General features: G+C 35.9%; 58 protein-coding genes and 4 tRNA genes. 29 read left to right on the top strand and 33 right to left on the bottom strand.

The window, feature by feature from the left end:
• The first annotated feature begins 179 nt into the window (after window positions 1-179).
• Window positions 180-752, top strand: a complete 573-nt coding sequence (locus ACFOWA_RS18510; protein ID WP_378988125.1) for a hypothetical protein — start codon at window positions 180-182, stop codon at window positions 750-752.
• Between the two features lie 318 nt (window positions 753-1070).
• Here ACFOWA_RS18510 and ACFOWA_RS18505 read toward each other — a convergent pair whose 3' ends face one another.
• Window positions 1071-1964, bottom strand: a complete 894-nt coding sequence (locus ACFOWA_RS18505) for an SDR family oxidoreductase (protein ID WP_378988122.1) — start codon at window positions 1962-1964, stop codon at window positions 1071-1073.
• 75 nt (window positions 1965-2039) lie between these two features.
• Window positions 2040-2621, bottom strand: coding sequence for a Crp/Fnr family transcriptional regulator (locus tag ACFOWA_RS18500; protein ID WP_378988119.1), 582 nt, complete (start codon window positions 2619-2621; stop codon window positions 2040-2042).
• A 129-nt stretch (window positions 2622-2750) separates the two neighbouring features.
• Here ACFOWA_RS18500 and ACFOWA_RS18495 point away from each other — a divergent pair, with 129 nt between their 5' ends.
• A complete protein-coding gene (locus ACFOWA_RS18495; RefSeq protein ID WP_378988116.1) occupies window positions 2751-3275 on the top strand; it encodes a DinB family protein in 525 nt (174 codons plus the stop codon).
• Window positions 3276-4100: 825 nt separating this feature from the next.
• On the opposite strand, the gene gmd is transcribed toward ACFOWA_RS18495, so the two are convergent.
• Both gmd and ACFOWA_RS18485 read right to left on the bottom strand, forming a co-directional pair.
• A complete protein-coding gene (gene gmd, locus ACFOWA_RS18490; RefSeq protein WP_378988113.1) occupies window positions 4101-5213 on the bottom strand; it encodes a GDP-mannose 4,6-dehydratase in 1113 nt (370 codons plus the stop codon).
• A 47-nt stretch (window positions 5214-5260) separates the two neighbouring features.
• Window positions 5261-5839: an RNA polymerase sigma factor gene (locus tag ACFOWA_RS18485; protein ID WP_378988110.1), complete on the bottom strand. Its 579-nt coding sequence runs from the start codon at window positions 5837-5839 to the stop codon at window positions 5261-5263.
• A gap of 326 nt (window positions 5840-6165) precedes the next feature.
• Here ACFOWA_RS18485 and ACFOWA_RS18480 point away from each other — a divergent pair, with 326 nt between their 5' ends.
• On the top strand, window positions 6166-6873 hold the full coding sequence (locus ACFOWA_RS18480) for a WecB/TagA/CpsF family glycosyltransferase (RefSeq protein WP_378988107.1): 708 nt from the start codon (window positions 6166-6168) through the stop codon (window positions 6871-6873).
• A 20-nt stretch (window positions 6874-6893) separates the two neighbouring features.
• The gene (locus ACFOWA_RS18475) at window positions 6894-8282 is read left to right on the top strand and encodes an exopolysaccharide biosynthesis polyprenyl glycosylphosphotransferase (RefSeq protein ID WP_378988104.1); all 1389 of its coding nucleotides are present in this window, start codon (window positions 6894-6896) and stop codon (window positions 8280-8282) included.
• Here ACFOWA_RS18475 and ACFOWA_RS18470 read toward each other — a convergent pair.
• The 9 genes from ACFOWA_RS18470 to ACFOWA_RS18430 all read right to left on the bottom strand — a co-directional run bounded on the left by ACFOWA_RS18470 (window position 8257) and on the right by ACFOWA_RS18430 (window position 18998).
• A complete protein-coding gene (locus tag ACFOWA_RS18470; protein ID WP_378988101.1) occupies window positions 8257-9423 on the bottom strand; it encodes a glycosyltransferase in 1167 nt (388 codons plus the stop codon). The two genes, ACFOWA_RS18475 and ACFOWA_RS18470, sit on opposite strands and share 26 nt — an antisense overlap.
• Complete coding sequence (locus tag ACFOWA_RS18465; RefSeq protein WP_378988098.1) at window positions 9423-10349, bottom strand: glycosyltransferase family A protein; 927 nt, start codon at window positions 10347-10349, stop codon at window positions 9423-9425. The genes ACFOWA_RS18470 and ACFOWA_RS18465 overlap by 1 nt, the downstream gene beginning before the upstream one ends.
• Window positions 10346-11194 carry a glycosyltransferase family 2 protein gene (locus ACFOWA_RS18460; protein ID WP_378988094.1) on the bottom strand — a complete coding sequence of 283 codons (849 nt, stop codon included), beginning with the start codon at window positions 11192-11194 and terminating at the stop codon, window positions 10346-10348. Before ACFOWA_RS18460 ends, ACFOWA_RS18465 begins: the two co-directional genes overlap by 4 nt.
• Window positions 11195-11196: 2 nt before the next feature.
• Entirely contained in the window at window positions 11197-12243 is a 1047-nt protein-coding gene (locus tag ACFOWA_RS18455) for a hypothetical protein (RefSeq protein WP_378988091.1), read from the bottom strand.
• Window positions 12244-12245: 2 nt separating this feature from the next.
• Window positions 12246-13469, bottom strand: a complete 1224-nt coding sequence (locus tag ACFOWA_RS18450) for an O-antigen ligase family protein (RefSeq protein ID WP_378988088.1) — start codon at window positions 13467-13469, stop codon at window positions 12246-12248.
• A gap of 74 nt (window positions 13470-13543) precedes the next feature.
• Window positions 13544-14308, bottom strand: coding sequence for a glycosyltransferase family 2 protein (locus ACFOWA_RS18445; protein WP_378988085.1), 765 nt, complete (start codon window positions 14306-14308; stop codon window positions 13544-13546).
• A 6-nt stretch (window positions 14309-14314) separates the two neighbouring features.
• A complete protein-coding gene (locus ACFOWA_RS18440) occupies window positions 14315-15862 on the bottom strand; it encodes a lipopolysaccharide biosynthesis protein (RefSeq protein ID WP_378988083.1) in 1548 nt (515 codons plus the stop codon).
• Window positions 15863-15873: 11 nt separating this feature from the next.
• The gene (locus tag ACFOWA_RS18435; RefSeq protein WP_378988080.1) at window positions 15874-18186 is read right to left on the bottom strand and encodes a GumC family protein; all 2313 of its coding nucleotides are present in this window, start codon (window positions 18184-18186) and stop codon (window positions 15874-15876) included.
• A 2-nt stretch (window positions 18187-18188) separates the two neighbouring features.
• Complete coding sequence (locus ACFOWA_RS18430) at window positions 18189-18998, bottom strand: polysaccharide biosynthesis/export family protein (RefSeq protein WP_378988077.1); 810 nt, start codon at window positions 18996-18998, stop codon at window positions 18189-18191.
• A gap of 202 nt (window positions 18999-19200) precedes the next feature.
• On the opposite strand from ACFOWA_RS18430, the gene ACFOWA_RS18425 reads away from it, so the two are divergent.
• From ACFOWA_RS18425 to msrA, 6 genes are all read left to right on the top strand, one after another.
• Window positions 19201-20766, top strand: coding sequence for a right-handed parallel beta-helix repeat-containing protein (locus tag ACFOWA_RS18425; RefSeq protein ID WP_378988075.1), 1566 nt, complete (start codon window positions 19201-19203; stop codon window positions 20764-20766).
• Window positions 20767-20926: 160 nt separating this feature from the next.
• On the top strand, window positions 20927-21394 hold the full coding sequence (locus ACFOWA_RS18420; protein WP_378988071.1) for an OmpA family protein: 468 nt from the start codon (window positions 20927-20929) through the stop codon (window positions 21392-21394).
• Window positions 21395-21552: 158 nt separating this feature from the next.
• Window positions 21553-21825 carry a hypothetical protein gene (locus ACFOWA_RS18415; RefSeq protein WP_378988068.1) on the top strand — a complete coding sequence of 91 codons (273 nt, stop codon included), beginning with the start codon at window positions 21553-21555 and terminating at the stop codon, window positions 21823-21825.
• 895 nt (window positions 21826-22720) lie between these two features.
• Window positions 22721-23611 carry a beta-1,6-N-acetylglucosaminyltransferase gene (locus ACFOWA_RS18410; protein ID WP_378988065.1) on the top strand — a complete coding sequence of 297 codons (891 nt, stop codon included), beginning with the start codon at window positions 22721-22723 and terminating at the stop codon, window positions 23609-23611.
• 517 nt (window positions 23612-24128) lie between these two features.
• Window positions 24129-24629, top strand: a complete 501-nt coding sequence (msrB, locus tag ACFOWA_RS18405; RefSeq protein WP_378988062.1) for a peptide-methionine (R)-S-oxide reductase MsrB — start codon at window positions 24129-24131, stop codon at window positions 24627-24629.
• Between the two features lie 10 nt (window positions 24630-24639).
• Complete coding sequence (msrA, locus tag ACFOWA_RS18400) at window positions 24640-25302, top strand: peptide-methionine (S)-S-oxide reductase MsrA (RefSeq protein WP_378988059.1); 663 nt, start codon at window positions 24640-24642, stop codon at window positions 25300-25302.
• Window positions 25303-25330: 28 nt separating this feature from the next.
• Here msrA and ACFOWA_RS18395 read toward each other — a convergent pair whose 3' ends face one another.
• The 3 genes from ACFOWA_RS18395 to ACFOWA_RS18385 are packed head-to-tail and all read right to left on the bottom strand — an operon-like array spanning window position 25331 to window position 27617.
• Window positions 25331-26122: a molybdopterin-dependent oxidoreductase gene (locus tag ACFOWA_RS18395; protein WP_378988056.1), complete on the bottom strand. Its 792-nt coding sequence runs from the start codon at window positions 26120-26122 to the stop codon at window positions 25331-25333.
• Complete coding sequence (locus ACFOWA_RS18390) at window positions 26100-26822, bottom strand: cytochrome b/b6 domain-containing protein (RefSeq protein WP_378988053.1); 723 nt, start codon at window positions 26820-26822, stop codon at window positions 26100-26102. The genes ACFOWA_RS18395 and ACFOWA_RS18390 overlap by 23 nt, the downstream gene beginning before the upstream one ends.
• Before the next feature lie 57 nt (window positions 26823-26879).
• Window positions 26880-27617, bottom strand: coding sequence for a DUF1223 domain-containing protein (locus tag ACFOWA_RS18385; protein ID WP_378988050.1), 738 nt, complete (start codon window positions 27615-27617; stop codon window positions 26880-26882).
• A 129-nt stretch (window positions 27618-27746) separates the two neighbouring features.
• On the opposite strand from ACFOWA_RS18385, the gene ACFOWA_RS18380 reads away from it, so the two are divergent.
• The 6 genes from ACFOWA_RS18380 to ACFOWA_RS18355 are packed head-to-tail and all read left to right on the top strand — an operon-like array spanning window position 27747 to window position 29816.
• Complete coding sequence (locus ACFOWA_RS18380) at window positions 27747-28334, top strand: sigma-70 family RNA polymerase sigma factor (protein WP_378988047.1); 588 nt, start codon at window positions 27747-27749, stop codon at window positions 28332-28334.
• Between the two features lies 1 nt (window position 28335).
• Window positions 28336-28602 carry a zf-HC2 domain-containing protein gene (locus tag ACFOWA_RS18375; RefSeq protein ID WP_378988044.1) on the top strand — a complete coding sequence of 89 codons (267 nt, stop codon included), beginning with the start codon at window positions 28336-28338 and terminating at the stop codon, window positions 28600-28602.
• Window positions 28603-28661: 59 nt separating this feature from the next.
• A complete protein-coding gene (locus ACFOWA_RS18370; RefSeq protein ID WP_378988041.1) occupies window positions 28662-28808 on the top strand; it encodes a hypothetical protein in 147 nt (48 codons plus the stop codon).
• Window positions 28798-28926 (top strand): hypothetical protein, encoded by a 129-nt coding sequence (locus tag ACFOWA_RS18365; RefSeq protein ID WP_378988038.1) that lies wholly within the window; start codon window positions 28798-28800, stop codon window positions 28924-28926. Before ACFOWA_RS18370 ends, ACFOWA_RS18365 begins: the two co-directional genes overlap by 11 nt.
• 47 nt (window positions 28927-28973) lie before the next feature.
• Window positions 28974-29555: a peroxiredoxin family protein gene (locus ACFOWA_RS18360; protein ID WP_378988035.1), complete on the top strand. Its 582-nt coding sequence runs from the start codon at window positions 28974-28976 to the stop codon at window positions 29553-29555.
• Window positions 29556-29609: 54 nt separating this feature from the next.
• Window positions 29610-29816, top strand: a complete 207-nt coding sequence (locus tag ACFOWA_RS18355; protein ID WP_123207426.1) for a chloride channel protein — start codon at window positions 29610-29612, stop codon at window positions 29814-29816.
• Window positions 29817-30072: 256 nt separating this feature from the next.
• Here ACFOWA_RS18355 and ACFOWA_RS20640 read toward each other — a convergent pair whose 3' ends face one another.
• Entirely contained in the window at window positions 30073-30210 is a 138-nt protein-coding gene (locus ACFOWA_RS20640) for a hypothetical protein (protein WP_449302268.1), read from the bottom strand.
• 743 nt (window positions 30211-30953) lie between these two features.
• Here ACFOWA_RS20640 and nhaA point away from each other — a divergent pair.
• The 3 genes from nhaA (at window position 30954) to ACFOWA_RS18340 (ending at window position 34161) form a co-directional block, all read left to right on the top strand.
• Window positions 30954-32288 carry a Na+/H+ antiporter NhaA gene (gene nhaA / locus ACFOWA_RS18350; protein WP_123207427.1) on the top strand — a complete coding sequence of 445 codons (1335 nt, stop codon included), beginning with the start codon at window positions 30954-30956 and terminating at the stop codon, window positions 32286-32288.
• 4 nt (window positions 32289-32292) lie between these two features.
• The gene (locus ACFOWA_RS18345; RefSeq protein ID WP_378988031.1) at window positions 32293-33624 is read left to right on the top strand and encodes a TIGR00341 family protein; all 1332 of its coding nucleotides are present in this window, start codon (window positions 32293-32295) and stop codon (window positions 33622-33624) included.
• A 324-nt stretch (window positions 33625-33948) separates the two neighbouring features.
• Window positions 33949-34161, top strand: a complete 213-nt coding sequence (locus tag ACFOWA_RS18340; protein ID WP_378988028.1) for a response regulator — start codon at window positions 33949-33951, stop codon at window positions 34159-34161.
• A 355-nt stretch (window positions 34162-34516) separates the two neighbouring features.
• Here the strand turns inward: ACFOWA_RS18340 and ACFOWA_RS18335 are convergent, their stop codons facing one another.
• A complete protein-coding gene (locus tag ACFOWA_RS18335; protein ID WP_378988025.1) occupies window positions 34517-35401 on the bottom strand; it encodes a mechanosensitive ion channel family protein in 885 nt (294 codons plus the stop codon).
• A gap of 185 nt (window positions 35402-35586) precedes the next feature.
• Here ACFOWA_RS18335 and ACFOWA_RS18330 point away from each other — a divergent pair, with 185 nt between their 5' ends.
• From ACFOWA_RS18330 to ACFOWA_RS18310, 5 genes are all read left to right on the top strand, one after another.
• Entirely contained in the window at window positions 35587-36330 is a 744-nt protein-coding gene (locus ACFOWA_RS18330) for a hypothetical protein (protein ID WP_123207433.1), read from the top strand.
• Window positions 36331-36428: 98 nt separating this feature from the next.
• Window positions 36429-36707, top strand: a complete 279-nt coding sequence (locus ACFOWA_RS18325; RefSeq protein WP_123207434.1) for a helix-turn-helix domain-containing protein — start codon at window positions 36429-36431, stop codon at window positions 36705-36707.
• Between the two features lie 445 nt (window positions 36708-37152).
• The gene (locus ACFOWA_RS18320) at window positions 37153-37503 is read left to right on the top strand and encodes a plasmid mobilization protein (RefSeq protein WP_123207435.1); all 351 of its coding nucleotides are present in this window, start codon (window positions 37153-37155) and stop codon (window positions 37501-37503) included.
• Entirely contained in the window at window positions 37500-38447 is a 948-nt protein-coding gene (locus ACFOWA_RS18315) for a relaxase/mobilization nuclease domain-containing protein (RefSeq protein WP_378988020.1), read from the top strand. Before ACFOWA_RS18320 ends, ACFOWA_RS18315 begins: the two co-directional genes overlap by 4 nt.
• 14 nt (window positions 38448-38461) lie before the next feature.
• Window positions 38462-39079 carry a hypothetical protein gene (locus ACFOWA_RS18310; protein WP_378988016.1) on the top strand — a complete coding sequence of 206 codons (618 nt, stop codon included), beginning with the start codon at window positions 38462-38464 and terminating at the stop codon, window positions 39077-39079.
• A 285-nt stretch (window positions 39080-39364) separates the two neighbouring features.
• Here the strand turns inward: ACFOWA_RS18310 and ACFOWA_RS18305 are convergent, their stop codons facing one another.
• The 9 genes from ACFOWA_RS18305 to ACFOWA_RS18265 all read right to left on the bottom strand — a co-directional run bounded on the left by ACFOWA_RS18305 (window position 39365) and on the right by ACFOWA_RS18265 (window position 45890).
• Window positions 39365-41632 carry a T9SS type A sorting domain-containing protein gene (locus ACFOWA_RS18305; RefSeq protein WP_123206545.1) on the bottom strand — a complete coding sequence of 756 codons (2268 nt, stop codon included), beginning with the start codon at window positions 41630-41632 and terminating at the stop codon, window positions 39365-39367.
• Window positions 41633-41641: 9 nt separating this feature from the next.
• On the bottom strand, window positions 41642-42019 hold the full coding sequence (locus ACFOWA_RS18300) for a hypothetical protein (protein WP_123206546.1): 378 nt from the start codon (window positions 42017-42019) through the stop codon (window positions 41642-41644).
• Window positions 42020-42548: 529 nt separating this feature from the next.
• A complete protein-coding gene (locus tag ACFOWA_RS18295; protein ID WP_378988012.1) occupies window positions 42549-43205 on the bottom strand; it encodes a nucleotidyl transferase AbiEii/AbiGii toxin family protein in 657 nt (218 codons plus the stop codon).
• A gap of 11 nt (window positions 43206-43216) precedes the next feature.
• A complete protein-coding gene (locus ACFOWA_RS18290) occupies window positions 43217-43852 on the bottom strand; it encodes a DUF6922 domain-containing protein (RefSeq protein WP_148042761.1) in 636 nt (211 codons plus the stop codon).
• Window positions 43853-43877: 25 nt separating this feature from the next.
• Window positions 43878-45095: a site-specific integrase gene (locus tag ACFOWA_RS18285; RefSeq protein WP_378988007.1), complete on the bottom strand. Its 1218-nt coding sequence runs from the start codon at window positions 45093-45095 to the stop codon at window positions 43878-43880.
• Between the two features lie 249 nt (window positions 45096-45344).
• A tRNA-Glu gene (locus tag ACFOWA_RS18280) sits at window positions 45345-45416 on the bottom strand.
• An 81-nt stretch (window positions 45417-45497) separates the two neighbouring features.
• A tRNA-Met gene (locus ACFOWA_RS18275) sits at window positions 45498-45573 on the bottom strand.
• Between the two features lie 88 nt (window positions 45574-45661).
• Window positions 45662-45733, bottom strand: a tRNA-Glu gene (locus tag ACFOWA_RS18270).
• An 81-nt stretch (window positions 45734-45814) separates the two neighbouring features.
• Window positions 45815-45890: transfer RNA gene (locus ACFOWA_RS18265), tRNA-Met, on the bottom strand.
• 114 nt (window positions 45891-46004) lie between these two features.
• On the opposite strand from ACFOWA_RS18265, the gene era reads away from it, so the two are divergent.
• The 3 genes from era to ACFOWA_RS18250 all read left to right on the top strand — a co-directional run bounded on the left by era (window position 46005) and on the right by ACFOWA_RS18250 (window position 49111).
• On the top strand, window positions 46005-46901 hold the full coding sequence (era, locus tag ACFOWA_RS18260; RefSeq protein ID WP_378988004.1) for a GTPase Era: 897 nt from the start codon (window positions 46005-46007) through the stop codon (window positions 46899-46901).
• 131 nt (window positions 46902-47032) lie between these two features.
• Complete coding sequence (gene der / locus ACFOWA_RS18255) at window positions 47033-48334, top strand: ribosome biogenesis GTPase Der (RefSeq protein WP_123204770.1); 1302 nt, start codon at window positions 47033-47035, stop codon at window positions 48332-48334.
• A 246-nt stretch (window positions 48335-48580) separates the two neighbouring features.
• Complete coding sequence (locus ACFOWA_RS18250; RefSeq protein WP_378988001.1) at window positions 48581-49111, top strand: GNAT family N-acetyltransferase; 531 nt, start codon at window positions 48581-48583, stop codon at window positions 49109-49111.
• On the opposite strand, the gene ACFOWA_RS18245 is transcribed toward ACFOWA_RS18250, so the two are convergent.
• From ACFOWA_RS18245 to ACFOWA_RS18230, 4 genes are all read right to left on the bottom strand, one after another.
• Entirely contained in the window at window positions 49086-49592 is a 507-nt protein-coding gene (locus ACFOWA_RS18245) for a GNAT family N-acetyltransferase (RefSeq protein ID WP_378987998.1), read from the bottom strand. The two genes, ACFOWA_RS18250 and ACFOWA_RS18245, sit on opposite strands and share 26 nt — an antisense overlap.
• A 137-nt stretch (window positions 49593-49729) precedes the next feature.
• On the bottom strand, window positions 49730-50500 hold the full coding sequence (locus ACFOWA_RS18240; protein WP_123204768.1) for a succinate dehydrogenase/fumarate reductase iron-sulfur subunit: 771 nt from the start codon (window positions 50498-50500) through the stop codon (window positions 49730-49732).
• A 119-nt stretch (window positions 50501-50619) separates the two neighbouring features.
• The gene (locus ACFOWA_RS18235) at window positions 50620-52599 is read right to left on the bottom strand and encodes a fumarate reductase/succinate dehydrogenase flavoprotein subunit (RefSeq protein ID WP_378987995.1); all 1980 of its coding nucleotides are present in this window, start codon (window positions 52597-52599) and stop codon (window positions 50620-50622) included.
• Window positions 52600-52616: 17 nt separating this feature from the next.
• Window positions 52617-53297, bottom strand: coding sequence for a succinate dehydrogenase cytochrome b subunit (locus ACFOWA_RS18230; RefSeq protein WP_378987992.1), 681 nt, complete (start codon window positions 53295-53297; stop codon window positions 52617-52619).
• Between the two features lie 416 nt (window positions 53298-53713).
• Here ACFOWA_RS18230 and ACFOWA_RS18225 point away from each other — a divergent pair, with 416 nt between their 5' ends.
• On the top strand, window positions 53714-54118 hold the full coding sequence (locus tag ACFOWA_RS18225; RefSeq protein ID WP_378987989.1) for a GxxExxY protein: 405 nt from the start codon (window positions 53714-53716) through the stop codon (window positions 54116-54118).
• 81 nt (window positions 54119-54199) lie between these two features.
• On the opposite strand, the gene ACFOWA_RS18220 is transcribed toward ACFOWA_RS18225, so the two are convergent.
• A complete protein-coding gene (locus tag ACFOWA_RS18220) occupies window positions 54200-54391 on the bottom strand; it encodes a cold-shock protein (RefSeq protein ID WP_010599638.1) in 192 nt (63 codons plus the stop codon).
• Window positions 54392-54721: 330 nt separating this feature from the next.
• On the bottom strand, window positions 54722-56266 hold the full coding sequence (locus ACFOWA_RS18215) for a trypsin-like peptidase domain-containing protein (protein ID WP_378987986.1): 1545 nt from the start codon (window positions 56264-56266) through the stop codon (window positions 54722-54724).
• A 296-nt stretch (window positions 56267-56562) separates the two neighbouring features.
• On the opposite strand from ACFOWA_RS18215, the gene dapF reads away from it, so the two are divergent.
• On the top strand, window positions 56563-57351 hold the full coding sequence (gene dapF / locus ACFOWA_RS18210) for a diaminopimelate epimerase (protein WP_378987983.1): 789 nt from the start codon (window positions 56563-56565) through the stop codon (window positions 57349-57351).
• Window positions 57352-57671: the final 320 nt, after the last annotated feature.

The following is a 57671-nucleotide window of genomic DNA, read 5'->3' as shown; positions in this document are numbered from 1 at the left end:
GGCAAACTTTAATGCGTTACATTGTTGTTGCTAAACAAATATAATTTAAACGATGATTAACAATAACTTAGCAGCGTAACTTTTTAATAGCGAAGTGAATTATTTTTAATATAAATTTCTAAACTTCGTAGCGTATGGAGCTATTAGCTCGTTTAAGCTTAAAATCTAAATAATTAAATATGCGCTATCTTCCATTAATATTTTTAATCGCAATTCTTTTTGGCTGCTCTAAGCAATCAGAAAATGGTAAAATTGTAGAGTTGTATGTAGATCATTATGAGCAGGCAGGCAAACAAATGATTTATTCATTACCAGAAAAAAGCCCTATTACAACATATTTAGAAGGATTTAATGAGCGTGAATTAGGTTACACTTATAAAGTAAAAGCACAAATTTATAAACCTGAAGTAGCTCCACAAGACGGGCCAGATAGGTGGTATGTTTTTATGAAAGTTATTAGCAAAGAAATTTTCTCAAGCACGGAACCATTCGAAATATCACTAAAAACAAGTAGCTTATTTGCCACACCTCTTGCAATTCGCTTACAAAATCAGATTTTCTATTATGGCAACTACATTTTAACACCTGAAAATGATGCGGTAAGAAAACAACTTGAAGAAGTTATTGCGTTAAAAAATAAACTAGATACTGATGCTAAATACGCTGCAACAGTTTTAATTAATGCAACTGTTGTACACGACCCGAACAACAGACGGAATGGTTATCTTGTAAAATCAGTAAAGATTCAATAATTAGAAATATTAAATGTTCAAATTATAACAAGCAAAAATTTGAACATTTAATAAGAAGTTAAACCGCTGAAAGATTGACATAAATTTATTTTTATTGTAACAACTTCCTCAATTTTAATATCTTAGTTTAAATTTAACATTATGTTAGAATTAGTGTTAGAATTCTTATTCGGAGCAACTTCAATAGCTGGAAGCAAAAAGAATAAATTTACTTCAAAACCAAATTTTGTGGCTTTACTAGTTGTATGGTGTGTTTTAGTATTATCCATTACCTTGATTTTTGGGTAGAAAACATAATAATTTCCGCTACAATTAATTCTAATTGTATATCAACTCGGATTTGTGCTTAGCTATAAAATCAACCCATTTTACCGGTTGCTTTCCAGTAATTTGATGGAAATTATCAAAAGTTTCGTCGGCTCCGGGAATAGTACCTGCTGCATATCTTTTCCAATGTTCGTAAACACAGTTCATGTATGCCATTTCAGCACCTGCATTTTTCATCGATTGTAAAAAAACCTCTGGCGAAAGCGGTTCATATTTAAAAGGCTTCCCGATTGCTGTGGTCATTAATTCTGCAATTTCACCGAAAGTTTTAGCATCATAACCCAATCTGTACGTTTTGTTTAAATGCAATTCTGGCTCGGCAAGTGCTAAAGATGCTACTAAAGCAACATCATCTACATCTACCCAACTCAACCTTGCTCCTTCCACGTAGGCATTTATCACACCGTTTTTAATCGCCTTTTCACCACCATAACTCAGTAGATTTTGCATAAAAGTTTCAGGACGTAAGTGTGTGTAAGAAAATCCGGCCCACTCTATATAACGCTCAACAAGTTGATGCCAAGCCCAATGTGCTACTGTTGTATCATCACCGCCACATGCACCCAAATGCACAACGTGTTTTACACCAGCTTTTTTTGCATTATCTAGCAAACTCTTGCTTTGTTTAAGCATATCAACTGTATAACCCGTAATTATAAACACCCTGTCGATTTCCTCGAACACAGTTTGATGTGTTCTTTCATCATCAAAATCGAGAATTACAGTTTCTATACCTTTGTTGGTAAATGGAATGGCCTTTTCTTTGGAACGAACCGCCGCAACAAGTTGTATTTCTTTGTTATTTATTAAAAAATCTATCGTTTTGCTTCCTACCTGTCCGGTGGCACCTGTAATTAGAATCTTCGGAAGTTTTTTATCAGACATAATATTATTTTTTTTGCTACCTCAAAAGTAAACCAACCAAAATTATAGAAAGTTGATCTGCATCATGAAATAACCTTATTTCCGTAAAGCAATATTTTTACGGATGCGGCTTAATGTTTCAGGAGCAAGCCCGAGGTAAGAGGCTATTAGATTTTGTGGTAGTCTTTGAATAATTTCTGGATTAGAATCAACTAATTGTAGATATTTTTCCTCTGCTGTAAAAGTGTTAGAACTAACTAGTCTTCGTTCTTTGGTTACAATACTATTTTGAAAAAGAATGCGAAAGTAGCGATCCATTATTGGCACTTTAAGCGTCATTTCCTCAAAGTCTGTTCGAGAGATCATAAGCAGCTCAGAATCTTCAATTGCATCTATGCTTAAAGTTGCAGGTTCGCCCGTCAAAAAACTATGAATGTCTGATGTCCACCAACCTTCCCATGCAAACATGGTAACATGCTCAATTCCCTTATCATCCAGATGGTAAGAACGAAGTAAGCCCTTTTCTACAAAACTCATATAGTTGCAAACATCACCTTCGTGTAACAGATGTTGTTTTTTGATTATTTTCTTGGAGATGAAAAAAGCTTGAATTGATATTTTCTCTGCTTCACTTAGTGATACCTTCTTTAAAACATGTAAAAAAAAGACTTCGAACATTGAGATTAAATTTCTAACAGATGAACAAATATATTCTTTTTTATTACCGATTTTAAAGTTTCAGCATCATAGCACCTCTGTAAATTGCGTTATAATTCTCTACCTTTAAATTAAAAAACCGAATACGCTATGGAGCAAAAATTAGAAGTTTGGCAACGAGGACCATTACCCGAATACATCCCTGTTTTGCAGCCAATAGTTCACGCCCTTTTACAAGCAAGAGAAGAAGTAAATGAGTATATGTTCAACTTTCCTAAAAGTTTACTTTGGGTACGCCCAGCAAATATGGCTTCTGCAGGCTTCCATTTGCAGCATTTAAGCGGCGTTCTAGATAGGGTTTTTACTTACGCAAGAGCAGAAAAACTAACAGAATATCAGTTTGAACAATTAGCCGAAGAAGGTAAAAATTCTTTAAATGGTTACGAAATTGAAGAACTGGTTAACCGCTTTAATAAACAGGTAGATGCCGCACTAGAACAATTAAAAATTACTGGCGAACATACGTTATCCGATTTTAGAGGTGTTGGTCGAGCTGGTTTGCCTTCCACAGTAATTGGTTTGCTTTTTCACGCCGCCGAACATACCATGCGCCACGTGGGGCAGTTAATGGTTACCGTAGCAGTAGTAAAAGCGCAAGAAGGTGATATATTGTAAACGATAATCATTTTTCTTAATTTACTATTAAGGGAAGTTCCAAAAGATTTATAACAAAAAAAACCTGTAATATTTACAGGTTTTTTTGCAATTGATTAATTTTAGAAGTAGCCCGCAGGGGAATAATTACTTTATTATAACCCATTGGTTTTCAATTTCTTTAAATGATTTTATTAACCTACACACCGAATTACTCACCATGTTTTTGATTGAGAAATTACTCCGAATCTTACATTCTAAGGTACGATTTAGATTGAATAAATCAAACCAATTTGTAGAGATAACGGAGGGTACAGATCAACATTTACTTAGACCTTTTATTTGATTCTTAATGTAATCTATTTATAACAGACCCCGACGAGGATCGAACTCAACCTATTTAAAGGCTGTTTAGGGCACTTTTTTATGTGTTTTTATTTAAAACTCACCAATTTCCTAAACACAGATTTGAGCCTATTTTGCATTGCAAATCTAATAGGTTAAAAATCATAAAAAAAGAGTAGAAAGACAAGCTAAAAATATGAACAAACTTTTTGTTGTGTATACTTTATAATAATCGGCCATAAAGTATAAACAAGATCGAATTATTAAAGCTTCGTTTACAGGAGTTCCGAATTAAGTTCCCCTTTAGAGAAAAAAATTATGATAATTAATGATTGTTCGACCAAAAAGCTAAAGTTATCTGAGTGGGTATTTCAGTAAAAAGTATCTATTTCTGAATTGACCGCAACTTTAGGTTGTAAGTAAATTATTCATCAAATTTTAAAATATTGCCACACACTCAACTATTGGATTTTTACAGTTATCTATTCAAATTTCCAGCTTCTATTCAAATTGATTCTTGACATAATAGCCCGCAGACTTTAGTAAAATTTCCTTTTTAAAAATTTCAACATCTGAAATAATCATCTCATCGACTAGTCTTTTCAAATCATATTTGGGTGTCCAATTTAATTTGGTTTTTGCTTTCGTTGGATCTCCTATAAGTAAATCTACCTCTGTAGGACGAAAGTATGCAGGGTCTACAGCGATGACTTCCTTACCTATTTCCAAGTTATATTGTGGGTTTGAGCAATTTTTTACATAACCCTTCTCGTTTAATCCCTCGCCTTTAAATTCAAGAGTAACCCCTAAAACACCGAACGCTAAAATTATAAAATCTCTTACCGATGTGGTTACCCCAGTAGCTATAACATAATCATCGGGTTTATCCTGCTGGAGAATTAGCCACATAGCTTCGACATAATCTTTCGCATGACCCCAATCCCGCCTGGCGCCCAAGTTTCCTAAATATATTTTATCCTGAAGCCCGAGTGCTATTTTGGCAGTTCCTCTGGTAATTTTTCGAGTAACAAAAGTTTCTCCTCTCAAAGGACTTTCATGGTTAAACAATATTCCATTGCAGGCAAACATATTATAAGCTTCTCTGTAATTTACGGTAATCCAGTAAGCATACATTTTCGCAACGGCATAAGGAGATCTTGGATAAAAAGGAGTTGTTTCGCTTTGAGGAACCGCTTGAACTAATCCATACAATTCCGATGTTGATGCTTGATATATTTTTGTTTTGCCTTCTAACTTTAAAATGCGCAAAGCCTCCAATAAGCGTAATGTTCCTATTCCATCTGCATTAGCGGTATATTCTGGGGTATCAAAACTAACTTTCACATGGCTCATGGCACCGAGGTTATATATTTCATCTGGCTGTACCTCTTGAATAATTCTAATTAAATTTGTTGAATCACTCAGGTCTCCGTAATGAAGTTTAAACCGCACTTCAGGCTCATGAGGATCCTGATACAGATGGTCGATTCTATCAGTGTTAAATGACGAACTACGCCTCTTTATTCCATGAACAGAATACCCTTTAGTTAGTAATAATTCTGCCAGGTATGCACCATCCTGACCGGTAATTCCCGTTATTAATGCTGTTTTCATATAGATTTAAAGTGATTTTAAGATAAGTTACTGGATGAAGTAGGGAATTAGTTAAAAAATTTTCTCAATATTATAATCGACATTCGAATTCTTGTTTTTATCGTACCGAGAGGAATAGCTAATTCCTCAGAAATTTCCTCATGAGTATAACCCTCATAGTAAAATAATTTTAAAATATTCAATTGTTCATCACTCAGTGCAAAAAATATTTGATTCAAACCTATCCTATCGATATTAATGCTACAGATATATCTTGAGCCCAATTCAGCCTGAGAAAAATCTATCGATTGGTTCAACCGACTATTTCGGCTACTTTTTAACCTCAGATAATCTAAGGCCGTATTTCTAGCTATAGTTTTGCTCCAGGTTAGCAGCTGGGATCGATCTGCATTATAAGAATGGATGCAAGTTTTAACCTTTAAAAAGGTGTCTTGAAGAATATCTTCTGCAGTTTCAATTTGAGGGATAATTTTTAAAATTGTCGTTAGCAATTCTGCAGAATGATTACGAAAAAGTGTGCTAAGTAACACGTCATCACCATGTTTTGATTGACCAGATACATTATTAGTTTTCACTAAAAAATTACCCGTATTTGGAATATTTTTCAGGTAGAAAGTTACAGGCATGAATACTGAATTTAGAGGATATTTATTGTTAATTTTTTGTTTTTAACTCTTATTTATCCAATAAATTTCGAAAAAATAAAATTTATTTGTCTGGTACATAAAAGCCCATCACAAAACCTATAGCTATACTTAAAATTAAGTACTCCTTTCAGTTGTAACTAATTGATTAACAACATTTAAACTTACAAAATTATTCTAACAATTTAAAACTAAAACTTTCAAAAAACCGTATAAGCTTCCTACAGAATCAATAACAATTGTATCATTAATTAGTATGTTTTATGGAAAATCAGCTTAATTTAAACGGTAGAGGTATTAACTACAATTTGTACAACGGAAATTTGAATGAAATTTCTCTCGAGTCAAAAATAGTTATAAACACTATTAACCAATATTCTTATTGTATAGCTCGAAAAGATGCTGAATTTAGGAATGCTTTAATCTCTTCAGATATTTTATTGCCAGATGGCGAAGGGGTGGTCTTGGCGGAGCGTTTTTTAACAGGTAAAAAAATAAAGAAGATATCGGGAACAGATCTTCATCTATACTTACTTTCTACTTTAAATGCTCAGGCAGGTAAGTGTTTTTATCTTGGATCTTGCGAAGAAACTCTTGCAAAAATTAGAGTAAAGCTGCTTAAAGAATATCCCAATCTCGAAGTTGGCATTTATTCACCACCGTTTACGTCTACATTTTCCAGTGATGACAACGAAAAAATGATTGCCGCGATTAATGCCTTTAATCCTGATGCTTTATTTATCGGTCTTACGGCACCTAAACAGGAAAAATGGTCACAACAATTCAAGAATCAAATAAATGCAAAATTTATCTGCTCAATAGGTGCTGTGTTCGATTTTTATGCAGAAACAGTTAAACGACCTAGCAAATTTATGGTAGATAATAAATTAGAATGGATGGGCCGTTTGGTAAGTAATCCATCAAGGATGTGGAGAAGGTATTTATACTACGGACCAATTTATGTTTTTCAGATATTAAAGCTTCGCTTTTTTATCCCTTTTAGAAGCTCTGTTTAAATCTTAAAATACACCTAACTATGACACAGAGATACACAAATATCCACCGGGTTTTCTTCCTCATTATGGACCTTGTAACCCTAAACATACTTTTTATATTGCCAATTTTTTTATTCGAGAAAAATCCTGAGTCCGATTTAAAAGATTTAATAATCCTGAATCTTGTGGCAAATATCATTTGGCTATTAAGTTCATATCTTCTAGCAGCTTATGTTATTTATAAACAAGTTAATTTGCGAATTTTAGCTCGTAAAACTTTAATATCCTTTGGGATTTTTGGAAGTCTTGTTTCAGTTTTTGTTTATTTGGCTAATTTTTCAAATCCAAATTATTTAGTTTTAACAATTGTATTTGGCTTCGGCCTTATCTTGCTTATCACAAGGTTAACGCTTATAAGTTATGTTCTTTACACCAGATCAAACACTAAATTCTTCCAAAAGATAATTATAATCGGGTACAACGAAACAGCTAATAATCTAATTAATTCTTTCTCATCCACGCAAAGTAATTTGCGTTGTCTTGGCTGTTTTGATGATATTGAGTTGGATACAAATTCTACAAATTTTCAATATTTGGGTAGAATTGATAAAAGTCTTGATTTTGCATTGGGAAATAAAATTGCTGAAATTTATTGTACGCTATCACCAGAGAAATTTCCATATCTATATGAGCTTGCCGAAACTGCTGAAAAACAATTTATTAGATTTAGGTTTGTTCCTAATATATATGAATTCCTGAACAGAAAGGCACATTTAGATTTTGTTGATGAAATTCCTGTTTTTTCTCTAAGGTCTGAACCAATGAACTACGCGACCGCTCAGCTTAAAAAGCGAATCTTTGATATTGTGATTAGCACTATGGTTATACTTTTTCTGCTATCATGGCTGCTTCCATTATTGGCCATTATTATAAAGTTAGATTCGCAGGGTCCTGTATTTTTCAGGCAACAAAGAGGTGGTAAAAACAATAAAGGTTTTTCTTGCATTAAGTTGCGCACTTTATCTCATGTTATTTCCTCAGATACTACAGTACAAGTAAAGCAGGGCGATACCAGGTTAACCAAAGTAGGCAGTTTTTTAAGGAAAACGAATTTAGATGAACTACCACAATTTTTTAATGTTTTAATGGGTAACATGTCTGTTGTGGGCGCCAGACCACACATGCTTCAACATGATATAAGATTTGCAGGTTTAGAAAATAGGTATATAATACGTATGTTATCAAAACCTGGTGTAACTGGATGGGCACAAATAAATGGATTAAGAGGAGAAATCAAAGAAACACTTCAATTAACAAAGCGAATAGAGCATGACATTTGGTATATTGAAAACTGGGATACGTGGCTCGATTTAAAGATTATTTGGTTAACTATTCAAAAAATGGTTATTGGAGATAAAAATGCGTACTAATAACTTGTTTATAAATTGAATGAAGCTCTTCATAGTTAGCTTTGGGACTGAATTTATTGTTGTAAGTTTCCAAAGCTAACTTTTTTAAACTGCTTTTTTTTACAAGTGATAGACCATCAAAATAACTTATTTTCTCTCTCAGATCGCGATAATTACCCGCCTCAAAAGTTAATCCATTCTGATTATTTAATACGATATTTTTAATATCTCCAAGTTCGGAAGCTATTACTGGAATGCCTTTCGAAAAAGATTCTGAAAGCACCATTCCAAATGTCTCATACCATTCTGATGGAAAAATCAAAGCTTCAGCATTTTCGAGTAGTTTTGATACCTCAGTTGATGACTTTTGGCCCAAGTACTCTATATTTTTACTTTTTTCGCATGTATCTGAAACAACATATTCTAAGGGTCCAGAACCAATAATCTTTAAGTTTATTGGTTGGTATGAAAAAGCTTGAAGTAAAGTATTAATGCCTTTCTCAGCAGTTAATCGCCCAATAAAAATAAAATATTTATTAGGTATTTTGTTTTCAAATGTTTTTAGATAAGTAAAATTTGGTTTTACGATCAATTTATCTTTAAATGCTTTAAAATGGCTTTCCGAAAATAAATGCAAAGAGTGTTTGCCTAAAAGTATAAACTTATCAACGATATTGAGGGTGTTGATTTTACGGTGAAAATAGTTAGATAGTGCAAGCCAGAAAGTTAAAATTTTTGAGTTTTTATAAACTCCCTTTTTAACTGCTGACCAAGGAAAACCAGGTTGCAATGAATCGATAAATAATTCTCCATTGAAATATAAGCTACCAGATGGACATAGAAACCTATAATTATGCAGGGTCATAACTACTGGTATTTGAAGATTTTTAGCTGCATATAAAACTGATAATGAAGCTCCAAAATGCAGATTATGTATATGAATAATATTTGGTTTGAAATGCCTAATAAATTTTTTAGTTTTAAAATATGCGAAAAGATTGAAAGGCATTAAAATAAGTTTTATAAAACTAAAATTGCTATTATCAAATTTCAATAATTCCACCTGATGGCCATTTTCACGCAGAAGTTTCATTTCATTCTCCACAACAACATCTTCACCACCCTGAAGTTTATAAAAGGTATGAATTACTAAAATTCTCATTAATTGGCGCTTTTAGTAGTTTTTGTAAGTTTTATAAACTCATTTTTTAGTTTTCTGATAACCAAAGTATGATAAGCATAAGGAGCTTTAATCTGTGATTGCAATTCTGCAACTATGTTCGTGGCAGGCGAGAATTTAAAATTTCTTTGAGCGCCATCATCAATTGGGGTAACTAAATAATTTACCCCCGATGTATTAGTCGATTCTTCATCAAACCCAATATTGCTAACTTTAGATAATTTTGGATAAATTACCTTTAACCTATTTTCAGCAACATGGGTTTGCATTTGAATATCCCAAGTAGAAATTGTTCCTTTAATTTGTTTTTTGAGCATCCTTACTAAATCAAAACCTTCAGCATTAAGCCGTTTTTTAAACCGGGGCGAATTATTCATTAAGTTATTCAGATCGTTTTCATCCCAAATAATATTTGTAAAACGATTGCCCCAACCACCCCAACCATAAGAGCAAAATCTTTTATACACAATTGTGTCGTAAATATAATTTGGTGCTTTTATTGGAAAAACATAGGCAGTTACACAAAATACACTTTGATCATCTTTATAAAATTCCAAGGCATCTATAAGAAATTTTAAGTAATTTGAACTAACAATGAGGTCGTCTTCAACGATGATAAAGCGTTCATAATTTTCACTCAAAAAGGTTAAACCAGTTCGAAAGTTTGGACCGGTACTTAAATTATGTTCACGGTAATGCTTTATGATATTTTTAAATCCATCAAGATTGTCAATATAGTGACGAACTTCTTTTATATGTGTATCATCAGAACCAATTTTCGGGCCATCGCTAAAGAAAACGATATCCATATTTTTACATTCAGGGTTTTTTAATAATGCTTCTATACAACGTTTTAATTTACTAACCCTGTTGTAACAAAATACGCCAATGATTGTAGAATTTTTCATGAATTATTGGATTTAAATTTACGCCAGATAAAAGGGAAGAATGTTTTAAGCCAAATTTTGGTGTAAACTTCTAAACGATGACCAGGAAAATGAGTGGCAATAAAACCCATATATTCTTTGTAAGCTAAACCTTTAGGACTTTTTAGATGTGCGATTCGCTGCTTTAAATTTCGCTTAACTTTGAATTCATTGTCAAGATTATCATCTACACAAAAACCTAAAACCCCGGGAACAACAATCGTTTTAAATCCTGCTTTTCCTGCTCTTAAAGTGTAATCAAAATCAGCTATGCTATGGGTGAAATTAACAGAAAGAATTCCAATTTTATTTACTACTGATGCAGGAACAAGCATTATATTGGCATTTGCCATATCGCATACCATATACTCTGTTTCGCTGAAAACGTTATAACACTGAACTTTATCGGCGGTATATAATTTATGCCCGCCATAGGTAATTTTATTCTTGCGATTATCCATCGTACTTCCTATTACAATAGCATCCTCATTTTTTATCGAAAAGTAGGTTAACAATCGGGTGATGCAATTTTTAACAAGAAGTGTGTCATCATTCAAGAGTAAATAAAAATCTGGTTTAATTTTAATCGCATTTTCCCAAGAATTTCTCATGCCACCAGCCCAGAATAAACTTCCTGATCCCTTAAAAATATTTACTGAAGGGAAATGTTCCTTTAATTCAATTGCTGTTCCATCTGTAGAATTATCGTCAGTTAGGAAAACATTTAATTTCACATCCGAATTCATCTCCTGTTCGAAGAGGCTTTTCAAGCATGAAAGTGTTTTATCTTTTCTATTAAATGTTGCTAGAAGTACTGCTATGTCCATATTTAACTTTTTAATAGAATTTTCTTAGCACGTTTACTTATTGCCCTGAAATAACTTAAAACGTAGTATTTACAATATCCTTTTAGCTTTAAATTAGGAATTCCTAAAAGCTTTTTTACAACACCCATATATTTCTGATGAGGGATATTTTGTCCATAATTTGGTTGGTTCTGAATGAGTTCATTATAGAGGTCAGATAATCCGTAAGTCTTTTCGGCTGGCAAATGCCAAATGGCAACATTAACATCGGTGGTTTCAACATTTCTGTAAAACACCGGATTAGTCCATATTCGCTTCAAAATAACTTTGTTTTTACTCGCCTGGAAATTATTTTTAAAATAGATAAAGCTTAAAGTTTGTGCTTCTTCATGAAATTTTGGTTGACCTTTTTGATGTCTTTCCATGAGTTCTGGCCAAAGCACTGTAAAATCATTATATATAATATTTATGTTTTTTACGCTCGCTAGAAAAAACTCACCTAAATGGTACCCAGGAATTATGTCAATTTTTCGCCCCAGTAGATCTTCATAAAGCAGTTTCATATCTTTCCTACTTAAGCCATGGATAACCAAATCGGTGCTGCAATCATCTTCGAAAGAAGTAAAACCTTTTGGCGCCGCATTTCTAAAAAGCGATTCTACAGGCTGAGTAAAAATACAATCTGAATCGAGAATAAGATACTGGTCATCTTGATTCTGATTATGTTGAGCAATATATTCGAGTATAGAAAATTCGTAAAACTGATTTTGAAATAAATTAAAATAACCTTTTGGTGTTTTGTAATTAAAATCGGTAAATCTAATTTCAACCTCTAAATCTTTGAGACTGTCCTCTACACTTCTTCCATCTAAATTAGGTAGTGTTCTAGTATTACTAAAAAGTATATGTTTTTGCTTTTTATTAAACCGCTTACTTGTTGCAAAAAACAATAGTATACATCGCCAGTAAATATTTTGGTGTTTTTGGCTCGAAGATTTCTCTCCTGTTTGGGGATAAATACTCTCTTCCCCAACTTCATCAGTACATATCCAGGTGCATATATAATCCATAGTTAGTGTAGCTTTATCTGCTCTGCAGATGATTGTTGGGTAATAATTATATGTTTTGGCTCTTCAGATTCTTCATTTTCTGGTCTTGTTTCAAGGTAATACAGACAGAGGCCAACCATGCCCCAAAAAATTAGTGGGAGTACATAGCTAAATGAAAATATTAGTCCGGCAAGTGAGAAAGCGATAAGAATAATAGATTTTTGATCTAAATTTTTACTAAAGGATTTATAAGCCAGATAGACCAGATAGAAATATTTTAATATCAAACCAAAAAAACCATGATAGAAAAGCATTTCCATAAAACCCTCGTGAAAGTGTTGCCCGGTTTTTTCCGGCCACCAATCTACCAGTGGGTTCTTCATTTCAAAGCCTTCAAATGTCCAACCGAAAAATGGCCGTTCTAAAACCATCGGGAAATAAATTTGGCGCTGATCCGCACGAAATTTCCCGGTTCCATCTTCCTTCGCAGGATCTAAAATCTCACTAAATCTGTCAGAGAAAAATTCTAAAGTTCCAGGAAATGCCTGTGAAACCACAAATGCAACTAAAGCAATAAGTAGTAATCCACTTAAAAAAGTTTTTACAACCCTCGATATCGGAGTTAGGTTATTTCTTAAACTCATAAAGAAATAAACACACATCGAAAAAATGCTACTTGCCCAAACAGACCTATGTTGATGAATTACAATAACCGTTATGCAAAATAAGAATAGCAAAAGATTTGTGATTTTACCGTGTTTTAAAAATTGATTGAAATACCACAACAGTGGAACAATCATCATAAATATGGAACGAGCATGTATAATTCTGCTATCCCCAGAAAACGGGCCATAATCGACCATTTCTACTTGCTCTAAACTAAATGAAAATGTTCTCCCGTAGATGAGCATGAAAACGATATATAGCAGAATATAAAATTGAGCGATCAATTCTAAAATATCGAAGTTATATTCGCGACAGATGCATTTGACAAAAATTGTAAAGGCTACAGGGAAAAGTATGGTAAATAAAGTAAGTTGCTGAAAGATTGTTCCATAATCTAACATAGATTCGAAAATCATCTTTACAATTACAACGCTCAATAAACCAATGTAAATCTTTTCGTTAAACTTTAGATTATTAAATTTATAAAGAACGAATCCAAAAATAACAAGACTTAAAATTTTCTCATACATCAATACAATGTTCGAGATTGGCATAAACAACCATGAGAATGTATTCTCCATAACGAAAAAGGTAAAAAAGAGCAATAAAATCTCTTTTACCTCAAATTCATACTTCGATATTCTGATTACATAGTTCATTGAAATATACTTCTTGCTCTTCTTATCGCTTTAGGGAAGATATGGGTAAGTTGAAGTGCATTTAATAATTGATTCACCATAATAGTTTTTACACTTTTCCTATTATCTTCCCATTTGACCGGACGCTCGCCTTTTAAATACATACTTTGAAAAATATCTTCCTTTTCTGGAATAATTGCCCTGTAAATTTCAGCCTTCTTATCTATAAGTTCTTTATTGATGTAACCAAGATGTTTAATCCTAAAGTTTGTGTTACTTTTTAACCCTTTTATACCTTTCACATTAGGCGAATCAATAATCAAATCCTGAAAATATCCAGATTTATTTTCTCGCCACATTAATCTATCATGGCCGGCAGAATAATTTAAACGATACCATGACCCTGCAAAATGTGTTCTATCCATAAAATGAAAGCGGCGGAATGCGAATTTATTAACGAACCTGTTTTTCATTAATTTATCAAAATGCGCTCTGGTTAATTGCGGCTCAAAAATCTCATCAATATCAATCCATAAACACCAATCTGGGTTTCTTAAGCGAACATGCTGATATAAAAGATTTTTATCTCGCCCTTCATTATAGCCCTCTGTCTGTATTATATCAACAACTTTAGGATGTTTTTTTAAAATTTCAAGTGTCCCATCGGTCGAGCCATTATCTAGAACAACAATTTCATCCGCCAGCTTTTCAAAACAGTTTAACCATTCTTCAGCGAAGAAAACACCATCTTTTACACGCAACATGATAACAAATTTTGGCATATTTTATTAAGGATTATTTGAGAGTTCTTGTTTATCGAATCGTTTCGAGAAAATACTCGAAAACTTATTCTGTATTGTGAATTTTAAATCTTTGTCAAATATTAATAGCAGGATAATAAAAACCATTGTAAAACTTATGCCATTTAAAAGAAGACTAACAATTCTCATACTGCCAGGAATAATTAAATTAAAGCCATAAGTTATTCCGAAACTCATAAGTGCTGAAAGCGGAATGATTAAAAGCCATTTTTTTAGGATAGCGCCAATAAATATTCCATTTAAAAAGCCAAGTTTATTAAGGCGATAACTGAATAATAAAAAATCTACGGTTATGCTAACAAAAAGCATTACTACTAGTAAACCAATTAAACCGAAATGCTTACTAGCGATATAATATAGTAGACCCGAAACGACTCCTTTAATAATAGTTATAAAACTATTCATCTTAATATCGCCTAAGGCATAGCCCATATTAGCCATAAAGTAACCTATAAGGGTAAAAAAGAAACTTCCTACCAATAAAAAAACTACAGAGTTTCCAGCGTATTTACCAACGCCAGTCCAAATTGTAATCAGATTTTCATAGTTGGTTATAAAGCAAAAGCCAATAAATATTGCTGCATAAGAGTAGTATTTAAACTGGGTGTAAATTAATGTTTTAATCTCTGCAACATTTCCTTTCCCATTGGCATGAGAAATTAAGGGCATTAAAGCAACAGAATGACGACCAATCAGAGACTGTGTCATTTGAATTGGTCGCTTATTAATTTCGAAAATTGTGATCATTGAAGGAGCAACAAATCTTGCCAGTACAATCATATCAAGGCTTGCAGAAAACCCACCAATAATCCGAGAAAAGGATGTAAATGAAAATATTTTAACAAACTTTTTAAGGTGCTCCAGTTGGAATACTATTTTAAGTTGCTCTCGTTCTAACTGTTTCTTAAGTGCCGAATAATTATAAATATTGATGTAAAATGCACGGCAAAGGTTTGCAAAAGCAATTGAAATTACGCCGTAGCCTAAGTAAAGCAAAACAACATTTGATATTAAAAAAATGAAATTGCCAGATAACGAACCAATTGCCACTTGTGCAGAGTTTTGAAGTCCTTGATTTATCCCGGATAAACTAAATGAAACCAAAGACATTCCCGTAGCAATTATTGATATTAAAAGCGCAACCTGTAGACCTTGGTATTGCGAAACGTCTTTATTAATTATTACACCAATTAAAAAGAAAAAAACAATGCCAGCTATAATTGCGAGTAGCAAAATAAAAAGTGAGGTTACTATACCAGACCCGATGGTTAAATTTATTTCTTCGGGTTGATTTTGTCCTCTTAATTGTGCGATTTTTTGCTGTAAAACATCCCCTACCCCAGGATCTGCCAAAGTCATCCAGGCAAGAATATTTCCAGTAGCCAACCACACGCCTAAAGTAGATGAATCAATTTTATGCAGATAAATGGGTAATAGAATTAAGGCGTTTAAGATATTAGTTATCACATATCCATACTGAAAAATAAAATTCCACTTTAATATGTTTCTATCCATTAAAAATTATATTATTCAATTAATTTTTGGTCATAAGTTCCACCATATACCATCCCTGAACCGTAGCCATAACCGTAATTGTTTTTACCAAACCCACGTTGTGCAACAGCATTAAATACTATTGCAGGGTTTGGAAGATTGTTGAGCCTTATATTTTCATCAATTCTTTCTACAAAAACCTTTGGTGTGTAAGCATGTCTCACCACAAATAAGGTTGCATCACAAATAGGCGCTAATATATAAGCATCAGAAACTGGACCTACAGGAGGTACGTCTACAATAATAAAATCAAAATCTACCTCTAAATAATTTAGTAACTGTTCAGCTCTTCCGTTCAAAATTAATTCTGCGGGATCAGCTGGTAATTTACCGGTTAACAGTACCGATAAGTTTTCATTAATTAACGATGGCTGGATGATATCTGCTTCAGTGGCTTTACCTTCCAGATATTCGGAGATACCAATGGTTTGTTTCAAATTAAACTTATGATGTAAAGTCGGGTGGTTTAAATCGAAATCTAGTAAAGCAACTTTTTTACCTGTCATGGCCAGGGTTACTGCTAAATTGGATGCTACAAAACTTTTACCCTCACCCGCTATGGCCGATGTAACCATCACCCTTTTGTTTTTTTTACCGATACCCAAAAAATGCAGAGTTGTTCTCAAGCTTCGGAATTGTTCTGCAATAAGGGTTCTCTGCTGGCTACCTATTACAATATAATTTTTTGATGAGTTTGTACTAATTTCAGCTATAACCGACAAAGATGTAAGCGACTTAATTTCACTTTGAAACATCACATTTCTTCGCATACCTTCTTTAACAGATACGAAAGCAATGCCTAAAATTCCTGCGCCAAAGATAGAGGCTAATAAAACCATTTTTCGCTTTGGACTTACCGGAAATTCAGATGATTCAGCTTTGCTTATAACTTTACTATCAGATCCATTAGTAATGTAAGATAATGCTGTTTCTTCTTTCTTTTGAAGTAAGAAGGTATATATTCCGCTCTTTATTTGTTGTTGCCTATTAATGTCTACTAAATTCCGTTCAGTTTCTGGCATAGATTGTAGAACAGAAGAATAATTGTTTGTTGTGCCTGATAGATTGTTTCTACTTGCGGAAAGGCTATTCCGTTGATTTCTCAGATTTTGCAAGATCTGCGGTTTTATCTTATTTATTTGGTCAGTATAAGCAACAACCATTGGGTTGTTTTCTCCTGTCGTTTTACGCAAACTTTCTGCAGTAAGCTGCAATTCGTATATATCTTTAACCATTTGGGATAAACCTGGATCGTTAATTCCTGCCGTTGATGGAACGATACCACCTGTCAAATCTTTCGACTTTACATAACTTTCTACCTGATTAAGAACAGATAGCTGCATATTTATTTCTCCGACTTTTTGATCATTAACACTTACATTTTCCAAATATAATTTCCCTTGCGTACCTAAATCAATGGCGCCGGTTTTCGATCTGTAGTTTTGAAGTTTGCTTTCAATGTCTAGCAATTCTTTCTCTACCGACATTAGCCTTTTGTTTATAAATTCCTGTGTGTTTGCAGCCAATAAGTTATGTTCTTCGATAGCCGAAGAGCTGTACACATGCAAAATGTCGTTAAGAATATCTTCAGCCCTATACTTATCATGGTCTAAAAGGGAAACATTTAGTATAGTGGAAAGTTTATTCGCTTCAGTAACCTTAATATTTTGAACTATTGAGGCAACAACTTTTTTTGGTGATGTAAGCTCAAAGCTAAACTTGTCGCCATCAGCGGTTTTGTAAGCCGGATTTAACCTAAACATTAAAATTGCATATGGCATTTTTAGCCATCTATCGAACGGGTATTTTTTTCCATCAATTACCACATTACCTCTTTCTATTGTAAAAGTTGTATTCTTTAATGGAATTAAAGAATTTGGATTTTGTACAATAATTTTTAGAGGTGCATTTTTATACATTACAACATCAGATAATCTTTCTTTTTTAAAAACTGATGAGTATAGCCCTAAATCTTCAACAACTTTGTAAACTATTGGGTTGGATATTATAACTTCTCGCTCATTATCTACAGTTTGTTTTGTATTAAGTGTCGAAGCCATCGGGTCGCTAGATTTTAAAGCATCATCAACTTTTCGCTCATTAATTAAAATTCTGGCATTGGCCTCATAAATTGAGGGCGTAATTTTAAGATAAATTAAGCTGCCAATTATTGCGATTATAAATAATCCTAAAAATAATGGCCAATAAGGCAAAAGCCTAAAAATAATGTGGCCTTTTGATTCGCCGGGCGCTCTGGGTTCCGATGGTTTTCTAGTGATATTCATATTTATTTCACAATGCGGTCAATAATTATCGCACCAAAAGAGAGTGCGCTTAATAAAATTGGAATAAGCGTAGAACTTCTTGTTGAACTGGCAACTTTTGCCTTATTAGCTTCAACATAAACGATATCATTCGATTTGAGGTAGTAATAATCTGAAGTAAATATTTCGCTGGTGTTTAAGTTAACTCTTTTGATCTTTTTTACACCATCTTCTTCTCTGATAATCATAACATTATCTTTCTTACCATAAATTGTAATATCCCCAGCTAAGCCTAAGGCTTCTAGTAATGATATTTTTTCACTTGGTACATTAACTACAGATGGCCGACCGACTTCTCCTAAAACAGAAACTTTAAAATTTAACTGTCTAACAATAACTATAGGATCAACAAGTAATTTTTTATTTAGCAGTTCAGTAGTAATTTTCTCTCGAAGTTCATTTGTTGTTAATCCCGTAATTTTCATCGTACCTAAAACAGGAAACTGAATATTTCCTTCGTTACTTACCAAATAACCTGGCGATTGTAGATTGGCACCAGTAACACTACTTGTACTAACATAAGAATTATTAGGCTTGTTAAATATTTCGGTAGCTGCAGGATTTAAACTGGTTACAGCAATACTCAATATATCGTTAGGTTGAATCACATTTTTTGACGATAAATTACTAGCCTTTAAAACCTCATCTTGCTGATTATTGAAGTAAATGGTATTTTTAGTGCTCGAGCAGGAGCTTATAATTACCGAACATAGGAACAGGAAAATAAAAAGTGGCTGCAAACTGCTAGTAAAGCGCTTAAAAGTTTTAATCATAATATATTTTTTAATTAATTTATAATCAGATAGTTATATTTTGTATTTATATTTAAAAAATTAAACTACCGTTCACGCGATAACATAGCTTCCTAATGTCTTATACGTTTTTTTTTACGTCTTAGTTTTAATACAACACGGAAATAATTTGTATATTTTTTTGAGCTAAGAATATCAGTTTTATCTAATTCATTTACAAGTTATGAAAATGTTATCCGTCATTTCCTGCTCATTAGTTATATTGCTTTCTTGCACAAAATCGTCTTCGGTACCGAACGCAAAATCTCCAGTTAATGAAGATGAAATAACAAATCATCCTTTTTACTTGTACAATCTTAAGGGAGATGGAATGTCTGATGACACCGAAGGTTTGCAGAAGCTGATCTCAGATTCAAGTAATATTTATCTAAAAGCTGGCGTCTATATTATAAACCAAACACTTAGATTCAAGGGCAACACAAAAATCTATGGTGAAAAAGGCACGGTTATTAAAGCAGGTAGGGAAATGAAAGGCGACTTGCTGGAGCATGGTCGTTATATCCTTGCAGAAAAATCGGACAATTCTATAATCAGAAATATAACATTTAGCCAGTCTGAAAGTCTTTATAAATTTAAAGACTGGGCCAATTCTTGCATTTTTGTTTTAGATACAAGAAGTTTCACCGTACAGAATTGTATTTTCGATTTTCATTTAAGTTATCAAATACTTGGAATGGAAGCCGTTTGGATTTCAGGTGCAGCATCAAAATACAACATAATAAAAGCTAATGAAATAAATACTTTAAGCATTCGCTATGCAGAGGATGGTGCCGATTCCACCACTGTCGAAAGTAATGTTATAAATAAATCTTACTCAAATGCGTTAACATCAACAGGGAATCATATATCTGATTTTATTTCTGGATGTAAAGTTTTAAATAATAAGGTCGTAAATGCAGGCAGAATGGGTATTGAAGATTGGGGAAATACTGAAGGTACAATTATTAGCGGTAATTCAATTTCCGGTACAGGTAAAGATCCAAAACAGGCCATAGATGGGATAGCTTTATCAGCCGTTGGAAAAAACACAACAGTTTCCAACAATATAATTAGGGATGGTAAAATATATGCAATCGAAGTAAGGGGAAATTATGGGGTAAGCGTAACTGGTAACCAAATTTACACTGGAGTTAATACTACAGGTATTATATTGAACTTTACCTTTTTACCTACTGCTGCTGCCGTACCACTTGCCATTGTAGAGAATAATAAAATTACAGATGCATTAATAGGATTACACATTTTTGGAGACTATGAAGCTAAAGTTACGATAAATAAAAACTCGTTTATCAATAATGCAAGTAAGAGTATCAGCATAGAATCGGGCGCTAAAAATTTTCTCATTACTTCTAAAAACAATAATTTTAGGTTTTCGGTTCCAAATACCCATGATAGATTTGCTTTGTTTAGTTACACAAAATTTGAACCTGGAGATGCACATCAACAATTGATAATGATTGCAGACACAATTAACTTTTTACCCTCTTCTGCAGCTGGGAAAGGAGTGGATTTTGGTGTAGTAATTAGAACCGACAATACACGCTTAGAAAAGGTCCGAATTACTGCTAATTACAATAAAAATTCTAATAACATCCCTGTTAATGCAATTACCGCTTTCGGCGCCAAACCAACCGGCCTTCAATTATGTAATAATTTTGTTTCGGGTGGCATTGTAGATTTAAAAGGCTTTTCAAATCCAAAACAAGTAGATAATATTTTTGTGCAATAAATAATACAAATGTGGATATTTATGCACGTAAAGTATGTTTTAGTTTTTTATGTGTTACATTGATTACAAATAATCACAACCTATACGTTTATGTTAGAACATTTTGAAAGTCAGCTTGTTATTGATTAAATTTTCATTATTAACTCTAAAAATCAAATGTATGAAGACTCTAATTATTACCCTGTCAGCCGCTGTGGTTTTATTTTTATCTGTAAACGCAACTAAAACCACTAATAGCGCTAAAGAAATTAAAGCAAAAACTACAAGTGTGAGTGCAATAGCTCTTGCAGATTTGACAAAAAATTTAGAATATGATTTTGATAAGCCTGCGGTTCGGGATGCTTATTACAAGAAGCTAGATGAGTTAGCAAAAGCCGTAATTGATGACAATTATGCTGTTTCTCTTAAAGGGCATGCCGATGCTATCGGTGCATATAAATACAATTGGGTTTTATCAGATAAGCGAGCTGTAACGGTGAAAAAATACTTAATTAGCAAAGGGGTTAAAGAAAGCAGAGTGATTACAACACCTTTCGGTAGCACAGTTCCTATCGCCTCGAATGCAACTCCAGAAGGAAGACAAAAGAACAGAAGGGTCGAAATCGGATTGAAAAAAATTGGAGATTAATCTATCGTTCAAAAGAGGCTAAAATGCCTCTTTTGAACTTTATACATAAAGATTTTAATCTTCTCAAATCTGAGGATGCGTCTTAGAAGCTGTAGTTAACAAACTCCATAAAGCTATAAACTGAATCTGCTGAAACTTTCACTTCGTAACTATTAAGTATGAAAGAAATAATTGAAAAACAGAAAGTAAATAGCTTCCTCAGCAAATTGCAATTGGAATGGCCGGATAGTATCGATCATTACAACCTTAAAAGCGAGTCATTAGCATTTATTTATCTTCAAGATGAAGAAAATCCTAAAGATTTTCTAAAACACTTATTTCCAAAAATGATGTTGTTTGTGGATTTTGAAGTTTATTTGGAGTTAATGATATTAAATCTTGATGGGCAGGTAGATAGACTTATTTACATCAATAGACAGTCTAAAGAATAAACCCAAGATACAATTAAAATTTCTTAGACAGCGCTTTGAATATTTTACTCCTCATCGCTCAATAATATTTTTTTATTATTTTGTAATGAATTAGGACTCAGCGAATGGTGACATTGGTGGATAAACCACATGATGTGGAAATCAAACCTAAAAGAGATCTTGATTTTCTTAAACTGATAGATTTAGAAGAGTAATAACTATTACTGATTCATCGCGTTACTTAAAAATCAGTTTCCGCAACTCGCCAATTACATATAAATTCACATAAATGTGCATAAAATTACACTTAGGATTAATCTATCCTAATTTTTCTTAAAGCGCTCTCACATTTTCCAGTTCTGAAAGCCTAAAGGTCTTATGTCAATTATAAACGACGAAGAAGAGGTATATCAATCAGCCTCAGAAGCAACTGGAAGCATTGAAAGAAAAGCCTATGAAATGGAACTGAAAGCCCCCTGGCAATACAATATTGAGCGTCGCATATAAGTGAATACAGGATATTAAGCATATTACATACAGCCTGAATAGATGTAAAAGAAGCATCAGCATTTAAGAGGATGCTGCGATACTTGTTGCTATAGAAAGTGGAGCACAAGCTGCGATAGAAAAATATGATGCGATATTAAAAGAACCGGCAACTCACGATGACCACCTTAGTTTACTTACCAAACAGCGTAATAAATACAGAATTCAGTATGTGTTAGAGATTTTGAGGCTTAGTTCTGAACCAAAAGGGTTACAAAATAGGAAGACCAAAACATTCGACCTTTCATGTTGTTCTACCCACATCACTCAGTTACATGCCTCCAAAAAGCCTTCTACATTGACTAACAAATACCGAACAATTGAGGTGATAAACCCTTTATTATATAAAACAAATTACTAGGATCGCCCTATGAAAAAAGCCTATATAATTATGGCCCATAAGTACCCAACTCATCTCCATAGACTGGTTGATAGGCTGAATGACGGTTTTTCTCATTTTTTTATTCATATAGACAGCAAATCGGACATGTCCCAATTTGATTCACTTAAAGAATATGGCGCCAGATTATTATTCATTGACCGATTCGATGCAAGATGGGGAAAATATGGAATTACCTTGCCTCTTCTCGAGGGTTTAAGGCAGATCAAAAGCTGTTCGGAAACCTTTGACAGGATAGTTGTGCTAAGTGGACAAGACTATCCAATTAAGAGCAATAAAGCAATTGATGATTTTTATCGGGATTCACCACATTCTATATTCATCAATTTCTTACAGATACCTAATTTAGAAAAGTGGCCTGGCAAAGACAGGGGCGGACTGTACCGCTTTGATAAATATTATTTTGGTGATCGGTGGTACGAAATCCTATGCTCTAGAACAATCAACTTTTTATCCTCATATCTTAGATTTCTAAAGCGACGGATTCCAAATCAGATGGCCCCATATGTAGGTTCGGCATGGATAACTTTGGACATGTATGCACTTGACTATATTTTGAAATTCAATGAAAAGTATCCAGAATATCTTCGTTTTCACCGAAACACATTCGTCGCAGATGAAGCATTTATACCTATGTTAATAGGTAATTCCAAAGATGAGGAACTGTTGTCTAGAATAGAAAATCGTGAGAAACATTTTATTCTATGGGAAAATGACCAAAGTCCTCATCCAAAAACATTACTAAAGTCGCACTTCGGTATCATAACTCGATCAGTGGATCTGTTCGCAAGAAAATTCGACCAAAATGTTGATGCTGAAATACTTGACTTCATCGATGAGCAAATCCTATTAAAAAATTAGGACGCTCAGTAATGGAGTTTAGAAATAGTAAATTCCACATGATGTTCCAAAAGACTGCCTCGCTATTATTAATTGGCTAAATAAATGTCGATTGACCCCGCCTTACTAAAAATGATTCTTTCATAAACCCTACAAACTAATGAGGTTACAAATAATCAAGAATTGGTGTAATTGGGTTAATCTTAACTGGTTCAGCCAATTTAAAGATAATGGATTCCACCTGGAAATGGAGAAAACATTTTAGCTGACCCAGTACCTCCAAACCTATGACGCAAGATAATTAATGATTTAATTCAAATTTTAATTTACGGTTTGACCGGGTTCAACTGTAATGGTTTACCATTCTTTAAGAAGCATTATTATTGGAGGTATGGAGTCATGTCATTGTGATTTATACTTACAATACGGTGAAGAACCAGCCATGTGTTTTATGCGTAAATTACATTACATAAGTTGCTTAGATGAATTATTTCTCTGGCTTTTGTAAGGATTTAAATTTTTTAACGACCAATTAAATATGAGAAATTTAAGATTATTAAGCATACTATTTCTGGGACTGGCATTGAATGCCTGCGGTCAGAATAAACCCATCGATAAAGGAACATTGTCTCGAGATATTAAAAAATATCCACAGGCAAAAACAGCGGCTTACTGGAAGCAGGTGCTCTCTGCGCAGGCTTACGATATCATGGTGAATAAGGGAACGGAAACGCCATACAAAAACCCGTTTTGGAATAATCACAAAAAAGGGATTTATGTTAGTGCCGCAACTGGAAAACCACTATTTAGCTCAGATACTAAATTTGAATCAGGTACCGGCTGGCCTAGTTTTTTTAAACCGATTGATGCCAAAGCAATTAAAATCGTCCGCGATATTTCTGGCGGCATGGTTAGAGATGAAGTTGTAGAGGCAAGCACAGGCCTCCATCTGGGACATGTATTTGATGATGGGCCAGAACCCACCGGGCAGCGTTACTGCATGAATTCTTATGCACTGAAATTTATTCCATCAAAATAATTTGACAATTATGAAAATATCTAAATTTTGGTTGGTAGGATTGGTTTTTCTTATATCATGCACCGATGCACAGACGAAAAAGAACCAGCAGGCCTTTGCTGATTTACCCAAACCAAAGGCAAATGAAAAAGTGGCAACTTTTGCAGGCGGATGTTTCTGGGCACTGGCAGAAGGCATGAGCGAATTGAAAGGCGTGGATAAAGTAGTATCTGGCTATTCAGGGGGAAATACAAGAAATCCAACCTATGAAGAGGTGTGTTCGGATAATACAGGTCATGCCGAATCTGTACAGGTTTATTATAACCCTGATGTAATTAGCTATAGCCAGCTCGCTGAGGCATTTTTTTACGCTCACGATCCAACGACAGTTAATAGGCAGGGGCCAGATGAAGGAGAGGATTATCGCTCGGTTGCATTTTACCGTAACGCTGAAGAAAAAAAAGTATTGGAAGAGGTAATGACCAAGGTAAATGCCGGTCATCATTATAACGATAAAATCGTAACGCAGGTTGTACCTTTCAAAGTATTTTATCCTGCAGAAAATTACCACCAAGGCTATTACAGGCTAAATCCCAATAGTGGCTATATTCAAGGTGTATCCATGCCCAAAGTGTTAAAGCTCAGGAAAAGTATGAATGCTTTGATAAAGCCTGAATTTAAAGATAAAATTTGATTACCTGGGGAATTTTTATTCCCCATTTTTACAATCCCGAATAGTAGTCATAGCCTTGTTCCGCCCAATAATCTCTTGGACGTTGGTTGCTAAAAGACATTACTCCGATTCTTTTAAGGTTTTTAATACCGTATTTTACCGGAATAATTAACCTTAAAGGCGCACCATGATCGTTGGTTATCGGTTTTCCATTCATCTCGTAGGCTAGAATTGTTTGTGGATGAAGTACACTGTCTCTTTCGAGCCCAACATAATATTTCCCATTGGGCGTTTCCAATCCCATATAGTTTTTTTCGGCAAGTGCATCAAGTTTGTAATGCAATAAAAAATCACTCAATTTAACGCCTGCCCAATGTTGAATCTGATCCCAGCCCTCAACACATTTAAAATCAAATACGATTTCCGTTTTGGGTAATGCCTTGATTTCTTCAATGCTGATTTTTAAAGGTTCTTTAGGATCAATTTTAACTTCCAGCTTCCAATTCTTAATGTCGAAATCTTTATCATCCTTAATGCCGATTAGACTGTTAACCCTTACAATCTTTGCCGCTCTTTCTTTTGGATAGGTTTTAGCCAGATGGTTATTACTGAAGAAATTACGGAAGAAAAGTTCTGTCTTGTTTAGCGCCCTTCTCAGCGGTGCCCTGGCACCGCCGGTAATGCCGGCATTTTCTTCGGGCGAGTTAAGTAGCCATTTCCAGCCTGCAACTGCTCCACCACCCAAGGCAAAGAAAGCACCAAATGAAATAAAATTCCTTCTCTTTATTTTTTGCTCGATGGTAAGTGGTTTCTTAGTTTTATTTTGATCTGTTGGTTTCATTTTCTGCGTTGTTTGCTGTTAGTGTTTTTTCCTCTCGGATTTGTGGTTCAGTTTCTATTACCTCGAAGCCAGAGACAACAGACCGGAAATTGTTCCACCCGGCAAGTGCCACCTGCAGGATATGTATGACAAAGAAAAGGACATAGCCAATGGTTAAGGTAAAATGGATTATCCTTGCAAAATGATAGCCGCCGCAAAGCCAGCATAGCCAGTAAAGTTGTACTGGTTTATAAATTGCTAGCCCGGTAATTACTGAACCTGCACCCATTAAAATAATTGCGCTGTAGGCAATTCGTTGCGCCGCATTGTATTTTTTTTGGGGCGGAGTGGTTTTTCTGATGTGCAGGTCATGCAAAAGTACCTGCCAGGCTTCTTTGAACGAGTTTCTTTTAGGAACAAGTTCCCTCCATGCGCCGGAAAATACAGTATAGGCAATGTAAAGCAGTCCGTTGATGAAAAAGAACCACATAAAAAGAAAGTGAAAAGCCATACCCTCGGCAAGTCGATGGGGGATGTGGAAGTACTTGTAAAACCATTCAGGAAAAAATTTAATCAGGGTAAAGCTGAAAATCGAAATTCCATAGGCATCATTTGCCCAATAAATAAATAAGCCACTCCAGATCATTACCGTAAGCACCGGGAAGTTTACCCAATGTGTCCAACGCATCAGAAATGCATGCTTTTCCTTGATTTCTTTCATTGAAATATTTTATATCATTAACGAAAATCTGACCTTAAAAGATCTGACCTTTTAGCCTTAAAATTTAAGCTTTGCCGCTGCAGTTATTTGTCCTGTTTTTTCATTTTGTAATAAGGCGATGATTTCGGCATTGCCCTGCTGGATTCCTCTTATAGGGAGGAAATCTACACTTCCTTTATCTTTCCCGTTTAGCCTGAAATTTTCCAGATTGCGCACTATCTGCACATGTGAAAGTGTTCTTCCTTTATTTTCGCCACGTTCAATTTTATTGCTTGCGTTTGGGGTGATGACGGCAACAAGTAGATTGTAGCCCAATGTTGGTTGGTTGATTTGATAATTGAGTATGGTGCTTTGCCCCGAAACGGAGATTGCAAGTTTTACCTTGCCTGTTTCAGAAAGCGAAGACGTAATTGCGCTCCGCAGTGTTTTTTCTTCTGAACCGACAAATTCTCTACTGCCATTTACCACAATCTGTGGCGTATAAACGCTGCTTAAGTTTAACCATTTTGCATATTGATTCTGCCTTTGAGAAAATATACGATTGCTAAAGGTATCTTTCCAGCCAAGGCGATCCCAATAATCGACATGATAGGCCAGGATGTAAACAGGTCTGTCTTGATTTTCCTTCTCTATTCTGGCAACCAATGCATCAGCTGGCGGACAACTTGAGCAGCCTTCTGAAGTAAAAAGTTCTACTACTGCAAAACCATTCGGAGCCGATTCCTTGCGTTTACTAGTGAAGGCAAAACTTATCGTACATATTGAAAGTAAGAGTAATGCTATTTTTCTGGACATAAGCTTATTTTTTTATCATTGGTCGCTATTCCTGTGGAATCCTTACAAAAAAATAAAAGAAATTGTAAGGAATTAATTTTTCAGCGACTAAATGCTTAAGTACTATATTTATACAATTTAATAAAAAAAATGGAACAGGAAAAGACCACAATAAATAGCCCGTTAAAGAGCGATCCTGTAACCTGGGTTGAACAGTATGCAGATTATCTGTATCGTTTTGCCTTTTCCAGGCTCCGCGATGAGGAGATAGCAAGGGATTTAGTACAGGATACTTTTCTGGCTGCGCTTCAGCAGGTTTCCAAATTTGAAGGAAAGAGCAGCGAGAAAACATGGCTCACTGGCATCCTTAAAAACAAAGTTGCAGATTTCTACCGAAGGCAGGCATCAAAGGGTATTGCCGCAATCAGGACTGCTGAAACAGAACAGCAGAATTTCTTCGATGCAGATAACGGGCACTGGAATATACAGCATTACCCCAAGGGCTTTGGATTGGACGAAAACAACCCGCTGTTGGTAAAGGAGCTTGGCGGTATTTTAAATGCTTGCCTTAAAAAACTTCCTGTATTGTGGTTTTCGGTATTTTCTATGAAACATATAGATGACCTGGCATCGGAAAAAATCTGTGTAGAACTTAAACTTACAGATGCTAATTTCTGGGTAATTATGCACAGAACAAAACTTAACCTGAGGGCATGCCTTCAAAAACACTGGAACTGATATGACAGGAGCACTAAAAAAAATAATATATAACTGTAAGCAAGCGACTCTTCTTATCGAAAAAAGAACATTGGGGAACATTACCGCGTCGGAAGCGCTACAATTGCAGGTTCATTTGGCAGGCTGTTCGTTGTGCAGAACCTACCAAAAGCAAAGTATGCTCATCATCCGCCTATTCACGGGTTTTCCATCCGATGTAATCAAATTGGATGATACTTTTAAAGTTAAGATTCAGCAGCAAATTGAAAAAGAAATGAATAAAAATTGATTTTTATTGTAAGGAGTTCTCTTGATTGGCGACCAATAGTGAAACAAAAACACAATAACATGAAAAATCAAATCTTAAAATCGGCAGGTAAGCTTTTTTTTACTGCTTTGGTAGTAGTAAGTTTATCTGCATCAGGTGTTGCGAACGTTCCTCAACAAGAAAAGGGAAAAATGTCTGACATGAGACAGGACAAAAATGGGCAATAAGAAAATGGATAAGATGGAGAAAAGTAAAGTGTCGAAAATGAAAGCAGATTCGATGCAAAAAACTAAAATGGAGAAATCTAAAATGTCTGACAGTAAAATGTCGAAAGGGAAAATGTAGAAAACAGGCAGGGAAGTATTTTCTTTCCTGCCAATATTTTAATATAGATGAAAAGAATTATACTAATTTTCGCCCTGTTTATCATGCTGGGTTTTAATGCAAATGCACAAAAAGGATTAACAGCTGGCACTAAAGCGCCATCCTTTAGCGGGGTAGATCAAAATGGAAAAAAAATAAGTTTGCAGGGTTTATTAAAAGACCACAAGTCTGTTGTGCTCTTTTTCTACCGGGGTCAATGGTGTCCATATTGCAATAAGCACATTAAAGAACTTCAGGATTCTTTGCAATTGCTTACCGGTAAAAGTGCTTATGTAATAGGAGTTACACCTGAAACGAGCGATAACATTTCAAAAACAATAAAGAAAACCAAAGCTGGTTTTTCCATTATTCAAGATAAGGATGATAATATTATGAAGGCATACGGTGTAAACTTTATGATGGATGATGCAACCTTTACTAAATACAAGGGCTACGGAATTAATCTGGAAGCGAATAATGGCAATAGCCGTCATACCTTACCCGTTCCTGCAACTTATATCATTGACCGTTCAGGTAAGATCAAATATGTGCACTTTGATCCCAATTATCAGAAAAGGGCATCTGTTAAATTATTATCTGCCGAGCTTTAATTTAGCAGGCCAGAAAATGGGTTAATCCATTTTTTTAGTTTGGGCAATTTTATTATGAGTAAGGATAGGATTTGTTTTTGCCTACACGTAAATCTGACAGGTCTTCTACATCTGAATACCTCCAATTTCATCTTAATGGAAATGGCCGCCGCTCTAAGTTCCATCACGCATGCCCCTCTGAACGGAATATTCCTGATCGCCAAAATCACTGGTGGATATGTGCTGATGGTGTCTTTGATGATTACGTTTGCTATTTCGTAAATAGAAGTATTAAAAAAAAGCCGTTGCAGATAAGGCAAAACCGCTGTCATATGAGGGCAAACATCCACTGTGCTCATTTAGATAATACTCTGTTGTCTCATAGAAAAGGATTAAATACCGCTTATGGACTAAGGGCTTTTCATCTCAGTGTGATTCTACTGGAAAGTGGAGTCACCTATATCATGAAATGATAGGGTTTGCTTACTCGACTATTTGAGTAACCGACCTTAAAGTGGCAATTACTTTTTTGAAATATTTAGCCCGCGATAAATCCCATAAAACGCCAGATTATCTTCGGAAAGGGAAGATATTGTCGGCTCCTTAACATATTGATTAGTAATATTGGAATGACAAAAGAAGAAACCCAAATCATTACATCAGAGAGAATATACAACTAGCAGTGAAAATCGGACCAATTTCAACATTGCCAGCGAGGGGGGCCAGTCACCAGTATCAATATATGGGTTCCAAAATATTTAATATGGTCCCTTAAACTAATTGCTAAAAAAGCATATCCGGTAATCAGCAGGAGCAATAAAAGCAGCGAAAGTAAGACGTTAAAGGCATCAATATTCAACAACCTCATTAATATACCTATTAGGATAATGCATGTATAAAAGAGGTGCATTACATGAATTCGCCTTACATTCCTACCCCAAGTTATCATTCTGCTTGTCCTGATGATGCTACTACATTTTTTCATGCTATTAATTTTAGATAATCTAGCCAAAACGATTCCTGTGGAATTATTTCTATATAAATTCTTGATAATCGATTTATTGTTTGATTAATTGGTTTCTTTCATAGTCTAATGAGTTTCATAATGGGGTGGCTTATTTTCAACCTGAACGTGTTAGTAAAGTTGAGCTTATTTTGAACTTACAATTCATTACCTAGGTTGGATAAAAAAATCTGTCATTCCTTCGTTGCATATCAACTGGGCTATGAACGCCAAACCTTCAGCGTGCCTGTAATTTATACCAACCGCTTATATCTACACGGTGATGTACATGAATAATAGTGGAACGGCGATGCTAATTTTCAGGTGTCAGTACCTCGTTTATTACATGGTTTGGAACAATAATCCGACTAAAAGCGTATTTTTATGCCTTTAGTAATCCATCAAAAACCCTCTTAATGAATAGCATACCAAAAAGCCCGATAGAAAGAATAATAGCCCCAGTTAGTCGTTTTGTCCACCTGGAATACACTAGTGGTATTGTCTTGCTGATTAGTGTACTGCTGGCTATCATCTGGGCAAACTCCGGATTTAGTGAATCTTACCATCTTTTATGGGAAACGCATTTTATGGTTGGTTTAGGCGAGCACCTGCTCGATAAGCCCCTTCACATCTGGATAAATGATGGGCTGATGGCACTCTTCTTTTTTGTGATCGGCCTTGAGCTCAAACGTGAATTTATGGAGGGTGAACTCTCCACCGTTTCCAAGGCATTGCTACCGATGACAGCAGCATTGGGCGGTATGCTTGTTCCTGCGACAATTTACTTTTTGATCAACAGCGGGACAGGTGCCTCCCATGGCTGGGGAATTCCGATGGCTACTGATATTGCCTTTGCACTAGCCTTGCTTTCCATGGCAGGCAAGCACATCCCTGCTAGCATCAAGGTTTTTCTCTCTGCACTAGCTGTGGCGGATGACCTTGGAGCAGTAATGGTTATCGCCTTCTTTTATACCGGACAGGTCAACTTTGTAGCCCTTGGCATTGCCGGAATCTTTTTATTGGTGTTGATTATCGGAAACGTAATGGGTATTAGAAGCAGTGCATTTTACCTCATACTCGGGATTGCTGTATGGATAGGGTTCCTTTTATCAGGCGTTCATGCTACTCTTGCCGGGGTAATTGTCGCCTTTACTATTCCGGCAAGGACGAGAATTGATGAAGAGGTATATTCCAATAACCTGCGTAAACTAACTGATGATTTTGACCGCGAGATCCCCAGTAATAGCACGCTGACCACCCCCGACCAGCACCATACCATACAGCAGGTGAAAAACCTCAGCCTCGCTGCAGAAACCCCACTCCAAAAGATTGAGCATGCGTTACACCCCTATGTGGCCTTTCTGGTTATGCCCCTTTTTGCATTGGCAAACTCAGGCATAATTATCGGTGCTGATTTTTTCACCGCTATAATCAATCCGGTATCCATTGGCGTAACAGCGGGATTGGTATTGGGCAAATTTACAGGAATATTGCTATTTTGTTATATCATGGTAAAACTGGGTATTGCCAAATTACCTGAAGGCGGAACCTGGAAACACATGATCGGGGTTGCATTGCTTGCCGGGATAGGTTTTACAATGTCTCTTTTTATTAGCGGACTGGCCTTTTCGAGTCCAGAATATGTTGAACAGGCAAAATATGGGATTCTAATTGCCTCTGGTCTGTCAGGCATATTGGGTACTCTAGTGTTAAGGGGAACGGCCCGGAATCAAACTGGATTAAAAAAATAGCAGTATGAAAGAACACGAATCAGGCCTAGGTGCTTACATCAAATTATTTTTTCAGCGCAGGTTCAACCTCCATCTGGATAAGGCTAATGAGGAAGAAGTAGTCTCGGCCATCAAGGCCAATACGGTTTTTGTTGGACCAAGCCTATGGACCCTAATATTTGCAATATTCATCGCTTCGATAGGCCTGAACGTCAACTCGACGGCCGTAATCATCGGGGCGATGCTCATCTCGCCGCTTATGGGGCCGATAATTGGGATCGGACTGGGTATCGGGACAAATGACCTTGCCCTGGTACGACAGGGAGGGAGAAATCTCCTTATTGCGGCACTTATAAGTATTGCCACCTCGACACTCTACTTTTATATCACCCCACTGCATGATGCCCAGAGTGAACTACTGGCTAGGACAACGCCCTCGATATGGGATGTATTCATTGCCTTTGTTGGCGGTTTGGCCGGAGCGATAGCGGTGACGAGAAAGGAAAAAAGCAATGTGATTCCAGGAGTGGCCATCGCGACTGCATTGATGCCGCCCCTCTGTACAGCAGGATTTGGGCTAGCCTCGGGCAACCTGCTTTTTTTTGCCGGGGCAATCTATCTTTTCTTTATCAATAGCTTATTCATTTGCATCTCGACCTATCTGATTGTTCGTTTTTTGAAGTTTAACAAAAAATACTTTGAGAATAAAAATACTGAAAAAAAGGTGTCGAGATATATCCTAATTACCGTTTTGGTAACCGTTCTGCCAAGCATTTATCTCGCTTACGGAATTGTACAGAAAAGTATCTTTGAAAGCAGTGCACAGCGACTTATTCGTGAGGAGTTTAATTTCAGTAATACCCAGGTGGTTAACAAGAGTTTTAAGTACTCAAGGAATTCAAGAGAAATCGATTTACTTTTAATTGGCGCGGAACTCTCCAAACCAACCGTCGACAGCATCCGTTCAAAACTATCTGTATATAACCTTCAGGGTACCAAGCTCATTATTCGCCAGGGGCTCGATGCTAGGGCAAATGTGGATTTTTCCCAGATAAAGGCCAGTATAATGGAGGATGTGTTTAACAGGGATTCACTGGCCAAAAAGACTGTGTCTGCAAATAAGGATGATAGCGAAATTCCAGAAATCCGGGAAGAAATTAAAAGCCTGTTTCCGGCTATCAAAAGTTATAGTATAGCCAATAAGATTTACATGAATACAGATACTCTTAAAAAAGACACTGTTCTTCAGTTCACTGCTACCCTAAACGGAGGTATGCCAGTGTCGGAGAAGGGTAAATTGGAAAAATGGCTAAAAGCGAGGTTAACATCCCAAAAGTTAAAAATAATTTTGCAATAGCCAACTATATAAAGTCTAAGCTGACTTCTGTTTGGATAACATCAACTAAACATAAAAGCGGATTTCACCACCTAAAATTGAATCTGCTGATAGCAGATTAGCTGGGATTGTATGGACCGACTATATCGAATTGCTATCTGGTCAATTGGTTCAAAGTCGATTTATCAGGTTTCAAGGAATCATTTCTATGTTCAGCGTATCATCGCTTGGCATAATGTTGATATTCCACTATCACTTTTAATAAGTAAAACTTTATCCTAACCAATTCGTTCTTAATAAGATCAGGGTACTACATACTTTTTCCGGGATCTAATAACAGATAAGATGGATGCAAAGAAAATAATGATCGTAGACGATAATCCAGATATTCTGGAAATCTTATCCCTGATAATGGATATGGAAGGTTTTCAGGTATTGGGAATAAGCAATGGACTGCTTTTTTCTGAGAGTATTTTATCCTTTTGTCCTGATCTGATTCTACTGGATATAATGCTAGGGGAAGTAGACGGAAGGGATCTTTGCAATATTTCCAAGTGAGCTAAAAAAATTGGTCACATACCGGTGATCATGATTTCTGCCACACATGGTATGAAAGATATCAATCTTCTTTGCAAACCCGATGACTTTATTTCCAAGCCATTTGATGTAGACGATCTGGTGTTCAGGGTAAACAGGCAGTTTGTAGCATAAACAGGTTTTGGGCTGGTTAAATATAGCATCAGCAAGAGTGCGAACTTTTGCAGTCCCTGCATTCCTATGCACCTACTTGACACAATTGAAAAACAATTTCGATAAGTTGAGATTCTAATTTACATGATAAGCTGATGGACTAAAAAAGACAATGTATAAGGTCTCATGCGCCTATGAACCTATTACCGACAGAACTTTAGAATTATTCAGTCGCTTTGGTATCATTCAAGGAAACACCCCCTTTAATGCCAAAGTCCAGCGTCCTAATTGGAAAAGGTATCATAATGTCGTTTTGGTCATACGCCTTTTTTATGCGCATGATGGCCTGGCTCTTCACCTCCAAAAAATTAACCTGCTCGGTGGTACTAATCCACATCCTGATTACATAGTTTATAGAGCTATCGCCAAATCCCGTATAGAACATGGCCACCTCCTCATCGGCAGAGAGCCCATCGATATCCATTACCGCGTCCAGAGTTACTTGTTTCGCCTTATCCAGGTCATCACCGTAAGAAATACCAACTTCCAGGTCGATCCGTCTTTTCCCCAAAAGGCTGTAGTTCTCAATTGGGCTTTGGAAAACATCCCTATTTGGTAGAATCACCATCTGGCCCTGATAAGTTCGTATGACGGTATCCCGAAGATTAATCTCCTCCACCTTGCCCATGTAATCCTTGATTTTAACAATGTCGCCCACGTATAATGGCTTTCGAATCGAGATGAAAATCCCTGACATAAAGTTAGCTGCAATATCTTGAAAGGCAAAGGCCAAAGCCAGTCCCAATATCCCCGCACCGGCCAATATTGATGTAACAGCTTTGTCTAGCCGCAGAACGCTTAATGCTATAAAAATTACGATCCCTATTAAAAAGATATAGATAAGTGTGCTGAAAAGATTATCTAGCGTCTCGTTATGTATAACCTTTCTTATCAGTTTGTTTACTATTTTTCGAAGTGACTTTGCAATGAAGATGCCAAGAACGAGGATGAGGGCTGCAAGAGTAATATTGGGAAGAATCCGTATAAAATCCTTTGTCCATAAGACTAACTTATCGGTAATCAGTTCATAAGCATGATTAAAATCCATAATGAAGTACTATTTTGTGGTGAATAAGGTCAACGGTTTTTGTCAGGTTTTAGGTTTTTTAAGCCTTTTTGGTATTTCTAGAGATATCAATAAAAGACACGGACTTCCTTACAAGGCTGTAATCTAGGTCGATTTGCATTTCTTGCCAAGAAAATTTAAATTAGCCTCTCATCAAAACCTATTATATGTTGCAATATTTTAAGTTTAGAGATTTATCAGTTCGCAAACCGCATCATTTTGACTTAGGTTTTCCACTCTTCTTCAATACGAAGTTCGAGAATAATTTTTTTGTCACCAAGTTGTTTAGACTCTCTTCTGAGGAATATACAGCATTTTATCAATATCATCTTAACTGGTTTATTTCAAGAAACCCAGGCTTGGAAGAAAAATTCTTCTTAAATGTCTGGACGATAGTGGACGACCGTATCATTGAATACCTTAAAAAAAAGGTTTCCTCACTCAACACGATTGAAACCCTAAAAAAACTTAGAGAATTCAAGGGTACCATTGCACAGCTCGATACATGGAATATCTCTAAAAAAATAGAGGTTGTCGTGGCTGAAAAAGACCTGGAAATTTCAGCACTGAAGTTGGAGATAAATGACTTGAAGAATAAACTGAAATCGATCAGCAGGTTCGATCCAGACCAAAAGATCAGAATTCTTGAAGGGAACCTCCCTACGTTGGTCGATCTAATTAAACAAATCCAGCATATTGAAATGCCAGATGGCAAAAAGCTGGCCCGTTCACAATCTCAAAGCCCCTGGTACAAAATGATTGCTAGATATTTTCAGCAAGGAGAAAATGAGATCTCCCCGGAAACACTTCGGAATTACTTTCCAGCCAATACATCTACTAAATTAGTTAAGGGATCAGAAGTCGCGGAGTCCAATAAGCTATTTAAAATCATACCGCTGGAACCTAAGTAAAATACAACCAATCTGACCAAAGCATATAAATGGTCATTTAAAACGTACTTTTCTGATTCAATTTCGTATTGGCAATGTCGCCAAAGTAATTGAATTTTATGTCTATAGAAATTATGACCAAATCTGATTTGATGGATTTTAAATCAGATCTATTTAAAGAACTTAAAGCTTTTCTGGCTCCAGAAAAACCCGCTGATAAAAAATGGCTTCGTAGCAATGAGGTCAGGAAGTTATTGGGCATATCGGCCGGAACTCTTCAAACCCTTAGAAATAACGGAACACTCAGCTTTACCAAAATTGGCGGGACCATGTATTACAGCATGGAGGAAATCAACAAAGTTCTGCAGTTTCCAAAAACGTCTAATATTCTGAGATGAAAATGGCTACACCATTAACAATCTTCCTGTGCAAGGCAGCGGAAGACCATGTGATTTCGCCCATACATATCAGTCTCTTTACATCAATCGTTCAGTGCTGGGCCAGTGGTGGCCGGATGAATCCGGTCGTGGTCACCAGGAAAAAGCTAATGAGGATTTCAAAGATCAGATCAACCAGCACTTACCATAAGTGTATTACGGATTTATCCAGGTCAGGTTACATTACTTATCTGCCATCTTTCAATCCATCAGGTAGTTTGATTTTTTTAAATAAATAACGTTGTATGAACCGGTTTATTGAGAAAGGGTTTTTTAAAAATTTTGAGGGAGCAAGTTTATGTTTTTGTTACCACAAAAACCTTTTTCCCGGGGAAAAAGAACTTGCTTTCCGCTCCCGATGGTCGCAGAAAGTGGCTGCCGCCATAAAGACCTAAATTAGATTAGTATGGAAATTCGACCAAAGAAAAAAGGTGGAAGACCACCAAAAAAAATAAAAAGACAAAGTATGGTCAGACTGCGGTTAACCATCACCGAGCGATTTCTTTTGGAACAAAAATCAAAGCGAGCTGGAATGGGCATAAGTGATTTTATAAGGCATTCAGTAATCTCATCCAAGGTAATGAGCAGATTTGGAGAAGTGGAAATCTCTGCTCACAGGGTACTTGCAGGCATGGCAAACAATTTAAATCAGCTGACGAAAAAAGCCCACCAACTGGGCCTGCTGATTATGGCTAAGCGCTGTCAGGATCTGATCTCGGAAATTGAAGATCATATGAAAACAATGAATGATTTATGATTGGCAAAATAACATCGGGAAAGAGTTTTGGTGGCTGCGTGCGCTATGTAGTTCAAAAGGATACTGCAAGAGTGCTTGATGGCTTGGGCATCAGGACCGCTGACGTGAAAAGGACGATTGCAGATTTTAATTTTCAGCGTTCCGCAAATCCGGAGCTAACTAAAGCGGTTGGTCACATTTCCCTAAACCTCAGTGAGCAGGATAAGCTGAAGCTAACTGATGAAAAAATGCTGGAAATGGCAAATGAATACCTTGATAGGATTGGCATCAAAGATACGCAGGTACTTTTTGTCAGGCATGAAGATAAATCGCATCCGCATGTACATATTGTGTATAACCGGGTCTCAAATTCAGGTAAGACCATTTCTGATAAAAACCTGTTCCATAAAAACGCGAAGGTATGCCGGGAACTGACCAAGGCTCATGGTTTATTTTTAGCTTCCTGCAAAATGCATGTGAATAGACAGGCACTAAAGGGGGCTGATAAGGTTAAGTATGAGATTTTTGACCATATCATATATGCGAAAGCCGTTACAAAAAATTGGGGAAACTTTGAGCAGGCCCTGAAAAATGATGGGGTTGGAATTATTTTCAAATACAATGGGAATACCCAGAAGATTCAGGGACTTTCTTTTAACAAGGATGGCTATGTGTTCAAGGGCTCCGAGATTGACAGGTCGCTAAGTTATGGTAAGCTGAATGCCGAATTTAATGCAATAGCTTTAGATACCTCCTATTCTCCGGCAGGGACAAAAGAACCCGCTACCATGCAGAATCTGGTTAATGAGATTCGTAATCATATTCAGTCTGATCATACCGGCACCTCCTTGCTCGAGGTTTTGCTGCAATCGGAACTTCCCACCCTTGCCACAGAACCCGAGCCATTTATTAAAAGAAAAAAGAAATCTCAGGCTAAGGGCAAAAGCCGGGGAATGAGTAGGTAATTAAATTAAATGACATGAAAACAGTAGAGCAATCATTAGATAATTTTGGAGAGATTTTAGAGGCCTTGGCAACTCAGAGCAAAGCGCTGGAAGATAATGTCCGGACATTAATCAATACCCAACCTGCTAATTATGGTGATGATTTCAAAAAGGTATTACAGGAGTTAACTGATGTTAATGGAAAATTAGACCGGGAGGATTTAAAAGCTATGTTGGTCAGTTTAAATCGGAAAATAGAAAAAGTGCCGGACATCATCCCAGTTAAACATCACCATTATCTTGACAAGAATAGTAAGGGTTTGGTTGTGGGCATATTTTCTGGTTTTATTTTTATTGCAGTTTTAACTGGATTAACTGCGTACATACTGAACCGAAATGCCTCGCTGGCTTTGGATAGTGATAAACTTTTGTACTTAAGGGCTTATAATCCAGAATATTTGAATCGTGTGGATTTGGCATTTGTATCTGCAAGGGATAGCCTGGTTAGGGCTGCAAAAGAAATCATACTCAACCAAGAGCAACTGCTGCAGGCGGAGCAGAGCCTTAGAAACAAAGAGACTGAACTCAACAAAGCGCGGTTACTAAAGAAGAAACTGCAACACAGGCGACAAAAAAAAATAAAAATCAAATAGATGTGTTTTGGCCATCCTTCATTTGTGGCCTATCGAACCCGGACACACAATCCACCTTCGTTCCGATTTTGCATTTACGGAGTTTGTGTTTTGTGCAATAGAGGAGAAGTAATTTAATTAGGGGCGCTCGTTGCGCCCTTAATTAATAGCTGTTTAGCCCTCTGGCAATAATGGGTTCAACCATTTTCTAAAAAAGCGTAATTTCACCTCTTGAAGAGACGTCGTCTTTATTTTAAAATTGGAATCGCCCAGATAGCAGTATTTATCGGCTGACAAGGCGTTAAGTTAGTGTTGTACTATCACCTGCTTTTTGATAATCTCCTTGTCCTGAAGGATGTGTAAAAAATACGTGTCATTTGGTAAATCTGATACCTGAAGTTGGATTTCCTTGTTTATTGCAGTAGTCTTTGCTTCTTTTAATAAAACACCATTTTTGTTAAACAACTTTACACTAAAATCCTTTTCTTCTTTTAAATCATTATTTTTAGTTTGATCGGCAGTTGCTCCAATTTTTTTATATCCGATTCTCAACTCATTACTTGCTGGATTAGGGTAAACGACTATATTGGATGTATTGCAACTGACAGCAACGAAGCCTTCTTCCCACATAGGTTCTATACACTCTGTGCCGCTCAACCAAACTTCTAAATTGTAAAAACCAAGGGGCATTTGTTCAGGCAAGTATATAATCCCTGTTTGAGTGGTGGTGATAATCTTGCTCTGAAAAAAAATACCGTTAATATTTTGAATATAATAATTTAGCTCGACCGGGAAGGCTGGTATCTGTCCAATATCATATTTAAAGAGATTATTATAGTCACTATATAGGTTAGGTTCGCCACATAATAAAATCGTCCCATCACCAAGAGTTCCACCACAACCATCCTCGCAATAAAGTTCTGTAACTCTTACGCTATAAGGAACGCCCATACGAATTTGAAAGCTTTCCAAGACGTAAGAACCACAATTTGTTGTGACGGTAGCCTTTAATACCGATATCCCATCATTAGTCTTGTTCAGAGTGACCTGATTTCCCACGATATTAGTAAGTGTACCACCCGCTCCCTCAATGCTCCAAGTGAAAGTTGCTCCATTAGGCAGGTTGGTGATGCTAAAAGTTCCCTCTTGGCAAACATACTTCGGCCCTGAGATATTGCCTGGGTAAACGGTATTCAGGGAATTAGTTCCAGTGTTGGATGGGTCTAACCAGTTGCTCAGTCTTGTTGCATTTGTTCCACCACCATTCCATGACAGATCAAATCTCCCATAATATTTGGTTATTGGAGCGCAGCCATTTTCACCGCCATGGAGTTGACCGACAATCTTATGGTCTTGATCAAAAAGGGGCGCCCCTGATGAACCTCCCTCTGAGGTTCCGTTATCCAAACCCACAACCCAGTGGGAGTTAACAGGAGAAGTAGTCCCTCCAAACCAGTTTATTACACTGCTGTTCGTTATTAATGAGTTGTTATCAAAAGAGATTTTCTTTACATCCCCAGCAGGATGGTGTATAGTAGTTGCTGAAGATGGTGCGGTTGCTGATTTCGTCCATCCTGCGAAGGAAATACAACCAACGACGGCAGGATTGTTGTATAATTCCAAAAGTGTCATATCAGTAGCTTGGTGGGCAGACCTTAAATCTGCTCCACTGAATGTGACAAAATCAGTTCCATCCGTTCCATTACAGGTAGGACTTTCGTATCTGAACCTGAATAACCAATTGTTTACAGCAGATTGTTCGGTATTAGATAAATTAGCATCTGAATTTCCGTCCAGACAATGAAATGCGGTAAGGAAATACGGTTTGTAGTCATTAGGAACGCTATTGATCAACGCCCCAGTACATAATCTTGTACCATTAGCTAAAAGTATCATGGCTACTGAGTTAGCGTCATCTCTCCACGTTGAACCCACTGGACAAGCAATATCATTATTACACGCTAAGGCGTCACCGAAAACGTTCGGTGTAAAAGTATTTCTATATCCATGGATAATTCTAGATATATGTACACTATTCTCAGCTACATCGCCAGTTGTAACTAATTCAATTATAATCTTGTCCCCTTTGATTAAATCTGTCCATAGCACCCCGTTTTTTTGGATATCTTTTGAAGTTATTGGCCCATAAGCAAAAGTGTTATCGTCATTATATATATTGATAAAAGCGCTATTTCCCAATCTTAATTTATCGAAAATCAAATTTATGCTGAAGGCTTTTGGAGAAGAAACTGACAAGTAACAAAAGCTTGAATCTCCAATTTTTCTTTTTTCACTGGCCTCTATAAAATCAATGTCTGCAGAGACGTCTTTACCAAATCTGAATGGATAACCATTTATTTTCTCAATGGAATCCTGTTTTGATAATGCTCTAATTTCTTCATCACTTATGGAAAATCTCCTTTCGACGTTTATCCCTTTAAGCTTTGGGTAAAATACTTTTTCTTTACTATTTCTGGAAGCAATCTGTGCCGAAACAACAGATATCGATGTCACCATTAAGGTAACGATACACATTATTGAAATTAGGTGTTTGTTGAGAGAGGCGTTATACATAAGTTTTAATTATTTACATTCGAAAAATTCTTTTATAGATATCTTATTGCTGGGAAGTCCTCCAATGTCGCAAAGGTTTCCTCCCTCAAATTGAGTGACTACCTCAAATTTAATTGATAAAGGTTGACCTTGTTTATTTTTGTCGGTCGGAAGTGTGTTGGTTAGTACGCAATTAGGATAGGCGGGTCCGTTAGTGACAGAAGGATCGGTCCAGCTACTCCCAATATCATTTCTTTTTAGCAGCTGTATTACAATGCCACCACAGGTTGACCTAATTACTTTTGCATTATTACATAATGATTGATCAATATCATTTTCGTCTTTCTTACATTGAGCACCTAACAGAAGAAGACTGCATATTAAAAGTGAAAAACATTTTATTTTCATAATGATTTATTTTTAATAAAAATATTTAAAAAAAATTAACAAATAAAACCTAATGTATTAATTATTTGTTAATTAACTTTTTTTTTAAGGTTTTTCTACTTACCTAGATATTAGTTAAAGATTACTGTAGTTCTAAGCCTTAATCCCATTTTTTTTGTCTGAATATTACTTTCCAAATAATCTGGTTTTACGACAAAGAAATTATCCCCTGCACCAATTTGCTATCATTTTTAAGCATAAAATGTGTAGCAGGTTTCAGTAAAAATGGGACATAAACCGAATCAAATTTACTTCTGTTAGCCACTTTAAAATCCCCCCCTTTGGCGGGTTATTTGAACATTTTGAAATTAGATTCGTCAAGGGAGATATCTTTGTACCCTTAACAACACCCAGTTAAACCGATGGTACTAAAGGGATAAGCTATTTTCTAAAATCATAAATTACTGTCCTTTCCATTGAGTTTCTTAATCAAGTTTTGAGCAAAAAAAACCATTTATCATTAATTCTTGAGAAATGAAGCCAATTAAACTCACCTGCTAATTCCATGATCTTTACCCATGTCATCTTCTTTATTATGCTTTAGCTTCAACCCTGAATAGATGTTTCGCTCATTTTCCGCTTCAGTGCCGAATTGGCTTGATGTATTTATCAACTTATCCGCTACTTTCTGCCATTGAAGTTTTCCATCGATAAGGTCTATTGGAATTTCCATATTGATTTGATGGTGATAGGCTACAGAGCGGTTGGCCATATCTATGGTCACATTCGGATATTTTTGATAGTAGTGATTGAGCATTTCGGAATAGTTGAGTTTTTCGAGCAGGTAATATAAGTCGACAAAATCTTTGATACGCTCTCCGCTCCCAACAATGGCATTTAGTTTCATTGCTGCAATATCCTGCAATGATGCCATTCGGATCCCTTCGATGTTTTCGATAGGCCGTATATTTGGATAGGGATGGGTAATAAAGTCAACTTTGACTCCATCAATTAAGCCCATTAATGCACCTGTACCAATTACTTTCAAATTGGAACCGTAATTCCAAAGAAGATGATCCTGCAAGATTTTGGGATCAAAATTCTGTATCGAAAATAAATCAATATCAATGGATATCCTGTGTCCGATTTTTAATGATAATGCGGTTCCTCCAACCAGAAAAAATTGTTCCAGCTTTGGATCGTTCATTAATTTTTGGATTAAATCCAGTGTGTTTGTTGTGACGGTATTTTTATATAGCATTTCAGTTGATGTTTATTCAACTGGAAATATTTACATACTTTGTCTATTATGATTTCGGGAAGAGAAGCAATTTCATTTTTCAGCGTATCCACGATTTTCTCCTGACCATAGAATCTTAAAAGCTCCTCCCAATCATTTTCTTCGCCCCTTGTTATCACTCTTTCAATAACAATCCGATAAGAACGCTGCCAATTGATGTTGGAATACTTCATATCCCAGAACAAGCTCTTAGGGAGGTTGGGCCTAGACAGTTTCGCTAAAACTGGTTTCCGCTCGATTCGTATCTGATCATTTTCAAAAGGCTCTTTCTTTTTTGACAGGTAGTTACTGATGGTATGATAACTATAATCGGGATAGCTGTCGCAGAAGTTTCTGAGACTAGAAAAAACATCCAATTCAATTCCAGTGAATCTTTTCCACTGTACCAGTACCACACGTGCTTGTCTTGAGCCTTTCATCATTGCAAAAATATGAAAAATCATTAAATAGACTAATATTCTGAAATATTTACCAGTTTTTGGTGAAATTTGGTTGAAATCAATTTCAAAGCACATAGTGAAGTTGAAAGCCACAAAAGATATTTGGGCTTTCATTTGTTCGATTCCAGAATAACAGACCCTAACTAATCCTAAGCTGCTCCTTGAGCTTGCTCATATCCTGACTAACCTTAATGTCAAGAACTTTCGCATAGTGCTGAGTAGTTTTCAATGCTGTATGTCCGAGTAGTCTACTAACTGTCTCAATGGGCACTCCATTTGAAAGCGTTATTGTGGTTGCAAATGTATGTCTTGCCAGATGGAAGGTCAAATGTTTATCTATACCACAAATATCCGCGATTTCCTTTAAATAAGCATTTACTTTCTGGTTGCTTGATACCGGCAAAACCAAACCTCTGCTTTCGCATTCAGGATTGTCCTTATAGCGATTTAATATTTCAAGTGCATCGGGTAAAATTGGTATATGGGATGAAGTATCAGTTTTTTGTCTCTTGGTAAATATCCACTTTTCTCCATCCATTCCTAAAGCGATTTCTGAATGTTTCAGTTTCTTAACGTCAGCATAAGATAATCCCGTAAAGCAACAAAAAATGAAAATATCTCTGACCTGTTCTAACCTACTGATTGTAAATTTTTTGGCTGAGATCTTATCTACTTCCTCTCGGGTCAGATAGGTACGTTCTTTGGCCTTTGCTGTAGATTTATATGCAATAAAAGGTGCCTGTTTCAACCAACCATTTGCTATGCAGTGATTGACGATCTTTTTAAGGTGTTTAATGTACTTTGCAGCAGATACACCTGTGCACTTACAGTCTGCTTTTAAATAATATTCAAAATCATTAATAAAAGCAAAATTCAGCTGACTGATTTGAATGTCATCCTGTAGATATTTTTTTTGGATAAAATTTGTTAAATGTCTTTCAGATGTAACGTAGCCTTTGAGTGTATTGGCTTCAAAGCCATTCCCGATTAATTCCTTCATCTTCGCATTATGTTCCGCAAATAGGCACAATAAATATCTGCTTTTTTCGGATTTGCCTGTAAACTGTCCCTGCAAACTGGTTGCTGTCACCTCTATGCCAGAGTCAATTAATGCCTGATGGGCCATTCTCATCTTGAACCGAAGGCTATCAAGATAACTGTTGAGGATTTTGGCATCTTTAGTTGTGCCAATGGCACGCCCTGCAGAGCTGTTCCATTTTTCGGATTCACAATCACGGCCAATAGACATTTCTGCCCGCTTACCATCTACGGTTATACGTAGATAAATGACCCTTGGGCCGCCTTTGTAGACTTTTTGCTTTCTTAGATAATAAAGCAGATTGAAATTACTTTTCATAATTACTTACTTAGAGTGAAACAAAAGTAAGATTGCAGAACTCTTCTATCAAGATGTTTGGTGATTGAACATGTTGATGTTCAGCTTGTTGAAGATGATTCGGTGCGTACTGATATCAATTTTTGATACACACCGAATTTCACACATTTTTATTGTGATTTGATGCATATTTTGCGACTTTGATATTAATAAAAAACCCTGCAAATGCTTGATTTGCAGGGTTTTGACATCATTTGATATTGATTCTCGTAGCCCGCAGGGGAATCGAACCCCTATTTCCAGAATGAAAATCTGGCGTCCTAACCGGTAGACGAGCGGGCCATCTTTAAGTTTTAAGTTGAAAGTTCTACGTTGTAAGTTAGATCTAACTTATAACTTTTTACTTAAAACTTTCCACTTTAATGGTAGCGGGGACACGACTCGAACGTGCGACCTTCGGGTTATGAGCCCGACGAGCTACCAACTGCTCCACCCCGCATTATATTGTATTTTATATGGAATACCAACCATCAATTTTTACAGAACTGAAACTGATAAAAAAAACCGCCTTACTTTCAAGCGGTTCGTAGCCCGTAGGGGAATCGAACCCCTGTTTCCAGAATGAAAATCTGGCGTCCTCACCCCTAGACGAACGGGCCATTTTCAAGCTTAAAGTTGAAAGTTTTACGTTGTAAGTTAAACCTAACTTATAACTTTTTACTTAAAACTTACCACTCTAATGGTAGCGGGGACACGACTCGAACGTGCGACCTTCGGGTTATGAGCCCGACGAGCTACCAACTGCTCCACCCCGCACTCTATACAACTCGTTTTTAATGCTGAATTAAATCCTTAACTCTATTTCCGAATTGGAATGCAAAGATATAATTCGTTTCTTTGTGCTGCAAATTTTTTTTAATAAATATTTTAATGGCGCATAAAGCAGGTTTTGTTAGTATCATAGGTAAGCCAAATGTTGGTAAATCAACCCTTATGAATGTGCTTGTAGGCGAGCGACTTAGCATCATTACGCCTAAGGCACAAACCACCAGACATCGCATTTTAGGCATCGTAAATGAAGATGATTATCAGATAGTTTTCTCTGATACACCGGGTATTATCAAGCCAAAATACAGTTTACAGGAGAGTATGATGAGCTTCGTTAACGGATCTTTAACCGATGCTGACGTACTTTTATTCGTAACTGATATAAATGAAGCGCATGATGAAGAAGATGTTTTAGAAAAAATCCTGAATAAAAATATTCCAACAATTGTACTGATAAACAAAATAGATAAGGCTTTGCAAGAGCAGGTTGATGAGAAAATTGCGTACTGGCAAGAGAAGTTAAATCCTGTTGCCATCTATGCCATCTCTGCTTTACACAACCATAATGTGGATGGATTGTTGGATAGAGTTTTGGAAATGTTGCCAGAACATCCACCCTATTACGATAAAGAAGAATACACCGATCGTTCAGAGCGTTTCTTTGTTTCAGAAATCATCCGTGAAAAAATATTTTTAAACTACCAGAAAGAAATTCCTTACAGCACAGAGGTTATTGTAAAAAGCTTTAAAGAGGAAGAAATGAAAAATGGCAAGGGTTCTATGATAAGAATTACTGCCGAAATTGTAGTAGAAAGAGATTCGCAAAAAAATATTCTTGTCGGTACTGCTGGTAGTATGCTTAAAAAAGTTGGAACTGAAGCCCGAATAGAAATTGAAAAGTTTTTAGATACAAAGGTGTTCTTAGAAATGTTTGTGAAAGTTATTCCAGACTGGAGAAGCAAAAAGAACTACCTAAAAAGCTTTGGTTACGATAATTAACCGTACCTTTGCAGCCCGAAATAAATCGGTTAGTAGTTGATAGTCAATGGCTGATAGCCAAATCGTTTAGGCAGCTTGCCTAAACATCCCGACCATTAACTATAAGCCATTAACTATCAATAAACAACACCATGAGTAACATTATAGCCATCGTAGGCAGGCCAAACGTAGGCAAAAGCACCCTCTTTAATCGATTAACTGAAAGTCGTAAAGCAATTGTTGATGACATTAGCGGAGTAACCCGCGATAGACATTACGGTACCGCAGAATGGACAGACAGACAATTTACTGTAATTGATACAGGTGGTTATGTTGCAAACTCAGAAGATGTTTATGAAGCAGCTATCCGTGAACAAGTAATAATTGCCATTGAAGAAGCCAGCGTGCTTATTTTTATGGTTGATGTTACAACAGGCATTACCGATTTAGATGATGATATTGCTCAGGTTTTACGCCGCAGTAACAAACCTGTTTTTGTAACTGCAAATAAAGTTGATAATACGGCTCTACATAGTGAAATCAGTACGTTTTATGGTTTTGGTTTAGGTGAAGTTTTCCCACTATCTTCAATGACGGGTTCTGGAACGGGAGAGTTGTTGGATGAAATTGTAAAGCATTTTGAAGACATCCCAGAAGAGGAAAATCAATTGCCTAAAATTACAATTGCTGGTCGCCCGAATGTTGGGAAATCATCTTTAGTAAATGCATTAATTGGCAAAGAACGAAACATCGTTACGGCAAATGCTGGTACCACCCGCGATTCAATAAAAATTCACTACAACCAGTTTGGTCATGAATTTATGCTTATTGATACAGCGGGTTTGCGTAAAAAAACAAAGGTTAAAGAAAATCTTGAGTTTTACTCGGTTATGCGTACCATTAAAGCCATTGAAGAGGCTGATGTAGTAATATTAATGATTGATGCCGTTGAAGGCATAGAAAGCCAGGATATTAACATCTTCCACCTTGCAGAAAAAAACAAAAAAGGTATTGTTATTTTGGTTAACAAATGGGATTTGATTGAGAAAAATACTCAAACAATGAAAGCTTTTGAAGAAGAAATTCACGAACGCATTCGCCCATTTACAGATGTGCCAATTGTATTTACCTCTGTTTTGAACAAACAACGTATTTTTAAAGCGATTGAAGTTGGCTTAGAAGTTTATAAAAACAGAAGCAAAAAAGTACCTACATCGAAGTTAAATGATGTGATGTTGCCTCTGATAGAAAAATTTCCACCTCCTGCATTAAAAGGCAAGCACATTAAAATAAAATACATTACTCAAATTAATGCTACTTCGCCAATGTTTGCATTTTTCTGCAACTTGCCACAGTACATTAAAGATCCTTATAAACGTTTCATCGAGAACAAACTAAGAGAGAACTTTGATTTTTCTGGTGCACCAATTCAAATTTATTTCAGACAGAAATAAGCATAGCAATCAGAAAAAAGTTTAAGCATAAAAATTTTAAAAAGCAGGGCTAGCATTCCATATGGAAAGCAGCCCTGCTTTTTTGTTAAGTCCATCCACAACCTGCCGTCACCCTGAATTTATTTCAGGGTCTTAATAGTAAATCGGCTTAGCATTTAAGATGCTGAACTATATTCAGCATGACGAGCAAAAAACCTAAGGTAAGTAGGTCCAAATAATTTAACGCTGAATTCTTATCTTCGCGGCATGCAAATCGAAGTATTAAACAGCCAAGCATCAGATATAAACACCATATTTCAGTTTTATGATATGGCAGTAGAACATCAGAAGAAAGTTTTTAATAAACATTGGCAAGGTTTCAGTAAGGCACTAATTGAAACTGAAATAGCAGAGCACAGGCAATACAAAATTCTGGTTGATGATAAAGTGGCTTGCATTTTTGCAGTAACTTTCAATGATAAATTAATTTGGGGCGATAGAGATAAAGATTCGGTTTACATCCATCGGATTGTAACTCATCCAAATTACCGCGGCTATTCTTTTGTAAAAGAAATTATTAAATGGGGAAAATTGTTTGCGCCTATGAATGGAATAAAATTTATCAGAATGGATACTTGGGCTGATAATGATAAGCTTTTAGAATATTACACAAGTTGTGGTTTCAGTTTTGCTGGTACGGTAACAATGGAGCAAACCGAAGGCTTACCTAAACATTATGAAGGCATTAGTTTAAATCTATTTGAAATTGAGGTTAACGAAGTTGCAGCTTCCATGTAAACATACCCTCACCTTCAGCTACTTTTACAAAACTATTTTTCTCCAATATAGAATAAGAAGCCACGTTATCTACTTCTGTTGATGCAGAAATTGTATTAACAGCTGGTTGTTCTTTCGCCCATTTTATCATTCTGGCAACGGCTTCTGTCATATATCCTTTCCCTCTAAATTCTTCATAAGTACCATACCCGATTTCCAATTCGCCGTTGGCATCGGGCTCGCCGACAAAACAAAAATCTCCAATCATTATATTATCAGCTTTTGATATTAGAGTCCATAAGGTATTAAACAAGTAATTCTTATTTTCATCTATCACATTTGGTAGAATCGTTTGCGATAAAGCTTCTTTTAGTGAAGATGATATTACTTTATTAGATGGTTTAAGGTTTAACTCTTCTTCCAAAGAATTATCATTCTTAATATATTTTAAAAGTTGATTGTGGTTGAGTGGCTGTAAAATGAGTCTATCCGTTTCTAACATATTGCAATGATGACAAACAAATTTAAATTTTAGATTTGGATTCCTCCAAATTTAGCTCTAAATATTTAGTGCATAAAAAAGCCCCAACGAATTGAGGCTTAATAATCCCGATTTGCATCAGGATACACAGTATATTGTTAAATTGTTTCTTCTGAAACGAATTTTGCAGAAGCAAAATCACGATTCATTCTAGCAATGTTTTCTAACGAAATTCCCTTAGGGCATTCTGCTTCGCAAGCGCCTGTGTTTGTACAGTTACCAAAACCTTCAGCATCCATTTGGGCAACCATGCTTTGTACACGACGGTAACGCTCCGGCTGACCTTGAGGCAACAAAGCCAATTGTGATATTTTAGCAGAAACAAAAAGCATTGCCGAAGCATTTTTACACGTAGCAACACATGCACCACAACCAATACAAGCTGCTGCTTCAAAAGCTGCATCTGCCTGCATTTTAGGGATAGGCAAGCTATTCGCATCTTGTGCATTACCAGTGTTTACCGAAATAAAACCACCAGCGGCAATAACCCTATCAAATGCAGAACGATCTACAGTTAAATCTTTAACAACAGGGAAAGCTGCAGCACGCCATGGCTCCACAACGATGGTATCACCATCTTTAAAAGAACGCATGTGTAACTGGCAAGTTGTTACCAAGTCTTTTGGTCCATGCGGGCGACCGTTAATAAACATCGAACACATTCCGCAAATACCTTCGCGGCAATCATGATCAAATACTACCGGTTCTTCACCTTTGTTAATTAACTGCTCGTTTAATACATCAAACATCTCTAAAAAAGACATATCTGGCGAAATTTCAGCTAATTTATAATCAACCAAAGCACCTGCAGTTTTGTTATTTTTTTGACGCCAAACTTTTAGCGTTAAGTTCATATTTCCTGTACTCATGATATTGAGATTTGAGATGCTAGACTTGAGATGCGAGACTTGAGATGTGAGACTTGAGCATTAGGCAATTGCCTTATCTCATATCTCATATCTAGTTTCTCATATCTCAATTCTCACATCTATTTATAACTTCTTTGTGCTACTTTAATATTTTCAAACTTCAACTCTTCTTTGTGAAGCTCGAAGTTTACACCTTCTTTAAATTCCCAAGCTGCTACGTAAGCATAGTTAACATCATCACGTAATGCTTCACCTTCTTCCGTTTGGTATTCTTCGCGGAAATGGCCACCACAGCTTTCTTTACGATCCAATGCATCGATACACATCAACTCACCGAGCTCGATAAAATCAGCAACACGACCAGCCTTTTCCAATTCAGTATTCAATTCATCCGCTGTTCCAGGAACACGAACATTGCTCCAAAACTCAGCCCGCAAAGCTCTGATATCTTCAATCGCTTGTTTTAAACCTGTTTCACTACGAGACATACCACATTGTTCCCACATGATATGACCCAAACGTTTATGGAAGTGATCTACAGACTTTGTTCCTTTTATATTGATTAAAGTATTTAAAATATTCTTGGCCCTTTCTTCTGCCTCAACAAATGCCGGATGATCTGTAGAGATTGCTTTTACAGATATCTCATTAGATAAATATGCTCCAATTGTATAAGGAAGAACAAAATAACCATCTGCCAAACCTTGCATTAGTGCCGATGCACCTAAACGGTTGGCGCCATGGTCAGAAAAATTAGCCTCACCTGTACAATACAAACCAGGAACAGATGTCATTAAGTTATAATCAACCCATAAACCACCCATAGTATAGTGTACTGCAGGGTAGATACGCATTGGCGTTTCGTACGGATTTTCTCCTGTAATTTGAGCATACATGTCAAATAGGTTACCGTATTTTTCTTTAATTACAGCAGTACCTAAGCGCATGCAAGTTTCTTTATCCGGATTATGGATACCCGCTTTAGAAGCTTCGATTTTACCGTAACGTTCTGTGTTTGCCTTAAAATCTAGATAAACAGCCAATTTAGAAGCACCTACGCCATAACCAGCATCACAACGCTCTTTTGCTGCCCTAGAAGCAACATCACGAGGCACTAAGTTACCGAAAGCAGGATAACGACGTTCTAAATAATAATCTCTTTCATCTTCAGGAATTTCTGATGCCTTGCGGTTATCATCTTTCTTTTTAGGAACCCAGATACGACCATCGTTACGTAACGACTCAGACATCAATGTTAATTTTGATTGATGATCGCCAGATACAGGAATACAAGTTGGGTGAATTTGCGTGTAGCAAGGATTTGCGAAATAAGCACCTTGCTTATGTGCTTTCCAAGCTGCAGTTACATTACTTCCCATCGCATTGGTAGAAAGGTAAAATACGTTACCATAACCACCAGTTCCTAAAACTACTGCGTGACCGAAATGACGTTCGATATCTCCAGTAATTAAGTTACGAGCAATAATACCACGAGCTTTACCATCAATTTTAACAACCTCAAGCATTTCGTGGCGGGTGTACATTTCTACTTTACCCATACCAATTTGGCGTTCAAGAGCAGAATATGCACCTAGTAACAATTGCTGCCCGGTTTGACCAGCAGCGTAAAAGGTACGTTGAACTTGTGTACCACCAAATGAACGGTTATCTAATAAACCACCATATTCACGGGCTAAAGGCACTCCTTGCGCCACACATTGATCAATAATATTTGTACTTACTTCTGCTAAACGATGTACGTTAGCTTCGCGAGAGCGATAATCACCCCCTTTTATGGTATCATAAAATAAACGATAAGTGCTATCGCCATCATTCTGATAATTTTTTGCTGCATTAATACCACCTTGAGCAGCGATAGAATGCGCTCTACGCGGAGAATCCTGGAAACAAAAACATTTAACTTTATAACCCATTTCGGCAAGCGTAGCTGCGGCAGAAGCGCCAGCTAAACCAGAACCAACAACGATTACTTCTATACTTCTTTTATTTGATGGATTAACCAAAGGCACTGACGACTTAAATTTTGTCCATTTACTGGTTAATTCGCCTTCCGGTATATTTGAATTAATATCTGACATATCTTTCGTGCTTAAAATTATTGAATAAAACCGAAGTGAAATGCGATCGGCATCGCAGCAAATAAAATCGAAATAATAATGGAATACCAAACACCTGCACCTTTGATTATGCCGCTATATTTTGAGTGATTCCACCCCATAGTTTGGAATGCTGAAGCAAAACCATGCAATAAGTGGTAACATAATGAAACCATTGCTAGAATATAGACTCCAACACGAAGTGGGTCTTGAAATTTATCTTTCATTACCGCATATAAATCTTCGTGTCCGTTTGCATCAACCGTTGGAATACCGGTAAAACGAGAAACTACCCAAAAATCTTTTAAGTGAACAACTAAAAAGATAAGCAATAGAGTACCAAGCAAACCCATAGAGCGGCTATACCATTTACTATTTGCTTGGCCATCAGTTACGGCGTATTTGATTGGTCGAGCTTTGTTGTTTTCCAATGTTAGTCGTAACGCTTGAAAAATGTGTGTAAGCAAGCCTAACATCAATACAATTTCACCAGCTCTGATTATCCAATTTGTTGCCATAAAATGAGCACCAATATTGAATGTTAAACCACCATCATTGATAAATATCAAAGCATTGATACCGCAGTGTACAATTAAAAAGAGTATCAGGAATATTCCTGTAGCACCCATAATAAATTTCTTTCCAATAGAAGAGGAAAAAGCATTTCCGAAACCACTCATTTGATTAGGATTTATATCTAAATTTCTTGCAAAAGTATCTAATTATGAGTTACAATTTATAAACGATTATGACAAAACATCCATAAATAATCTATTTAGAAACATTCTAAAGCAACGTAGATTAAGATAAGGTTAGGAAATGAAAATTATTCCTATATTGAGTAAAAAATCTTTTTGACATATATTAGACATTAAAATATGATGTGACGATGAAGTAAAAAACTTTTAAATGAAACATTAAGGCATTGAGATATTTCACACATGAATTATTAAAAGGCTTTTTTATAAAAATCTTAATGCCTTAATGTTAAAAATTCAACTTAATTAGCATAGCCTTTTTAAAAAAAGACCTTACTGCCTTAATATTAAAAATTCAGATCAAATAACAATTATAAAAATTCCACTTAAATAACTCTATGACTAAAAGACAAGTAAAACAATTATCCTACGATATTACGGGCTATGCTATAAAAGTTCATAAGGCGTTGGGACCGGGACTTCTAGAAAGTGTTTATGAAAAATGTTTAAAGTTTGAACTTGAAAGAAATGGTCATCACGTAATACAACAAGCCATTGTACCAGTTGAATATGACGGATTAGAATTAGATATTGATTTGAAGGTAGATTTATATGTTGATAATTGTATTGTTGTAGAACTTAAGACCGTTGAAAATATTCTTCCAATTCATGAAGCACAGATATTGACTTACATGAAGTTACTTTGTGCACCGCAAGGTCTTATTATTAATTTTTATACAGATAATATTACAAAATCTTTAAAGCCATTTGTCAGCAATTTCTACAATATTTTGAAAGATTAAAACATACTGTCAAAAATTTAAGCACAAAAAAAAGTCCCGATTTGTATCGGGACTTTTTACGATTTATGTGTTCGAGTTTTCTTAAGCTACTTTAACATTTACCGCGTTTAGGCCTTTTCTACCTTCTTCTACATCGTAGTTTACGGTATCATTCTCACGAATGTTGTCAATTAAGCCTGAAGCATGAACAAAAATTTCGGCATCGCCATTAGATGGAGTGATAAATCCGAAACCTTTAGTTTCATTAAAAAATTTTACTGTTCCTTGTTGCATTATATTGTATTTTAATTTGTTTCAAAGATAAACTTAAATCCCTAATAATCAATTTTTTATTTTTTTAATTTAAAAATGTTATCAAAATATTGATTGATTGGCATTTAACAGCACATTTCTCCTGTAAATTAGTTTCATAAAATACACTGTAATTGAAGATTACATCATTAATCACTTCCGAAATAGGTTGTATTTTGATACATTCATCTATTCTATACTAAAATTGAGCACTCTTCGCATAAGCAATCTCAGTCAATGCACCGATGTTATCAACAAAAAAAGCTCCCTGAATTTTACCTCAGGAAGCTTTCAAATTTTTCAAACTATAACTTATTGTGCAGGGAAACTGAAATTAAATGTTCCTTGTTCACTTACACCAGACATATAAATCATATTGTTTCTGGTTTGTGGTAATGCTTTTTGAACATCGCCAACAGAATTAACTGGTTGACCGTTTACTTTCGTTATAATTAATCCCTTCTCAACACCAATGTTATCAAAAGCTTTTCCAGTAATTACCGAACTTACAACAACCCCACTATTTATTCCGTATTTAGATTTTTGCGCAGCTGTAGCAGGAACAAATGTTGCACCTAATTTAGATACTTCAACACTCTTTGTTGCTGCAGTTTTAGTGTTTCCACCTAAGCTAGATTCATCTTTCAAAGTAACATTGAAATCTCTCAAAGTTCCATCTCTAAGAACACTTAATTTTACTTTATCACCAGGGTTTAACCTTCCGATTTTCTCTTGCAAATCAGGTGAATCGTTAATTACTACACCATCAACTTTTTTAATTACGTCACCTGCCTTAATTCCTGCTGCAGCGCCGCCACCGCCTACAACAACATCGTTAACATATAAGCCGCTAACTTCTTTGCTGTTTATTTCAGCAGGATTATCTGCACTTAATGGAACGAAACTCACACCAATGTAACCACGTTTAACTGAACCATATTTCATAAAGTCATCTACAACTTTACGAGCTAAATTTACTGGTATTGCGAAACCATAACCTTGGTTGTAACCACTTTGAGATGCAATTGCGGAGTTAATTCCCACCAATTCGCCATTTGCATTAACTAAAGCACCACCACTGTTACCAGGATTAATTGCCGCATCTGTTTGTATAAAAGATTCTATACTTGTATTTGCAGGGCGATCCGGTCTTTTACCGGTACGTTGATATTCGCGATATTCTTCTTCAGTAATTTCGCTACCTTCTTGTTCGCGACCAATAATACCAATGCTTCTATTTTTAGCGCTTACAATACCTGCAGTAACCGTTGTATTTAAATCTAATGGAAAGCCAACTGCTAAAACCCATTCGCCAACTTGGACATTATCAGAATTACCAAACTTAACTACTGGCAAACCTGTAGCGTTAACTTTAATCAAAGCCAAATCAGTGTTCGGATCACGACCGATAACCTTAGCCTCCACTTTGCGTCTATCTGTTAAAATTACCTCTACCTTGTCTGCATTTTCTACAACGTGGTTGTTGGTAACTATATAACCATCCTGACTAATAATTACACCCGAGCCAGATGCTGCTCTTGGCTGGCGTTGCATTTGTCTGCCGCCGCCACCAAAGAAATCTTCCATCATATCCATCGGTGATGACCTTTGGCTTTTTGAAGAAGATGTATATGTTGTTTTAATGTGAACCACCCCAGGTGCAACTGCTGCTGCGGCCTGTGTAAAATCTGCTGTACCTGCAGATGAAACTTTTAATGGATTGTTTGCAAAGTATAAATTCTGTTTTTCAGAAATTGTACTGCCTGTTTGGTTACGCTCAAATAGTTTATAACCTCCTATTGCAGCTGCTCCACCTACAAAAGCAGCCAATAATGTAATTCCTAATATTTTTTTCATGTGTTTGTATGTTATTATGTGCTCAATAGCGATTTAAAATTTTTAAAAAGTTTAATATAAATTCTTTAAGCTTGATTAATTATAAGACTTATTGCTAGCCATTTGTTTTGCTTATTATCAAGTTCAATTTTCTTTGTAATAATTTCTTTCTCCTATTTATTCAAATTTAATACCATATAAACGATATTTGTATCTGCAAAGCACCTCAACCTCTGTTAAAAAATGTTAAATCAATTATCGTAGGCTCAGGACTTAATTATTGCAACTCAAATATTGCATTTATAAATGAAGGTTTCATGAAAATTAATTTTTTAAAATATCAAGGTGCAGGTAACGATTTTATATTAATAGATCATACCGCAAATCCATTAGAAAATATTGATAGTGAACTAATTGAGCGGCTTTGCAACCGTAGATTTGGTATAGGTGCCGATGGATTAATGTTTGTTACTAAACACGAAAAATACGACTTTGAAATGCACTATTTTAATGCCGATGGAAAATTAGGTAGTATGTGTGGTAATGGAGGAAGATGTATTGTTGCTTTTGCCAAACATTTAGGTATTATAGCTAAAGAAACTAACTTTTTGGCAGTTGATGGCCCTCACTATGCCAGAATTTCAGAATCGGGAGAATGGGTTGATTTGCAAATGATTGATGTTGAAACCATAACCAAGGACGGTGAGGCTTTTATTTTAAATACTGGCTCTCCGCATTATGTTGCACTACAAAGTGATTTACTCAATTTTGATGTCTTTTCTAAGGGAAAGACAATAAGATACAATTCTACCTACGCTGAAAAGGGCATTAATGTAAACTTTGTTGAGGATAAAGGTGATTATTTATTTGTGCGTACCTACGAACGAGGCGTAGAAGATGAAACTTATGCCTGTGGTACCGGAGTTACAGCGGTGGCAATGGCGATGGCAAAGCATAAAAATCAAAGTGGACATATCAAAACTGATATAAAAGTATTGGGTGGCGATATTAAAATAGAATTTGACTACGATGGATTTAAATTTACCAATGTTTTCCTTTGTGGTCCCGCAAAATTAGTTTTTGAGGGAGAGATTGATAGCATTTAGTACACGCTGAGTTAAATCCATTCATTTTTTATAGATGAATTTCTTAAGAAAGGTTAAATGTTATTTGTTAGCATTAGGTTTTTTAATCAAAGTCTCAAATAAAAATCCAATCAGCTTGTATAATCGGTGTATTTTTAACACTAACTCTATCAAAAAATTGACTTATTTACTAAACATTTACCCTCATTTTAATCCCAGTTTTACACTAATTAACATCTGTCGCAATTAATTTACACACTCATTTTTAGCCTAAAAAACCACACAAATCCTTATTAAACAACGATTTAAAGTATATTTAAATGATCCATAATCTAAAAATA

The organism is Pedobacter lithocola (genome assembly GCF_042650845.1).
Lineage (GTDB): Bacteria > Bacteroidota > Bacteroidia > Sphingobacteriales > Sphingobacteriaceae > Pedobacter > Pedobacter lithocola.
Note: the sequence above shows the minus strand (reverse complement) of the source record. Positions and strands in the feature narration are given on the sequence as shown.

Bases quoted from the DNA above. Each gene is read 5' to 3' on its own strand.
- ACFOWA_RS18370 (WP_378988041.1), top strand. From the start codon at position 28,662: ATGAAAAATCAAATCTTAAAATCGGCAGGTAAGCTTTTTTTTACTGCT.
- msrA (WP_378988059.1), top strand. From the start codon at position 24,640: ATGAAAATATCTAAATTTTGGTTGGTAGGATTGGTTTTTCTTATATCA.
- ACFOWA_RS18335 (WP_378988025.1), bottom strand. From the start codon at position 35,401: ATGGATTTTAATCATGCTTATGAACTGATTACCGATAAGTTAGTCTTA.
- ACFOWA_RS18495 (WP_378988116.1), top strand. From the start codon at position 2,751: ATGGAGCAAAAATTAGAAGTTTGGCAACGAGGACCATTACCCGAATAC.
- ACFOWA_RS18215 (WP_378987986.1), bottom strand. From the start codon at position 56,266: ATGAAAAAAATATTAGGAATTACATTATTGGCTGCTTTTGTAGGTGGA.
- ACFOWA_RS18245 (WP_378987998.1), bottom strand. From the start codon at position 49,592: ATGTTAGAAACGGATAGACTCATTTTACAGCCACTCAACCACAATCAA.
- ACFOWA_RS18365 (WP_378988038.1), top strand. From the start codon at position 28,798: ATGGGCAATAAGAAAATGGATAAGATGGAGAAAAGTAAAGTGTCGAAA.
- ACFOWA_RS18470 (WP_378988101.1), bottom strand. From the start codon at position 9,423: ATGAGAATTTTAGTAATTCATACCTTTTATAAACTTCAGGGTGGTGAA.
- nhaA (WP_123207427.1), top strand. From the start codon at position 30,954: ATGAATAGCATACCAAAAAGCCCGATAGAAAGAATAATAGCCCCAGTT.
- ACFOWA_RS18220 (WP_010599638.1), bottom strand. From the start codon at position 54,391: ATGCAACAAGGAACAGTAAAATTTTTTAATGAAACTAAAGGTTTCGGA.
- ACFOWA_RS18455 (WP_378988091.1), bottom strand. From the start codon at position 12,243: ATGGATTATATATGCACCTGGATATGTACTGATGAAGTTGGGGAAGAG.
- ACFOWA_RS18360 (WP_378988035.1), top strand. From the start codon at position 28,974: ATGAAAAGAATTATACTAATTTTCGCCCTGTTTATCATGCTGGGTTTT.
- ACFOWA_RS18330 (WP_123207433.1), top strand. From the start codon at position 35,587: ATGTTGCAATATTTTAAGTTTAGAGATTTATCAGTTCGCAAACCGCAT.
- msrB (WP_378988062.1), top strand. From the start codon at position 24,129: ATGAGAAATTTAAGATTATTAAGCATACTATTTCTGGGACTGGCATTG.
- ACFOWA_RS18295 (WP_378988012.1), bottom strand. From the start codon at position 43,205: ATGAACGATCCAAAGCTGGAACAATTTTTTCTGGTTGGAGGAACCGCA.
- ACFOWA_RS18300 (WP_123206546.1), bottom strand. From the start codon at position 42,019: ATGAAAATAAAATGTTTTTCACTTTTAATATGCAGTCTTCTTCTGTTA.
- ACFOWA_RS18385 (WP_378988050.1), bottom strand. From the start codon at position 27,617: ATGTCCAGAAAAATAGCATTACTCTTACTTTCAATATGTACGATAAGT.
- dapF (WP_378987983.1), top strand. From the start codon at position 56,563: ATGAAAATTAATTTTTTAAAATATCAAGGTGCAGGTAACGATTTTATA.
- ACFOWA_RS18230 (WP_378987992.1), bottom strand. From the start codon at position 53,297: ATGAGTGGTTTCGGAAATGCTTTTTCCTCTTCTATTGGAAAGAAATTT.
- ACFOWA_RS18305 (WP_123206545.1), bottom strand. From the start codon at position 41,632: ATGTATAACGCCTCTCTCAACAAACACCTAATTTCAATAATGTGTATC.
- ACFOWA_RS18500 (WP_378988119.1), bottom strand. From the start codon at position 2,621: ATGTTCGAAGTCTTTTTTTTACATGTTTTAAAGAAGGTATCACTAAGT.
- ACFOWA_RS18285 (WP_378988007.1), bottom strand. From the start codon at position 45,095: ATGAAAAGTAATTTCAATCTGCTTTATTATCTAAGAAAGCAAAAAGTC.
- era (WP_378988004.1), top strand. From the start codon at position 46,005: ATGGCGCATAAAGCAGGTTTTGTTAGTATCATAGGTAAGCCAAATGTT.
- ACFOWA_RS18225 (WP_378987989.1), top strand. From the start codon at position 53,714: ATGACTAAAAGACAAGTAAAACAATTATCCTACGATATTACGGGCTAT.
- ACFOWA_RS18355 (WP_123207426.1), top strand. From the start codon at position 29,610: ATGAGTAAGGATAGGATTTGTTTTTGCCTACACGTAAATCTGACAGGT.
- ACFOWA_RS18510 (WP_378988125.1), top strand. From the start codon at position 180: ATGCGCTATCTTCCATTAATATTTTTAATCGCAATTCTTTTTGGCTGC.
- ACFOWA_RS18415 (WP_378988068.1), top strand. From the start codon at position 21,553: ATGAAAGAAATAATTGAAAAACAGAAAGTAAATAGCTTCCTCAGCAAA.
- ACFOWA_RS18250 (WP_378988001.1), top strand. From the start codon at position 48,581: ATGCAAATCGAAGTATTAAACAGCCAAGCATCAGATATAAACACCATA.
- ACFOWA_RS18465 (WP_378988098.1), bottom strand. From the start codon at position 10,349: ATGAAAAATTCTACAATCATTGGCGTATTTTGTTACAACAGGGTTAGT.
- ACFOWA_RS18390 (WP_378988053.1), bottom strand. From the start codon at position 26,822: ATGAAAGAAATCAAGGAAAAGCATGCATTTCTGATGCGTTGGACACAT.
- ACFOWA_RS18320 (WP_123207435.1), top strand. From the start codon at position 37,153: ATGGAAATTCGACCAAAGAAAAAAGGTGGAAGACCACCAAAAAAAATA.
- ACFOWA_RS18310 (WP_378988016.1), top strand. From the start codon at position 38,462: ATGAAAACAGTAGAGCAATCATTAGATAATTTTGGAGAGATTTTAGAG.
- ACFOWA_RS18235 (WP_378987995.1), bottom strand. From the start codon at position 52,599: ATGTCAGATATTAATTCAAATATACCGGAAGGCGAATTAACCAGTAAA.
- ACFOWA_RS18445 (WP_378988085.1), bottom strand. From the start codon at position 14,308: ATGCCAAAATTTGTTATCATGTTGCGTGTAAAAGATGGTGTTTTCTTC.
- der (WP_123204770.1), top strand. From the start codon at position 47,033: ATGAGTAACATTATAGCCATCGTAGGCAGGCCAAACGTAGGCAAAAGC.
- ACFOWA_RS18395 (WP_378988056.1), bottom strand. From the start codon at position 26,122: ATGAAACCAACAGATCAAAATAAAACTAAGAAACCACTTACCATCGAG.
- ACFOWA_RS18440 (WP_378988083.1), bottom strand. From the start codon at position 15,862: ATGGATAGAAACATATTAAAGTGGAATTTTATTTTTCAGTATGGATAT.
- ACFOWA_RS18315 (WP_378988020.1), top strand. From the start codon at position 37,500: ATGATTGGCAAAATAACATCGGGAAAGAGTTTTGGTGGCTGCGTGCGC.
- gmd (WP_378988113.1), bottom strand. From the start codon at position 5,213: ATGAAAACAGCATTAATAACGGGAATTACCGGTCAGGATGGTGCATAC.
- ACFOWA_RS18505 (WP_378988122.1), bottom strand. From the start codon at position 1,964: ATGTCTGATAAAAAACTTCCGAAGATTCTAATTACAGGTGCCACCGGA.
- ACFOWA_RS18345 (WP_378988031.1), top strand. From the start codon at position 32,293: ATGAAAGAACACGAATCAGGCCTAGGTGCTTACATCAAATTATTTTTT.
- ACFOWA_RS18240 (WP_123204768.1), bottom strand. From the start codon at position 50,500: ATGAGTACAGGAAATATGAACTTAACGCTAAAAGTTTGGCGTCAAAAA.
- ACFOWA_RS18375 (WP_378988044.1), top strand. From the start codon at position 28,336: ATGACAGGAGCACTAAAAAAAATAATATATAACTGTAAGCAAGCGACT.
- ACFOWA_RS18485 (WP_378988110.1), bottom strand. From the start codon at position 5,839: ATGCCTGTAACTTTCTACCTGAAAAATATTCCAAATACGGGTAATTTT.
- ACFOWA_RS18435 (WP_378988080.1), bottom strand. From the start codon at position 18,186: ATGAATATCACTAGAAAACCATCGGAACCCAGAGCGCCCGGCGAATCA.
- ACFOWA_RS18290 (WP_148042761.1), bottom strand. From the start codon at position 43,852: ATGAAAGCCCAAATATCTTTTGTGGCTTTCAACTTCACTATGTGCTTT.
- ACFOWA_RS18450 (WP_378988088.1), bottom strand. From the start codon at position 13,469: ATGGAGAATACATTCTCATGGTTGTTTATGCCAATCTCGAACATTGTA.
- ACFOWA_RS18460 (WP_378988094.1), bottom strand. From the start codon at position 11,194: ATGGACATAGCAGTACTTCTAGCAACATTTAATAGAAAAGATAAAACA.
- ACFOWA_RS18340 (WP_378988028.1), top strand. From the start codon at position 33,949: ATGGATGCAAAGAAAATAATGATCGTAGACGATAATCCAGATATTCTG.
- ACFOWA_RS18475 (WP_378988104.1), top strand. From the start codon at position 6,894: ATGACACAGAGATACACAAATATCCACCGGGTTTTCTTCCTCATTATG.
- ACFOWA_RS18410 (WP_378988065.1), top strand. From the start codon at position 22,721: ATGAAAAAAGCCTATATAATTATGGCCCATAAGTACCCAACTCATCTC.
- ACFOWA_RS18425 (WP_378988075.1), top strand. From the start codon at position 19,201: ATGAAAATGTTATCCGTCATTTCCTGCTCATTAGTTATATTGCTTTCT.
- ACFOWA_RS18430 (WP_378988077.1), bottom strand. From the start codon at position 18,998: ATGATTAAAACTTTTAAGCGCTTTACTAGCAGTTTGCAGCCACTTTTT.
- ACFOWA_RS18380 (WP_378988047.1), top strand. From the start codon at position 27,747: ATGGAACAGGAAAAGACCACAATAAATAGCCCGTTAAAGAGCGATCCT.
- ACFOWA_RS18420 (WP_378988071.1), top strand. From the start codon at position 20,927: ATGAAGACTCTAATTATTACCCTGTCAGCCGCTGTGGTTTTATTTTTA.
- ACFOWA_RS18325 (WP_123207434.1), top strand. From the start codon at position 36,429: ATGTCTATAGAAATTATGACCAAATCTGATTTGATGGATTTTAAATCA.